This window comes from Ensifer sp. GW101-20A05 (assembly GCF_059424735.1).
The window spans coordinates 1-57,164 of record NZ_JBWKZT010000025.1 but is presented as its reverse complement, the minus strand read 5'-3'; the positions used below and the strand labels follow the sequence as shown (position 1 = coordinate 57,164).

Here is a 57,164-nt window from a genome sequence, read left to right as displayed (position 1 = left end):
TGAGCCGACCATGCAGGAGGCTCTCGGCCCCGACTAGTTCGATACCGTCGATCCGGACCGTGGCCGCGAATGGCAAACCTGGTGAATCGGCGGGTATCGGGGAAAGATCCTCGGGGCGGATGCCGAGCGTATAGTCGGCATTCGGGCGCACCACATCCGGGGAGAGCGACCACCCCGCCGACATGTCCTTGCCTTGCAAGAGATTCATCGAGGGCGAGCCTATAAAAGTGGCAACGAACGTTGTCGCGGGTTTCTCGTAGAGCTCCAGCGGTGTACCGACTTGTTCAATCCGGCCGGCATTCACGACGACCAGCCTATCGGCGAGCGTCATCGCTTCCATCTGATCGTGCGTGACATACACGCTCGTCGTTCCGAGCGACCGCTGCAGCCGCTTGATCTCTATGCGCATCTGTCCGCGCAGCTTTGCGTCCAGATTGGAGAGCGGTTCGTCGAAGAGGAAGGCGGCCGGTTGCCGGACAATGGCCCGCCCCATCGCGACACGCTGGCGCTGGCCGCCCGAAAGCTGGCGCGGCTTGCGGTCCAGGTAGGGTTCGATCTCCAGCGTCCTGGCGGCGGTCGCTATTCGCCGGTCGATCTCGGCGGCCGGTGTATTGCGGTTCTTCAGCCCGTAGGCGAGGTTCTGGCGCACACTCATGTGCGGGTAGAGCGCATAGTTCTGGAAGACCATGGCAATATCTCGTTCGGCCGGTTCCACATCGTTGACCCGGCGCGTGCCGATGAGGATATCGCCGCCGGTGATGCTTTCGAGCCCGGCGATCATGCGCAGGAGCGTGGACTTGCCGCAGCCCGACGGACCGACCAGCACGACGAATTCGCCATCCGTCATGTCGAGCGAGACGCCTTTGATCGCTTCCACCGTGCCGTAGGTCTTGCGGACGTCTTTAAGGGTAATCTCAGCCATTACTTTTCTGTCTCCACAAGACCTTTGACGAACCAGCGCTGCATTAGCACCACGACGAGGATAGGGGGGATGATCGCCAGGATCGCGGTGACCATGACATAGTTCCAGGGGGTCGAGGCGTCGGTGAAGTCGATCATCCGCCTGAGCCCAATGATAATCGTATTCATCTTGGCGTCGTTGGTGACGAGCAGGGGCCAGAGGTACTGGGTCCAGCCGTAGATGAAGAGGATGACGAAGAGCGCGGCGATGTTCGTTGCAGAGAGTGGCAGCAGGATGTCCCGCATAAAGCGAAACGGCCCGGCATTGTCGATGCGCGCGGCTTCCACCAGTTCTCCCGGTATCGTCAGGAAGAACTGGCGAAAGAGGAAGGTCGCCGTCGCCGAAGCCATCAGCGGCAGCGTCAGGCCCGCATAGGTGTCGATCAGGCCTAGGTCCACGATCACCTTGTAGGTCGGCAGGATGCGCACCTCGACCGGAAGCATCAGCGTGATGAAAATCATCCAGAAGAACAGCATCTTCAGCGGAAAGCGGAAAAAGACGATCGCGAAGGCGGAGAGAAAGGAAATCACGATCTTGCCGACCGCGATTGCGATCGCCACGACCGTCGAGTTGAAAAGCAGCCGCTCGAGGCTGACGCCGACGACGCGCTCGACGCCGCCACCGACTGCTTCCTTGTAATTTTCCACGAGATGGTCGCCGATCGCGAGCGACATCGGCGGGCGCACGATCTCGATCGACGTGTGCGTCGACGCGACGAACGTGTAGTAGATCGGAAGCGCAACGATGATGATCCCGATCACGAGCACCAGGTGGCTGATCAGGGTGGAAATGGGGCGATTTTCGATCATCGGGGTCTCACGAGTAATGGACCCGCTTCTCGACGAAGCGGAACTGGAAGGCCGTCAGCGCAACGACGATGATCATCAGGATCACTGATTGGGCCGCCGAACTGCCGAGGTCGAGATTGACGAAACCGTCGTTGTAAACCTTGTAGACGAGCGTTTCGGTGGCCTTTGCCGGTCCCCCGCCGGTGACGGCATGAATGATGCCGAAGGTATCAAAGAAGGCGTAGACGGTGTTGACGACCAGCAGGAAGAACGTCGTGGGCGCAAGAAGCGGAAAGACGATAGTCCAGAACCGCTTGCTGCCGCGGGCGCCGTCGATCGCGGCGGCCTCGATCAGCGATTTCGGTATCGCTTGCAGGCCGGCGACGAAGAACAGGAAGTTGTAGCTGATCTGCTTCCAGGCCGCCGCAACGATGACCAGCCACATCGCCTGGTTGCCATTGAGGAGCGGATCCCAAACAAACCCGTTCCGGCGCAGAATGTAGGCGAACGTTCCCATCGCCGGATTGAACATGAAGAGCCAGAGCATGCCGGCAACGGCGGGGGCGACCGCATAGGGCCAGATCAGAAGCGTACGATAGATGTTGCGCCCCCGCACCACGCGGTCTGCCGACGTGGCCAGCAGGAGAGCGAGAGCCATAGACAACAGGGCCGTCGCGAGACTGAAGACCACCGTGACCTTCAGCGAATGCAGGTAGTCCGGATTGGACAGGATCGCCTGGAAGTTGGTGAGGCCGACGAAACCGGATTTCAGGCCGAACGGATCCTCGCGCAGGACCGACTGGTAGAGAGCCTGGCTTGCGGGCCAAAAGAAGAAGACGATCGTCAGGACGATCTGAGGCGCAAGCAGAAGATACGGCAGCACCTTGTTGGGAAACACGACGGACTGCATGAAACGTCCCCTCCAGGGAATACCAGTCCGCACCGCCTTGCGGTGCGGACATTTCGTTTAGAGGTTCAGTTTCCGATCGCTGCTTTGATTGCCGCGTTTGCCTTCGTTACACCTTCACTGAGCGCCGTCTTTGCATCCTTCTGGCCAGCAAGCATCGCTTCGAACTCTTCGTTGAGGATGTCTCGAACCTGCGGGAGGTTGACGAGGCGAACACCCTTCGAATTTTCGGTGGGAGCCTTGCCCATCATCTGCTTGATCGGCGTTTCCCGGCCCGGATTCTTTTCGTAGAAGCCGGACTTCTTGGTTTCTTCATAGGCTGCCAGCGTCACTGGCAGATAGCCCGAAACCTGGTGTAGCTGGGCCTGGGTTTCCGTTTTCGAGAGGAAGTGGAAGAACTCGGCCACGCCCTTGTATTCGCCGTCGCTCTTGCCGGCGAAGACCCAGAGACTTGCGCCACCGGGGATGGTGTTTTGTGGACCATGGCCTTCATAGTAGGGAAGCTGGCCGACGCCATAGTTGATCCCCGACTTCACGATGTCGCCGAGACCGCCGGATGATTCGGTCAGGATGGCGCATTCGCCCGACATGAACAGCTGCTTTGCTTCCGATGTGCGGCCGCCATAGCGGAACGTTCCATCCTTGGCGAGGTCGGCAATCGACTGGAAATGCTCGACGAAGAGCGCAGCGTCGATTTTTAGTTCGACTTCGAGGCCAGAGAGGCCGTTCTCGTTCGTGCCGTAGGGCACGTTGTTCCAGGCGGAGAAGTTCTCGGTCTGGATCCAGGTCAGCCAGGTCGATGTGAAGCCGCAATTTGCCGCCCCACTCGCCTTGATCTTCTTGGCCGCCTCGAAGACCTCGGGCCATGTGGCCGGTGGCTTTGCGGTATCGATGCCGGCCTTCGTGAAGGCGTCTTTGTTGTAATAGAGGATCGGCGAGGACGAGTTGAATGGGAAGGACAGCATGGTCCCGTCAGCCTTGGAATAGTACGCGACGATGCCTGGCAGGTACTGATCCTTGTTGAACTCGTAGCCGCCCTTCTGAAGAACGTCCGCCACCGGCACCACAGCGCCCTCGGCGCCCAGCATCACGCCGCTGCCGGCATCGAACACCTGCAGGATTGCAGGCGACTGCTTGGAACGGAAAGCAGCGATGCCCGCGTTCAATGTTTCAGCATAGGTACCCTTGAACACTGGAACGACCTTGTAGTCCGACTGGCTCTCGTTGAATTCCTTCGCAAGCCTTTCAACCGTTTCGTTGTTGGCGCCCGTCATGGCATGCCACCATTGAAGTTCCGTCGCCGCGAAGACATTGGAAGCAGCAAGGAGTGAAAGCGTGGATGTGGCCGCAAGAGTCCATTTGAAAGCTGACATGGTTGTTCCTCCGATTATTAAGACGACGATGTCTGTCTTGATCGCGTCGACCCTCCTCGATCAAACGCGACTGACTTTCGTGGCGAAAGTAGGCGGATTAAAAACGAACGGGAACGAACCTGCAAGAGAAAATGGAATGGCGAGTTCCTTCCTGCTTTTCGGTGGAATTTTCGTTCTGTTCATGCCCTCGAGCCGAATGGCGTCCTGCGGCATCTAGCTGTCCATGGTCAGGTCCACGACAATCTTTATAAGCCGCGCGTTCTCATTCTCGAGCTGCTTCAGCTTCGCCATCTTCGGCAACGAGCAACGCGGCGTCGATTCTCGCGGATCGCGCCTGCTTGGCTACCAACCTTTTGAAATTCTAACCTGGCACCTGCGGCTCGATTACTTGGGTTGCGCCGCAGTGACACTGCCTTCGCTACTAGACTGGTCTCCGGTGGCACGGCTTGTCAGTTCTACCGCTCCCCACGCAAGCAGGACGAGGGCTAGGCTCGCCGCAAGAACCAAAAAAACGCGCCTGCCCATTCCCGCCTGGCGCGTTTCCCTGGCAGAGAAGGTAGTCCTTTCGGCATCGTGCGTTGCTGACAGCGGCTCGCCGCGCTCGTCCAGTTTATCGGCCATTGGATCCACTCGGTATTCATTCGGACTAGTACCCCGCGCCCATCAATGTGGCCCGAAGGACGAACGAAAAACGGGCAGATGCTCAAATGGTTCCGAAACTCCTCCTTTGGAGGCCGGCCATAGTGCGACGATCAGGACGCGAATTTCACCTTGTTTGTCGCCGCGCAGCCGGCTCAATTTTCCCAGACAGCAGTTCATTGGCAAGGCGCAGATCGGCAACAAAATGCTCCCGCTCGCGATTGGCATTCAATCGATCGCGAATTCGCAGCAGGTATGATGGGTGGATTGTTACGACGATCAGAAACCGGGAACCAACTTCCAGCGGCCGCCCACGATCCTTGGTCACCCTGATCGATCTTCCGAGCAGTGCTCCTGCTGCCGTAGCGCCGAGCGCCACGACTACGGCTGGTCGCAGGCGGGCGAGTTCGGCGCCGAGCCACCAGGAGCAACGCTGAACTTCGCCGGCATTGGGCTTCGAATGCAGTCTGCGCTTGCCACGCTGCTCATACTTGAAGTGCTTGACCGCGTTGGTCAGATAGCAGGCCTCGCGTTCGATGCCGGCTTCCTCCAAACATTCGGTCAATACGGTGCCTGCGGGGCCGACAAAGGGCTTTCCCGCTAGATCTTCCTTGTCTCCAGGCTGTTCACCGACAAGCATAAGTTTCGCGTTTTCCGGACCCGCACCAAAGACAAGCTGGGTCGCATGCTTGTAGAGGTCGCAGCGGCGGCAATCCTCGGCTTGCTGTCGGATATCAACAAGCGAAAGACCGCTCATATGGGGGTTCTCAAGAGCCGGCCCCTGCGTGGCCGAATGTTCTGGACTGTTTCTAGTCGTTGCCATCGCTCGGCGATCCACGAATGTTGCGCGGCTCGGTTCGGCGATATGAAACTCGCCGTCGCGTTCCTTGATCCCAACAGGTCGTGCGTAGTTTCGTTCCCATTACCGCTTCCGAGCGCGACGAAGGTGGAGTGGGTTGCCTGGTGCGACCGTTGCTCAATCCCGATCCGCCAGGGCCACTAAGTCGGCAAATCCGGGGCAATTAATGTCAATGTCGGGAAATAGGTTCGATAGCGACCAACGTCACGCGTGAGCAACGGCAGCCCGCTGACGGCCGCATGCGCACCGATGAAGAAGTCTGGGAGAACGCCAGTTCTCGTTCCCCTGCTTTGCGATATCGTGTGAAAACCTTGCTTGCCAGAAAGAGAGCCTTTCGCGGCATTGGTGCCAGTTCAAATCCGGCTTGATCAGCTGTTGAAGCTTGTTCTCGTCCAGTCCGGTCAACGCGCCAACCGTGGAACGAGGTGGCGGCGGTTGATGGTCGCCGGGCGGCCCTTGATGGACAGGGTCGTATCGTGCTTTTCGCGTTCAGCCACGACCTTCCCATTCGCCACGACGCAAAGCCGCTCGGCGCGCAAGCGCACCGCCTCGATCGGATTGCCCGCATCGAGCACCACCAGGCTTGCGGATTTGCCAACGGCCAGGCCGAGATGATCGAGCCCCATGATCCCGGCGTTGACCTTGGTGACCATGTTGAAGCAGGTGCGCATGTCCGCGGGGGGAGGACATCTGGGCGACGTGCAATCCCATGAAGGCGACGTCGAGCATGTCGGCTGTGCCGAGGGAGTACCATGGATCGAGCACGCAATCCTGGCCCCAGCCGGTGCGGATGCCGGCCTTGAGCATCTCGGGCACGCGCGTCATGCCGCGGCGCTTGGGATAGGTGTCGTGCCGCCCCTGCAGCATGATGTTGATGAGCGGATTGGGAATTGCTGAGACACCGGCCTCCGCAATCAGCGGCAGCAGCTTCGAGACATAGTAGTTGTCCATCGAATGCATCGAGGTGAGGTGCGAACCTGCCACCCGGCCCTGCAGGCCGAGCCTCTTAGTTTCATAGGCAAGCTGTTCGATATGGCGCGAAAGCGGGTCGTCAGTTTCGTCGCAATGCAGGTCGACCATCAGGCCACGCTTGGCCGCGATCTCGCAAAGTTCGGTAACGGACCGCATGTCCTCGGACATGGTCCGCTCGAAGTGCGGGATGCCGCCGACGATGTCGACGCCCAGGTCGAGGGCGCGAATGATGTTCTCGCGCGCATTCGGCGAGCGATAGAGACCGTCCTGGGGGAAGGCGACGAGTTGAAGGTGGATATAGGGCGCGATCTGCTTCTTGACTTCGAGCAGGGCTTCCACTGCCAGGAGGCGGTCGTCGCAGGTATCGACATGGGTGCGGATGGCCAGGAGCCCCATCGTAGGCCAACGCGCGCTCCTTTACGGCCTCATGAGTCAGGAGCGGCTTGAGTTCGCCCCACAGCGTGATGCCTTCGAGGAGCGTGCCCGAGGCATTGACGACGCGACCGGCCTCGGCATCGATGCTGGGCTCGATCGCGGCGATCCTGTCGCCATTGATGCCGATATCGGCGACGGTTCCGTCGGGCAGCGTGCCGCCCTTTACAATCAAGTCGAAACTCATCTTTCGCCTTTCTGGTACGGGATCATCAAAGCTTTGGGATAGGTGGCGCGACGCGCGACCAGGATCAGCGCCAGGATCGACAGCGCATAGGGCATCATCAGGAAAACCTGATAGGGAACGATACCGCCCGATATCTGCTGCAGGCGAACCTGAAAGGCATCGAAGGCGGCAAACAGTATGGCGCCGATCAGCGCCTTCCCTGGCCGCCAGGAGCCGAAGACGACCAGCGCGATACAAATCCAGCCGCGCCCATTGATCATCTGAAAAAAGAAGGAATTGAAGGCCGAAGTAGTGAGAAAGGCACCACCCACCGCCATCAGCGCGCTGCCGATGGCGACGGCACCCGTGCGGATGCCGGTCACGGAAATGCCCTGGGCCTCGACCGCCGAGGGGTTTTCGCCGACAGCGCGAACGGCAAGGCCAATGGGCGTGCGGTAAAGAATCCAGGCGACGGCTGCGACTGACACGAACGCGAGATAGGTCAGCGGCGTCTGGGAAAACAGCGCCTCGCCAATGACGGGAAGGCTGGAAAGACCCGGGATCGGCAACGGCTGGAACGGCTCAATCTTCGGCGGCGACGTCACCTCGGGCAGCGCAAGCCGATAGGTGAAGTAGGTCAAGCTCGTGGCAAGCAGCGTGATGCCGATGCCGACGACGTGTTGCGACAGGCCGAGCGGTACGGTGAGTGTGGCGTGCAGCAAGCCGAACATGGCGCCGACAATGGCCGCGACCAGCACGCCGGCCCAAAGATCGCCGCCAGAATAGACGGTGAACCAGCCGGCAAAAGCCCCGGCCGTCATGATCCCTTCGATGCCCAGATTGAGAACGCCCGCGCGCTCGCATATCAACTCGCCCATGGTCGCGAAGATCAGCGGGGATGCGATCCGGATGGCGGCAACCCAGAAGGAGGCGGTGAAGAGGATTTCAAGCGCGTCCATGTCATCTCCACCTGATCCGGAATCGCGCCAGAAGGATCGCGACAACCATCGACAGAAGCGAAGTCGCAACCATGACGTCGGCTATGTAACTCGGCACTTTGGCGGCACGGCTCATGGCATCGGCGCCGACGAAGATGCCGGCGACGAAGATGGCCGATGCGATGACGCCGAGCGGATTGAGTATGGCGAGCATCGCGACGACGATGCCGGTGTAACCGTAGCCTGGCGACAGGTCGAGCGTCAGGTTTCCCTTGAGCCCCGAGACTTCGGAAAAGCCTGCAAGTGCGGCCAACCCGCCCGAAAGCAAGGCCGTCTTCATCAGCGTGCGGTTGACCAGAATGCCGACAAAACGTGCCCCCTCGGGATTGTGGCCGACGGCGCGCATTTCGTAGCCGAGAACCGTCTTTTTCATGACGACCCAGACGAGAACGGCCGAAACAAGCGCTATGGCGAAGCCGTAGTGCAGGCGCTTGCCCTGGATGAGGCGCGGCAGTTGGGCTTCAGCGATGACCTTTTGCGATTGCGGCCAGCCGAGCCCCATCGGGTCCTTGAGTACACCTTCAAGCAGCATCGACACGAACAGCAGGACGATGAAGTTGAGCAGCAACGTGGTGACCACCTCATCGACGCCGAAGCGGGTCTTCAGCACGGCCGGGCCGAGCAGAAGCAGCGCGCCTGCGGCCATGACGGCGACCATGATCACCGGGATCAGAACAACCGAAGGTAGCGGTAGTGTGCCGGTTCCCAGCACCACGGTGACGACGCCACCGATGTAGAGTTGGGCTTCCGCGCCGATGTTCCAGAGCTTGGCCCGAAAGGCGACGGCGATCGCCAGGCCCGTGAAGATCAGCGGCGTCGCACGGGTCAGGGTTTCCATAAGCGCGAACTGTGAGCCGGCCGCTCCCTTGGCCACGAGATAGAAGACGGACAGCGGCGAAGCGCCAGCGATGAGAACGAGCATCGACGTCAACACCAGCGTTGTGGCGATGGCTGCCAGCGGAAACAGCAAGGTGACCGCCAAGGACGGTGCAAGCTTTGGCTCAAGCCGCATGGTCGCCGCGCTCCCCGTCGTGGCCCGCCATCAGCTCTCCCAGTTGCCGAATGCTGCGCTCGCCGCGCGAAGACGGCGTCGAAAGGCGTCCCTTGGACATGACGATGACGCGGTCGGACAATGCCAGGACCTCCTCGAGGTCTTCGGATATCAGCAATATAGCCGCGCCCCTGTCGCGTGCTTCGAGCAGCATGCGGTGTACATATGCGACGGCGCCGACATCGAGGCCACGGGTCGGCTGGCTTGCAAGGATGACCGTCGGGTCGGGATCAAGGGCCCGGCCGAGGATTAGCTTCTGCATGTTGCCGCCCGAAAGCAGGCGCATGCGGGCCTCGGGCGAAGGGCATTTGACCTCGTAGTCGGTGATGAGTTTCTCGGCGAAGCCGCGGGCAGCCCTCCAGTTCAGGAAGCCCATGCGACTGAACCGCGGACTGCGGTAGCGTTCGCCGATGACATTCTCCGTCACGCTCATGTCGCCGATGCTGCCGATAGCGTGGCGATCTTCTGGAATCCGGGCCACGCCGTGGGCGAGTGCTGCGCGCGGCGACCAGTCGGCGACTTCCCTCCCGGCGATGGAGATGCTCCCGGTGGTCGGGCGCCGGATGCCGGCGATGAGTGCCGCAAGGCCAGCCTGGCCATTGCCGGCAACGCCGGCAAGGCCGGTGATCTCGCCGGCCGTGAGCGTGAGCGACACTTGATCGAGGCCGGCCCCGTTATACGGCGTCGTGGAGACCCTTTCGAGCGCCAGCAGCGGTGCACCCCGCTTTACCGGGTTGACCTCCGCCGGCTTGACCTCCTGGCCAACCATAAGGGCGGCTAGTTCTTTGCGGTCGGTTGAACCCGTTTCACGCTCGCCAACGAGCCGGCCGGAGCGCAGAACCAGCACCCGATCACTGACCGACATTACTTCGTGCAATTTGTGGGAGATGAAGATGATCGACAGACCCTTTGCGACGAGCAGCTTCAGTGTCCGGAACAGCGCATCGGTCTCTGCGGGTGTTAGAACGGCCGTCGGCTCGTCCAGGATCAGGAGACGGGCTTCGCGATAGAGTGCCTTCAAGATTTCGACGCGCTGACGTTCGCCGACCGAGAGCGTGGAGACGGTGGCGGCGGGTTCGACGGCGAGGCCGAAATCGGCCGACAGTTGCTCGATGCGCCGCCGCGCTGCGGCCCTGTCGAGCCGCATGCGCCAGAGGCTCTGCGTGCCAAGCGCGATATTTTCCTGCACCGTCATGTTGTCAGCAAGGGTGAAATGCTGGTGGACCATGCCAATGCCGGCATCGAGAGCCGCGCGCGGATCTCCCGGCGGAAGCGGCTTTCCGAAGGCCTCGACGGTTCCCTCGTCAGCGACATAGTGGCCGAATAGAATGTTCATCAGCGTCGTTTTGCCGGCACCGTTCTCCCCGAGAAGTGCTATGACTTCGCCCCGCTTCAGCTCGAAGGAAATGGCCTCGTTTGCCCTGAGTGGGCCGAAGCGCTTGCTGATGCCGGAAAGACGAAGGGCAGGGTTTCTTGACACGGCAGTGACCGGAAGTGGCGATGTGGGAAGGCTTCCTTTCCCGTCCAGGGAGAGAGTGGTCGCTTCCGGCGAAGGGTATCCCCCTCCGGCAAGGTTGCCCACCTCTCCCATGAACGGGAGCACAGGCTAGCTCGACTTAGGCTCGGCGTCGTTGATCTCGACGGTGAACGCGCCGTCCTTGATCATCTTTTCTTTCTCAGCGACCTTGGCCTTGATGTCGTCCGGAACCTTGCTGTCGAAGGTGCCGAGAGGTGCTAGCGAACAGCCGCCGTTCTTCATGAAGGAATAGACGCCGTAGTCGTCGGCCTTGAAACTGCCGGCCTTCACCTCGGCGATCGCCTTGTCGAGCGTCGGCTCGAAATGCCACAGCGCGGAGGCGACAACGGTGTCCGGATAGTCTGCCTGGGTATCGATGACATTGCCGATCGCCAGGATCTTCTTTTCCTTGGCGGCATCGGACACGCCAAAACGCTCGGCATACAGCAGATCCGCACCGCCATCGATCTGGGCGAACGCCGTCTCCTTGGCCTTGGGCGGATCGAACCACGAGCCGATAAAGGCGACCTGGAACTTGGTGTCCGGGGCAACTTCTTTCACGCCGGCCATGAAGGCGTTCATCAGCCGGTTGACCTCCGGGATCGGGTAGCCTCCCACCATGCCAATGTTCTTGGACTTGGTCATCGCGCCGGCGATGATGCCAGACAGATAGGATGCGTCCTGGATATAGTTGTCGAACACCGAGAAGTTCGGCACGGCGGCATCGGGCTTGAAGCTCGAGCCCATTAGGAAGGCGACGTCAGGATAGTCCTTGGCGACGGCGCGGGCGGCATCCTCGACGCCGAAGACCTCGCCCAGGATCAGCTTGTGGCCCGCCTCGCAATATTCGCGCATGACGCGCTCGTAATCGTTGTTTGCGGTGTTTTCCGAATAAACATATTCGATGTCGCCGCGCTCCTTGGCGGTATTGGCCGCCTTGTGAATACGACTAACCCACTGCTGCTCGACCGGGACGGTATAAACGGCTGCCACCTTTGTCGGGTCGGCAGCGAGCAGGCGGCTTGGAATACCCGCTGCAGCCACCGCGGCGGAGGCGCCGGCAATTTTGATCAGATTTCTTCTGGAAATGGCGAAATTGAAGGAATTGCTATGCATGAACTTCCCCTCTGATTGATTGCGCGTTTTGGAACGCGTCTTTTTACCACTTGGTCAATGTAGGTGAAGTTGAGGGTGGCAGCAATTGGACGCGGCATACCATTCAAACAGAAACGACGCGACCTCCGCGACAATTCATAAGTATTTTGGCGCGAAAGGCTCTGGAAGTGTCGCGCGCGATACGCAGAGGCCCATGTAGTGCGAAAGCTTCGCTAACACTGCCCTCAGCGTCCTGTGTGACATAAAGCGGGCGTTCAATGGTCAACAAATTGCCCCGCTGCCAACACTATACTCCGGCGATATAACCGGGAGAGAGTTCATGCGTCCTCTAGCCCAGTGCCAAGCGTTAATGGCGGTGGTTCTCGCAAGTGCGGCCGCCGTGGTTTCGACATCCGCGCCCGCTCAGGATCGACTCGGCGAGCGTGCGGCGATGATCGAGACGATCAAATTGCACGCCCGTTCGGCGCCGTCAGCGGTCGAGGGCCAGGGCGTCGATCCGGCTGTGCTGGAGGCGATGGGAAGGGTGCCGCGCCACCTTTTTGTGCCCGAGGAGCAACGTGGCGCGGCCTATCAAGATCGGCCACTGCCGATCGGATACGGACAGACCATCTCGCAACCCTTCATCGTCGCGCTGATGACGGACCTGATCAACGTTGGGCCTGGCGACGCTGTCCTTGAGATCGGCACTGGCTCGGGTTATCAAGCAGCCGTCTTGTCGCCGCTCGCAGCGAAGGTTTACTCGATTGAGATCATACCGGAGCTGGGCGAAAGGGCGGCCGCCCGATTGGCGGAGCTCCGCTTCGACAATGTCGAGGTGAGGGTGGGCGACGGCTACTATGGTTGGCCTGCGCTCGCGCCTTTCGACGGTATCGTGGTGACTGCCGCTGCAAGTCACATCCCGCCACCGCTGGTCGAGCAACTCGCCAAGGGCGGCCGGATGGTCGTCCCCGTTGGAGGCCCCTTCGCGACCCAGTTTCTCATGCTGGTCGAGAAGCGACGGGACGGAAGCATCACGACCCGGCAGCTGCTGCCGGTGGCCTTTGTGCCGCTGAGGGGAGGTAGAGCCCAATGAGAGCGGGGCGCCTGCTGCCGGTTGGTCTCATATCGGCGGCAACCCTTGCTCACGAAGTGCTGCTGATGCGGCTCTTTTCGATCATTCAGTGGCATCAATTTGCCTATATGATCATAAGCATAGCACTCCTGGGCTTCGGCGCGAGCGGTACGTTCGTTGCATTGGCCCGCCGCCCTCTGGTGAAACGGTACCCGGCCGCCTTCACAGCGTCGGCAGCGCTGTTCGGCATCACTGCGGTTGCCAGCTTCGCCGGTGCCGAACGCCTGCCGTTCAACGCGCTCGAGGTCGTCTGGAATCCGGGCCAGCTTGGTTGGCTCGCGGCTAGCTATGCTCTCCTGGTCCTGCCGTTCTTTTTTGGTGCCACCTGTATCGGCCTTGCCTTCAGCCGCCATCCCGGCCAGATCGGACGCGTCTATGCCTTCGACCTGGTCGGCGCTGGGGTCGGTGCACTGGGCATCGTCGGACTCCTGTTCCTGGTCTTTCCCGCTGCGGCACTGCGCTTCGTCGCGGCGTTGGGATTTGCGGCGGCTGCCCTTGCCACGACGGGCATGGCTCGCCATCGGCGGCTCGCCGCGGGCAGCCTCGGGCTTGCAGCCGCGGTCATCGCGGTGTGGCTGCCACCGTCCTTTACGGCCACCGGCCCGCACATGTCGCAATACAAGGGCCTAAGCATGGCTCTCGACGTCCCCAACGCGCGGGTGGTCGAGGAGCGATCAAGCCCGCTCGGACTACTGACAGTCGTGGAGAGCCCAAGCGTCCCATTCCGGTACGCGCCGGGCCTCAGCCTCGCCAACACCCAAGAGCCGCCCACGCAACTCGCCGTCTTCAGCGATGGCGATAGTGTTACAGCGATGACTGCCTATAGCGGCGATCCGGCGACGGTCGCTTATCTCGACCGGACAACGGCGGCGCTCCCGTACCGCATTCTTGCACGGCCGCGAGTGTTGGTCCTCGGTGCTGGTGGCGGCGAGCAGGTGCTGCTGGCGCTGCGCTCTGGAGCCGATCTCGTGGACGCTGTAGAGGTCAACCCGCAGATGATCGACCTGGCTCGCAATCGCTTCGCGAACTTCGTCGGCGGCATCTTCAGCCGACCGAACGTGCATCTGCATCTAGCCGAGGCGCGCGCCTTCGCTGCGACCGCTGGCGAGCGTTACGACCTGATCCAGATGCCGCTCCTTGACTCCTTCAGCGCGGCCGCCGCCGGCGTGCAAAGCATGCACGAGAATTACACCTACACCGTGGAGGCACTGCGGGATTACCTGGCGGTACTGAAACCAGATGGCGTCGTCGCCATCACGCGATGGCTGCGGGTGCCGCCGCGCGACATCCTTAAGCTGTTCGCCACGGCTACCGAAGCGCTTGAAGCGGACGGCGTGGCCCAGCCTGGCCGGCACCTGGCGCTGATCCGGAGCTGGAATACCGCAACCCTGCTCGTCGCCAAGTCGCCGTTCACTGGTGAGGACGTCGCAGCCATCGGCGGCTTCGCGGACGAGAATTTCTTCGACATCTCCTGGGCGCCGGGCATCTCCGCGAGCGACGTGAACCGCTACAATCAACTCGACCGCGAATATCTCTACGAGGGAGCCCTCGCTCTCCTTGGCCCTGAACGAGCCGACTTCACGGAGCGCTACAAGTTCGATATTGCGCCGGCCACGGACAATCGACCATATTTCTTCGACTTTTTCCGCTGGCGTGCGCTGCCCGAGCTCCTGACGCTACGCACCCAAGGTGGGGCAGCGATGCTCGACTGGGGCTACCTGATCCTGGTGACGACGCTCGTCCAGGCCGTGATCCTCAGTGCCGTCTTGATCCTCCTGCCGCTCTGGCTTCGCCGGCGCGCACTCGGGAGAGCCATACCCCGGCTGCGCTTCGGGCTCTATTTCCTTGCCTTGGGCCTGGCCTTCCTCTTCATCGAGATCGCCTTCATCCAGCGCTTCGTGCTGTTCCTCGGCCATCCGCTCTACGCCGTCGCTGTCGTGCTTGCGGGTTTCCTCGCCTTCGCAGGTCTCGGTAGCGCCTTGGCTGCACGCTGGGTGGCGGCGGTCGGATGCGGATCCGCGGTGCGCGGCATCACCCTCGCTGTCGTGGTAATCGCATTCCTGGCTGGGACCTACCTGCTCGCGCTGCCTTCGATATTCGAACGGCTGCTGGCACTCCCGGATGCCGCGAAGATCGCAATCGCGCTCCTCCTCATAGCACCGCTCGCTGTCTTCATGGGTATGCCGTTCCCCCTCGGCCTCGGCCACGTCGGCGCGCGCTCGGAGGAATTTCTTCCCTGGGCGTGGGGGATCAATGGCTGTGCGTCGGTGCTAAGCGCGATCCTCGCCGCACTGCTTGCAATGCATATCGGGTTCACTGGCGTCGTGACGATGGCCGTGATCCTCTATCTTGCCGCGCCGGCCTTACTCGCCGGGTCGCGGGATCACGTCGCAACACGTTAATCCAGATCGAACTGTTCGCGAGATAGGCGAAACGGGCAATCCTGCAATTGATGTCGGCACCCGTGCAAACAGGGGGAGGGCGTCCCAAGCAGCCGTGCGGCGTCCCATACGTGCGGCGAGGGGCGCCGTGCCCCCTTTCTTCTCGTCCACCCTCAGCTATTTATCCAAGAACAATCCTGCTCCGACTGGCAGGAGGCGCGGTGCGCCGCCTTTCGGCCGAGAAGAACAGCGAGCGCGTCATGCGAGTTCAGGTCGAAACCTTTGTGGACGAAGGTGGGGTCGAAAAGATCCGCCGATTTTACCTCAACGGCCGGAAGGTCGAAGTGGTCGAAAACCTCGATCAGTGGCATGGGGCCGACTACCGATACCTCAAGGTCAGGGGCAGCGAGGGTGACGTTTACATTTTGTATCTGGACGTACTCCGAACGCAGTGGGCGCTGACGATATATCAACGCTCGCAATCACCGGGCTCCCGCGTCGCCATGTGACGTTCGACGTCAGTATTCGCATCTTCTCACTGCAGGCCTTTCCAAGCGGCTGTGGAGAGTTAAATATGTTCCATCGTCCTAATTTTGGCCGCTACGGTGATCGCTCTCCGCAATCTTAGGAAATCCTATGAGACTGCCGAAGGGCGGCTTGAAGTGCTGAGAGGGGTCAATCTCGATCTCGGCGCGGGAGACAGAGTTGCCCTGATGGGGGAGTCCGGTAGCGGAAAGAGCACGCTCCTGCATCTCGTAGCCGGCCTCGACCGAACGGACTCAGGCGAGATCACGATCGGGGGGCGAGACATTTCCAAGCTGAACGACCGGGAACGCGCTGCCTACAGACGGACAAAAGTCGGTCTCGTATTTCAGCAGTTCAATCTTGTCCCGTCACTAGACGTGGCCGCGAACATCGCTTTCCACGCCAAGCTCGCGGGACGCCACGATCCTCCGTGGGAAAATGAACTCGTGGCGCGCCTCGGAATCGGGACATTGCTCACCAGGTATCCCGAGCAGCTTTCCATCGGACAACAGCAGCGGGTGGCGATCGGACGAACCCTTGCCGCGCGTCCCGGCTTAGTCCTGGCGGACGAACCCACAGGAAACCTGGACGAGGCCAACGGAGACGCTGTCCTGGAACTGATGCTTTCGCTGTCGAAGGGAACCGGATCGACACTGCTCCTGGTGACACACTCGCAAAGACTGGCGGACAGGCTCGACCGGCAGGTGCATTTGCGGTCCGGGAAGATCGAATGAAGATGTGGACCGCAGCCACGGCACTTCTGTCCCACTGGCGACGACGACCGCTGCAGCTCGGCGCCCTCTTGTCCGGCCTGGCGCTGGCGACCGCCCTGTGGTCGGGAGTGCAGGCGATCAACGCAGAAGCCCGCGCCAGCTATACCCGCGCCGCGGTTGTGCTCGACCAGAACGGGTTGGCGAACCTGGTTTCTCCAAACGGCAGCGCAATTCCTCAGTCCGCCTTCGTGCGGCTCCGACGGGCGGGCTGGAGTGTGTCACCAGTTTTGGAGGGAGAATATAGGTTTGGTGTGACCCGATTAAGGGTGATCGGCATCGAGCCACTGACGATGCCCGCCGAGACTAACACCGTCGACCTGGGAAATGCCGGGGACGTGCTTTCCTTTATCACGCCTCCGGGCATGCTGTTTGTCTCTCCCAGAACAGCGGAAAAAATGCGAGGACAGACGGACCTCGCACTGCGTGTTTCGGATCGGATGCTGGACGGCGCCGCCTTCATCGATATCGGCTTGGCCCAGAAGCTGTTAAGAAGAGAGGGCGAACTCAGTCGGATTGTGATTGCCGAAAACCAACGTTCCGGTCTGGAGCCGCTTGAAAAGCTTGTTCCAACGCTCTCAGTTCGCGAGCCGAATGCAGAAACCGACGTCGAGCATCTGACCGAGAGCTTCCATCTCAATTTGACCGCCTTCGGTTTTCTCGCCTTCGCGGTGGGGCTGTTCATCGTGTACGCGACGATCGGTCTCGCCTTCGAGCAACGGCGGCCGACCTTCAGAACGCTTCGCTGCCTTGGAGTTTCGTTGAGTGCGCTTGCGGTTCTGCTACTCGCCGAACTTGTCCTTTTCGCCATCGCCGCCGGGGCGGTCGGCGTCGCGATCGGATATCTGGTCGCGTCGCTGCTGCTGCCCGGAGTGGCCGCAACCCTCGAAGGACTCTACGGAGCCAGCGTGCCTGGCACGCTTTCCCTGCGTCCGGAGTGGTGGGTTTCTGGTTTTGCCATCGCGGTGGCCGGAACATTGGTTTCGTCTGTACAGAGCCTGTTGCGCTTGACGAGGGTGCCTTTGCTCGCGGCGGCCCAACCCCAGACCTGGGGACGATCGTGGCAAGCGGGGCGGCGGTTTCAGGGGCTAGCGGCAGCGGCTTTGCTAGCGCTCTCGGGAGCTCTTCTTCTGTGGGCTGAAGGACTCGAGGCCGGCTTTGGCGTTCTTGGCTGTCTTCTGCTCGGGGCGTCGCTACTTCTTCCCACCGTACTTTCTGGATTCTTTACCGTGATGCAGCGGGCGTCTTCGCGCGCGCTCGTCACGTGGTTCTGGGCCGACGCGCGGCAGCAACTCCCCGGACTTTCCCTTGCGCTCATGGCATTGCTTCTTGCGCTGGCGGCAAACGTCGGCGTCGGAACCATGGTCTCGAGCTTCCGTCTCACGTTCGTCGGCTGGCTCGACCAGCGTCTCGCCGCCGAGCTTTACGTCGCTGCCCGGAACGAGGGCGAGGCAGACAGGCTCAGGACATGGCTCGCAACGAAGGTGGAATCGGTGTTGCCGATCTTGAGCGTAGACGCCGAGATCCGGGGGCAGCCGATGCAGATCTTCGGTGTCGCTGACGATCCGACCTACAGGATGCACTGGCCCCTGATCGTTGGCATGCCGGACGTTTGGGATCAGGTGGCGTCCGGTCAAGGGGTGCTGGTCAACGAACAGTTCTGGAGGCGGGACCGGCTCCGCATCGGCGATCAGCTGGATCTGCCGGGTGACTGGAAGCCGGCGGTTGTCGGGGTCTATTCGGATTACGGAAACCCAAAGGGCCAGGTCATCGCCGGAATAAACGCTCTGACCTCTCGTTACCCGCAGGTCTCGCGCCTGCGCTACGGTCTGCGGATCCAGCCTGATCAGGTTGCGGACCTACGATCGAGGCTCACGGACGAATTCGGACTACCACCGGGTAACGTCGTCGATCAAGCGGCATTGAAGGAACAGTCACGGCGGATCTTCGATCGCACATTCCTGGTTACTGGCGCGTTGAACATATTCACGCTCGGGGTTGCAGCACTGGCGATGTTCTCAAGCCTCCTCACGCTGTCGGAAATGCGCCTCCCGCAGCTTGCGCCCGTGTGGGCCTTGGGGGTCACGAGACGTGATCTCGCTCTTCTTGAGGTTCTAAGGACGCTCGTGCTCTGGCTGGCGACATTTATTGCCGCTTTGCCCCTCGGCCTGGCGTTGGCGTGGGTGCTTCTCGCGGTGGTGAACGTCGAAGCCTTCGGCTGGCGTCTGCCCATGTATATCTTTCCTTACGAGTGGCTTTGCCTCGGTCTAGTCGCGCTCGGCGCTGCTGTCGTTTCCGTATTCATCCCGCTTCGCCGGCTGGCGCGAGTCACGCCATCGGAACTTCTGAAGGTATTCGCCAATGAGCGTTAGATCGATTGCGATCGCTTTTGCGGTGACGACCATGGCCAGCTTGTCCGGGAGCCAAGCGGCCTCCGAGGGTTTTGGTGGCCTTGGCTCGACGGTCGAAGGGTTTTCGGTGCCGCAGCCTGGCCTGCTGTTCCGTTTCCCCGCCGACCACGGCCCACATCCGGACTTCCGGATAGAGTGGTGGTATCTAACGGCCAATCTTGAAGCCCCCGACGGAACTCAATACGGGGCGCAGTGGACCCTTTTCCGCTCAGCGCTTGCTCCGGGTGAGACCAACGCGTGGTCGAGCCCACAGCTCTGGATGGGTCACGCAGCCGTCACCACTTCAGAAGACCACTTCGTCGCAGAACGTATTTCACGCGGGGGAGTGGGGCAGGCTGGTGTTGTCGCGGCGCCGTTCTCGGCCTGGATCGATGACTGGCAGATGGAGGGACATGCCGCCCCGGGAGCGGATCAACTGGCCGATCTCAGCCTGACTGCGACGGCCGAGGAATTCGGCTATGAACTCCGCCTATCGGCTACCGGCCCGCTGGTGCCGCAGGGCATTAACGGCTATTCGGTGAAATCAGCGAAGGGACAGGCCAGCTACTACTATTCGCAACCGTTCTATGCGGTGGTCGGCTCGCTTTCGCTACCGAGCGGGAATGTAGAGGTGACGGGGAAGGCTTGGCTTGACCGCGAGTGGTCGTCACAGCCGCTCGCGGAGGACCAGACCGGTTGGGATTGGTTCTCGCTGCATCTCGATACAGGGGAGAAGCTCATGGGCTTCCGCCTCAGAGATGAAGGGGAGGGATATACCTCCGCCACCTGGATCACTGCCGACGGGCGACCGGACCCTTTACCCGCGACAGCTCTCAAGATCGTTCCCGTGCGAACCGCCAAAGTCGCAGGGCGTCAAATTCCTGTTTCCTGGAACGTCCAGATTCCCAGTCGCGGCTTTGACGTCACGACCCAGCCTCTGAACGACCATGCGTGGATGTCAACGTCCATCCCGTACTGGGAAGGCCCGATCGCCTTCGAGGGCAGTGTCAGTGGCAGGGGTTACCTGGAGATGACCGGGTACTAGCCCAAACCAAGGGTAGCGGGAAGGTGATGGGGGCAGCTTCTATCGCACCTGCCTGATGGTTGCGTGACCACGCTTTGCGATCGTGCCGTGCTGGCGGAGAGTTTTGAGACCGCCCGGAGTGGTACGTCCCCGTCACGGGCCGGGTTTCGCCAACGTCCGGTCCGCCATCTTCTTGACTCGATAATAACTAACTAGTTACATAATTGATGATCGGTATTCATCGCGAGTTGGGAGGTTCGAGTGAAGATATACGGGATGCAGCATGTGGGTTTCACCGTGACTGACCTTGACGAGGCGGTCGGCTTTTTCGAGACAATCTTCGGTGCGGTAACATGTCTCGAAACCGGCAGAGTGGAGGCTGACGATGAGTTCATGCTTCGACGCCTGGGTGTTCCTGAGGGCAGACGGATAGAAAACATCAAGGTTCTGAGAATCGGGAACGGCACGAACCTCGAGATATTCCAGTATTCCGGAGAGACAGGCGATCCGGAGCCGCTGAAACGCAACAGCCAGCCCGGCGGATTTCACATGGCCTTCGAGGTCGATGATTGCGAGCGCACAGCAGAGCGGTTGCGCGCCGCCGGCGTTGAGGTGCTGGAAGGTCCCACCCTTGTCGAGAGCGGTGCGATGGCCGGACTCACGTGGCTTTATCTGAAGGCTCCCTGGGGACAATTCCTGGAGATCGTCAGCATGCCCGGGCCACTGGGATACGAAAGCGCCGGCGGTCCACGGCAGTGGTCGCCCGTCAGCGGCAGCTGAATTCCCACTCGTAGATCGCGGCATCTGGTCCCGTGGTCATCTCAAAGCAAATACACGCAACGACTGGCCCAAGGGGCCGGAAAGGAGAGCCGTGCCTCAAGAAATCCTGATAAGCTCAAAGCAGACCTTTGAGTTTGGCGACTACGAAGACGGTCCAGTTGAGCCCGGACAGATCCGTGGACGAACGCTCTGCACCTTGATCAGTCAGGGCACGGAGCTTGGCTGGGCCAATGGCGACGTCTTCCCCATCCGGCCCGGTTATGCGGCCGTGTTTGAGGTGACCGAGGTCGCACAGGGTGTCGTCGGCGTCAGCGTCGGCGACCGGCGTTTCGCGATGGGGCAGCACCGCAGCACGCAGACCCATAATGTGCAGTATACCCTGGCGTTGCCGGATGGATTGTCTCCGGATCGCGCGGTGCTTGCCCGCTTGATGGGCGTATCGATGACGAGCCTGATGACGACGAAGGCCCGCCCCGGGGACCGTGTCGTGATTTCGGGGGCCGGTCCGGTTGGCTTCCTCGCTGCGCATCTCTTCAGGATCGGTGGATATCGGGTCACCGTGGTCGATCCGGATCCGATAAGGCGCACCCAGATCATGCGAAGCGGAATCGCGGATTGCCGGGCGTCGGTCGGTGGCGCATCGGAACTGGTCGGAAATGTCTCCCTCGTCGTTGATTGCTCAGGCCACGAGGGCGCGATCATCGACGCCTGCCGTGTCGTTCACAAACTCGGCGAGGTCGTCATGGTCGGTGTTCCCTGGAAGCGGGCAACGGAGATTTCGGCACATGAACTCATGCAGGCGGTCTTCTTCAACCTGGTGACGTTGCGTTCCGGCTGGGAATGGGAAGTTCCACTGCATGGTCGCGACTTCGTTTGGGAGGAACTGCTCGAAGGATACAACAATGCGCCGCACAGCATCTTCGGCGGTTTTTCGCGTGCGCTCGACTGGCTGTCCGAGGGATTGATCGACAGTGAAGGCTTGATACGCCATGTGAGGCCAGACGATCCCGCGTCGCTCTATTCGGAGATCTCGCGACGGGAAATCGAAGAGCCCTTTATCGTTATCGATTGGACGTAAGTCGTTCGCGAGGGGCTGACGCATCGCCCTACAGTCGTCGATACTGATGCCTAGCGCGATGCGCTAGGCACACACCAGACGCATGATGGTATCGACGTTGAACTGCAGTCGCTCGTCGATCGCTTCCTTGGCCATGAGGTCGCGTTCGAAAATGATCGATCCGGTGAAGCGGTTGGTCAGGTAGTAGTAGCCGATTGCCGCTATGGTTATGTTCAACTGTACCGGGTCGATGCCGGGTCGAAACACACCTTTAGAGGCGCCCCGCTCGAGAATGTCGCCGACCATATTGACGAACTTGCGACTGGCGACCTTGATGACCTCGGATTTCTTCAGGTGCTTGGCGCGGTGAAGGTTCTCGCTGTTGACCAGCGTAATGAACTCCGGGTTCTTCAAGTAGTATTCCCAGGTGAACTGGACGAGCTTGGCAAGCGCTGCCTTCGGCTCCAGGTCGTCGAGCTTGAGTTTTTGTTCTGCCGTGCGGATGTCGATATAGGCATCTTCAAGAACGGTCTGGAACAGGCGCTCCTTGCTCTCGAAATAGTGGTAAATCATCCGCTTGTTGGCATTGGCCTTCTCGGCGATCACGTCGACCCGTGCGCCACCTAAGCCATTCTTCGAAAACTCTTTTTTTGCCGCTTCCAGAATGCGAGCCTTCGTTGCCTCGGCGTCTCTGGTGCGTGGCTTTCGGGCTGGTTTCTCCGTGTCTTCGTTCGTGATGCTCAAAGCCCTTCCTCCATCGCCCTCGCGCCTGCTGCGCTTGAAGTCATACACGCCGGAAAGCTGATCCGTCAAAGCGGTTCGTCGGATCGGTCGGCGCCTGCACCTATTAAAAGCACTTGACTCGGGGTTTTGTAAAGAAGTAACTAGTTAGTGCGTTAAGTGGGATTGACGAGGCCGGAGGAGGCCAGGGCGACAAGCGTTCGCCGCCACCTGCGAGCCTGCATTTTCAACCCGTGTGGGACGGGGAACGCTCACCGAGGATATGGGAGGATTGGCATGTCGACCTTTATTAAGGATTTTATCGAACGCGAGACGGTAAGCCGTCGCAACTTCTTGTTTGCCGCCGCCGCCGGCGTCGGCGCCATGGCAGTGCCGATGGCGTTCGGCCGTGGCACGGCACAGGCTGCGCTCACGGATCCGGCGATTGCGTGGAGCTATCGCGACAGGGCGTCTGCCTATTGGAATTCGGTCGTCTCGGGCGGTGAGGCCTTCGTAGAATCCCTCGGCAAGCCGAAAAGCGCGCTCGTCAGTCTGATCAACGAGGGGTCGACCGAGAAATCGCTCTCAGACATCAAGGCGTTTCTCGCCAAGAACAACGGCAATTGCGCGATCGCCTGCGATGCCAACGACAGCCCCAATGCAAGACCCGTCGTCGAGGCGGCTCAGGCCGCCGGCGCCTATATTTCGACGATCTGGAACAAGACCGACGACCTGCATCCCTGGGATTTCGGCGACAACTACGTCTCCCACATGACCTGGTCGGACGAAAAGCCGGCCGAGCAGACGGCGCGCATTCTATTTGAAGCCATGGGCGGCGAAGGCGGCGTGGTTCATCTCGGCGGCATCGCCGCCAACAACCCTGCGGTCGAACGCCTGAACGGCCTCAAGAATGCGCTCAAGGATTTCCCGAACATTGAATTGCTCGATGCGCAGCCGGCCGACTGGGATACGCAGAAGGGTGCAGCCCTCATGGCATCGTTCCTGACCCGCTACGGCGACAAGATCAAGGGCGTCCACTGCGCCAACGACAACATCGCCTATGGCGTCATCGAGGCGTTGCGCGCCGAAGGCATCGAGGACATGCCGATCGTTTCCTACGACGGCAATCCGGAAGCAGTGCAGATGGTGCTGGACGGAAAACTGTTGGCGACCGTTTTCACCAACCCACACTGGGGTGGCGGCATCAGTGCAGCACTCGCCTATCATGCGGCAATTGGCAGCTTCAAGCCGTCCGAGGAGCCCAAGGAACACCGCGAGTTCTACGGTCCGACGATCCTGGTCACCGCCAAGGACGCTGCCGAGTTCAAGGCCAAATACCTCGACTCAGTCCCGACCTACGACTGGAAGGATTTCTGGGGCCCGTCGAACGGGCAGATCCAGTACTGACCTTCGACCGGTAAGGCGGCAGCCTGGAGGCTGCCGCTTCCTCCCCTTGTGACCTTCAAAAAGAGGGGTGTCTGACGTGACACGTCGCCTATCGCGCGAAACCTTGATTAAATGGGCGCCGCTCCTGGTGCTGATTGCGCTCGTGATCTTTTTCACCGCGCTCAACCCTACATTCTTTTCCCAGCGGAATTTCGCCCGCATCGCGATTGCGGCGGCCCCGGCGCTCATGGTCGCCGTCGGCGTTACCTTCATCATCGTCATGGGATCGATCGACCTTTCCATGGAAGGAACGGTCTCCCTGACGGCCGTGGCCTTTGCATTCATCTTTGCCTACCTCGGCGGCTCGCTCGCCCCTTCCGGTTGGATCGCCATTCCGCTGGTACTCCTTCTCGGCGGCTTCATTGGACTGCTCAACGGACTGGTCCATGTGAAGCTCAAGATACCGTCTTTCATGGCAAGCCTTGCCATGGGCTTCGTCGGCACGGGCGCTGCGATCCTTTTGACTGGTGGCGACATCGTGAAGGTAAGCGATGCAACGTTCCGCGGGCTTTTGACCGTGCGCTGGCTCGGCTTCCCGCTGATGGTCTATATCGCCGCCTTCTTCCTCCTCGTCGCCTGGTTCATTCAGACCCATACGACGTTGGGCCGTAACTTCTATGCCGTCGGCGGCGGCGAGGATCTCGCTCACGCATCCGGTCTCAATGTCACCCGTGTCCGGGTCACGGGCTTCGCGCTTGCCGGCATCTTTTATGCGATTGCCGCGATCCTCGTGGTGGCCCGTATCGGTCAGGCGGAATCGGTGACCGGCGCGAATTTCATGTTCGTCTCGATCACGTCGGTCGTCGTCGGTGGTGTGGCCCTCTGGGGCGGCATCGGCGGTGTCTGGAATGCACTCGTCGGGGTGCTCATCGTTAACGTCATCGACAACGGGATGGTCGTCATTGGGCTGCCCGACTTCATTCAGGACGGCATGCTCGGCCTGCTCGTCATTCTTGCCGTCGTGCTTTCGACCGATCGCAAGATGCTTTCCTTCGTCAAGTGAGGCACGCCATGTACGAGCTCAAGGCCGTCGACAAGAAATTCCCGGGCGTACATGCGCTGAAGGCGATCGATTTCCACATCAAGCGCGGCGAAATCGTCGGGCTTGTGGGGGAAAACGGCGCCGGCAAATCCACCTTGATGAAGGTCATCTACGGTGCCTACCAGCCGGATGGCGGGCGTGTGCTGATCAATGGAACGCCCGTTCGCTTCGCCAATCCGCGCCAGGCGATGGAGAAGGGGATCGGGATGGTGTTCCAGGAACAGTCCCTGATCCCGAACCTGACTGTCATGGAAAACATCTTTCTCGGCTACGAGCGGCAGTTCACCCGCTTCGGTGTCGTCGACTGGAAGGCCATGGCGAAAGCGGCGAAGGCGCAGCTTGCCAAGGTGAAACTCGATATCGACCCAGCAATGGTGACGTCGAAGCTTTCTTTTGCGCAACGCCAACTCGTCGAACTTGCCAAGGTGCTGACGCTGGAGGAGCGGGTGGAAGGTGACCTCGTCATCCTGCTCGACGAGCCGACTTCGGTCCTGTCGAAGGAAGAGGTGGAGCTGCTTTTCAAGCTCGTGCGGGAACTGGTGGCGCGAGCTTCCTTCATCTTCGTTTCGCACCGCATGGACGAGGTGATGGAGCTATCCGACCGGATCTACGTGATGAAAGACGGCGAGGTCGTGGATGTCGTTGATCGTGGCGCCGCCCCAGCCGAGGCCATCCAGCACAAGATGGTCGGCCGCAATGTCGACAAGCAATATTACCGTGAGCATCTGCAAAAGCCGTTCGACGTTTCGAAGGTGCTCGTCGAGTTGGACGGTGTCGGCCTTCCCGGCCGCATCCAGGATATCTCGCTTAAGCTGCACGCCGGCGAAGTGCTCTGCCTGGTCGGAACGGAAGGTTCCGGTCGCGAGGCAATCCTCAGGACGATCTACGGCATGCTGACGCCGACCACGGGTCGTCTCAGCATCAAGGGCGAGGACGCGACCGATCTTTCTCCGCGACAGTCGGTCGCCCGCGGCGTCGGCTATGTTCCCCGCGAGCGCAAGATCGAGGGCATCGTCGCCGGGATGAACGTCTACGAAAACATGACCCTTTCGCAGATGAAGAGCCGCTCGAAGGGTGGCGTGCTGCGCGTCGGGGAGGAGCGGGCGCTTGCCCGCGAATGGATCAAGAAACTGTCGATCAAGGCGCATTCCGAATTAGCGGATTGCGGCAATCTTTCAGGTGGCAACCAGCAGAAGGTGGTTCTGGCCAAGTGGCGATCGGCCGGCTCCGACATCATGCTTCTCGACCATCCGACGCGCGGCCTGGACATTGGCGCCAAGGAGGATGTCTACGACATGATCCGCGCCATGAATGCGGCCGGCGTCGGTATCGTGCTGGTCGCCGATACGCTGGAAGAGGCGATTGGCCTCTCGCACACCATCATCGTCGTCAAGGACGGGCGCATTCAGAAGCAGTTTGCCTGCGAGCCGGGTTCCAAGCCCACGCCCTATGACCTTCTGCATTACATGATCTGAGGGACCAATGGATATTCAGCGCCTCAAACCGCACCTTCCCTGGATAACGCTCCTGGTGCTCGTCGCAATCGTCGGCATCACGGATCCCGGTTTCCTTCGACCAACAAACCTGCTTGGGATCGCCGGCGATATCGTGCCGCTTTTCATCATGGCGCTCGGGCTCACCTTCGCCATCTATATCGGTGGCATCGATCTGTCGGCCCAGTCGATGGCGAACATGGTGACCGTAATCGCCTCCATCTACCTCGCCTCGCTCGGTGCCTGGGTTGCCGTGCTTTGTATTGCTGCAGGATTTCTGCTTGGCATGCTGTCCGGATTCGTGACGACACGGCTTTACGTGCCGTCGTTCATCTCCACGCTTGCCGTGGGAGGCGTTGCCTTCTCGGTCGCGCAATGGCTTTCCGGTCAGCGCGCACTCAACATGGATGCCGTCCAGCGCAACGAAACCTTCGGCTGGATGATCGGTCATACCTGGGGCGTTCCCAATGAGCTCCTGATTGCCGCTGGGCTTGTGGCTCTCTGCCTCTTCATCGAGCGGCGCACGACGCTCGGCCGCGTTCTGAAGGCGGTCGGTGCTGGCGAACTTGCCGCCGCCGCGTCCGGTCTCGACGTCGCGCGCTACAAGATTCTCGCCTTCGCCATCTCCGGTGCGCTTGCTTCGATCGCCGGCCTACTCTTCGCCGTAAAGCTCTCCGGCGGCGCGCCAACGATCGCCAATGGGTTCCTGCTGCCGGCAATCGTTGCCGTGCTGGTCGGCGGTACGCCTTTGACGGGCGGTGTCGGCGGCGTGATGAACACCGTCGTCGGCACCCTCATCGTTGCGGTCATTCGTGCTTCGATGCTCTATTTCGAGATCGACGCGACCCGCCAGCAGATCGTCTTCGGCATCGTATTGATCGTCGCTATTGCACTGACGATCGACCGCGCCAAACTGCGCACCGTGAAGTAGGGGGCAGTCATGACGACCATGCGCGCCGCCGTTCTGACCGCCCCGAGACGTTTCGAGGTCCGAGAGGTCGCCATGCCGATCATCGGGCCGGACGATGTGCTCGTCCGGGTGGCACGCACCGGCATATGCGGCACCGATATTCACATCTTCAACGGCCACTACGCAGCCGATCGGCTTCCGCTGGTTCCCGGCCACGAGTTCTGCGGCACGATTGCCGAGCGTGGTGCTAACGTTCGCCATCTTACGGTCGGAACGCGGGTGGTGGTCGATATCAACATCGGTTGCGGCAGCTGCTTTTGGTGCCGTCGCAACGAGGTTCTCAACTGCGCCGAGGTCACGCAGGTGGGTATCGGCCGGGATGGCGCCTTTGCCGAATATGTCGCCGTACCTGCAAGACTGGCGATCCCGGTTGAGGCTGACATCGCCGATGCTGTGCTTGCGCTCACGGAGCCGGTCGCCTGTGTCGTTCGCGCGGCGCGCAAGGCGCAAGCAACATTCGGCCAGTCGGTGCTCATCTTCGGTGCAGGACCGATTGGAAACCTGCACGTGCAGATGATGCGGCTCGTTGGCGCAGCGCCCATCATTGTTGCTGATCTTTCGCCAGAACGTTGCCGGATGGCGGCCGAGGCTGGGGCCGATGCGGCCGTCTCGGATCCCGCCGAACTGAAGGCAGTGGTTCACAAGATGACCGGCGGACGCGGGGCGGATCTGGTAATCGAAAGTGTGGGCAGTCGAAAGCTCTACGAACAGGCGTTCGATCTCATGCGCCGCGGCGGCCATGTCGCCTTTTTCGGCATCACGCCACCCGGAGAGACCGTTGCCCTCGACAGTCTGCGGACCGTGTTGGAAGAAGGCAGCCTCAAAGGCTCTGTTGCCGGCATGGGTGAGGACATGCACGACGCGCTCACGCTTCTGTCGCATGGCCGGTTCCGAACGCAGGATTTCACAAAGGCAAGTTATCCGCTGGAGGCCATCCAGGAGGCCTTCGAAACGATCGCCGAGCGGCCGCAACACCTGAAGACCCAGATCGCCATCGCGGCGTAAACTATCGAAGTGGAGGTACCAGATGGACCAGACGAACACATTTCTTGCTCCCCCGACCGCAGCGCGCAGCTTCGGCTTCTTCGTCGACGGGCAGTGGAAGGAAGGAACCGACCACTTCGAGCGCACGTCGCCGGGCCATGGCACGCCGGTGACCCGCACCGTTCGTTGCACGGTCGATGATCTAAACGCCGCCGTCGCCGCGGCGCGCCACGCTTTCGAAGACCGCCGCTGGTCCGGTCTTTCCGGTGCCGCGCGCGCCGGCGTGCTCTTGCGCGTCGCCGAAATCCTGCGACGTCGCAGGGACGAGATCGCTTACTGGGAGACGCTCGAAAACGGTAAGCCGATCTCGCAGGCACGCGGTGAGATTGACCATTGCATAGCCTGCTTCGAGGTCGGCGCCGGTGCTGCGCGCCTTCTGCACGGCGACAGCTTCAATTCGCTCGGTGACGATCTGTTCGGCATGGTCCTGCGCGAGCCGATCGGTGTCATCGGCCTGATCACGCCGTGGAATTTCCCGTTCCTGATCCTGTGCGAGCGTGTGCCTTTCATCCTGGCTTCCGGTTGCACGATGGTGGTGAAGCCATCCGAAGTCACCTCTGTGACCACGCTGCTTTTGGCCGAGGTACTGGCTGAAGCCGGCCTGCCTGCCGGCGTCTACAATGTCGTCACCGGTTCGGGCCGCTCGATCGGTCAGGCGCTTGCCGAACATCCCGATGTCGACATGCTCTCCTTCACGGGATCGACGGCTGTGGGCCGCTCCTGCGTCCACGCAGCTGCCGACAGCAACTTCAAGAAGCTTGGCCTCGAACTCGGTGGCAAGAACCCCATCATCGTCTTTGCCGATTCCGATCTCGAGGACGCGGCTGACGGCGCTGCCTTCGGCATCAGCTTCAATACCGGGCAGTGCTGCGTCTCGTCGTCGCGCCTGATCGTCGAGCGTTCGGTCGCTGCACAGTTCGAGAAACTGCTGGTCGAGAAGATGGCAAAGATTCGCGTCGGCGACCCACTTGATGATGGCACCCAGGTCGGCGCCATCACCACCGACGCCCAGAATGCCACGATCCTAGACTATATCGCCAAGGGCAAGGCTGCGGGCGCCAAGCTCCTCACCGGCGGCGAGCCGATCGACCTTGGCCGTGGCCAATATATCGCGCCGACACTCTTTTCCGGCGTTTCCCGCGACATGGCGATCGCGCGAGACGAGATTTTCGGTCCGGTTCTGTGCTCAATGCATTTCGATACGGTGGAGGAGGCCATTCAGCTCGCAAACGATACGGTCTACGGTCTTGCGGCGAGCGTGTGGACAAAGAACATCGACAAGGCGCTGACAGTGACGCGGAAGGTGCGTGCAGGCCGATTCTGGGTCAACACGATCATGGCGGGGGGCCCCGAAATGCCGCTCGGCGGTTTCAAGCAGTCCGGCTGGGGCCGCGAGGCCGGCATGTACGGGGTGGAGGAATACACGCAGGTGAAGTCCGTTCACGTCGAGATCGGCAAGCGTTCGCATTGGATCGCATGATGTCGAAAGGCTATGACTATGTGATCGTCGGCGGTGGCTCCGCCGGTTGCGTACTGGCGGCGCGGCTTTCCGAAAATCCGTCGGCGCGCGTCTGCCTCATCGAGGCGGGCGGGCGCGACAGCCACCCGCTGATCCACATGCCCGTCGGCTTTGCCAAGATGACCGCCGGCCCGTTGACCTGGGGGCTGAAGACGGCGCCCCAGAAGCACGCCAACAACCGCGAAATCCTCTACGCTCAGGCAAAAGTGCTTGGTGGCGGCTCGTCGATCAATGCCGAGGTATTTACGCGCGGGCATCCAGGTGATTACGACCGTTGGGTCGAAGAGGGTGCCGAAGGATGGGGCTTCAAGGACATCCAGAAGTATTTCCTGCGTTCCGAGGGCAATTCGATCCTCTCGGGTAAATGGCACGGAACGGATGGTCCGCTCGGGGTATCGAACATTCCCGACCCGCAGCGCATGACGCGTGCCTTCGTGCAAAGCTGCCAGGAACGCGGCATACCCTACAACCCGGATTTCAATGGCCCGGTTCAGGAAGGTTCCGGCGTCTACCAGACCACGACGCGGGACAATCGCCGCTGCTCTGCGGCGGTCGGCTACCTGCGACCGGCTCTAAAGCGCAAGAACCTCACGGTCATCACCGGAGCGCTCGTGCTTCGCGTCGTCTTCGAAGGACGACGTGCCGTCGGCGTCGACTATCAGGTCGATGGCAAGCGGGTGACTGCACGGGCGGATAGTGAGGTTCTGCTGACTTCGGGCGCAATCGGCACGCCGAAGCTGATGATGCTTTCAGGTGTCGGCCCGGCCGAAACGCTTCGCAGACATGGTATCGACATCATCCAGGACCTGGCCGGCGTTGGCGAGAACCTGCAGGATCATTTCGGTGTCGACATCGTTGCGGAGCTGAAGGACCACGACAGTCTCGACAAGTACAACAAGCTGCATTGGTCGATCTGGGCGGGCCTTCAATATACCCTGTTCAAGTCCGGTCCCATCACCTCCAACGTGGTGGAGGGCGGGGCATTCTGGTACGGTGACAAGAGTAGCCCCTATCCGGATCTGCAGTTCCATTTCCTTGCAGGTGCAGGCGCGGAAGCCGGTGTGCCCAGCGTGCCCAAGGGTTCTTCAGGCATCACGCTCAACTCCTACACGCTGCGTCCCAAGTCTCGTGGGACTGTGACCCTGCGTTCGGCGGATCCGCGTGATCTTCCGATCATCGATCCGAACTTCCTTGCCCACTCCGAAGACGTGAAGGTCTCGGTTGAAGGGGTGAAGATCAGCCAGGAGATTTTCGCCCAGCCGTCGCTTCAGAAATACATCAAGGTGACGCACTTCCCGAGCCGCGATGTCCGTACGGAAGCGGATTACGTCGCCTATGCCCGCCAATACGGCCGCACGTCCTATCATCCGACCTGCACCTGCAAGATGGGGCGCGACGAGATGTCGGTGGTCGATCCGCAGTTGCGCGTGCATAGCCTCGATGGCATTCGCATCTGCGACAGTTCCACCATGCCGAGCCTGGTGGGCTCCAACACCAATGCGGCGACGATCATGATCGGCGAAAAAGCCGCGGACATGATCCGCGGCAATGCCTGATAGTCGTTGATCGACAACGAGAAAGGGCGGCTCTGGAGCCGCCCTTCTTACGTCAGTCCCATTCCGGAACCCAGGGCAGTTGCCCTGGCTTGATGATGCGGTAGCCGGTGGCCGTCGTCGCGTCGATCCTGCTCATGTCGATCGACGAGAGGGTGAAATCCATGATCTCGAAGTTCGCGCGGATGTTTTCCGGTTTCGTGGACATGGTGTTGAGCGGCACGCCTTTCTGGAGAATCCAGCGTAGCGCCACCTGTGCCGCGGACTTGCCGTAGGTCTCGCCGATGTCGGCGAAAAGGCGGTGCTTGAAGATCTCGCCACGTGCAATCGATGCGTAGGAAGAGATCGGGATGCCTGTTTCCGCGGCAGCCGCGAGCAATTTTTCCTGGTTGAGAAGCGGGTGGAATTCCACCTGGTTGGTCACAAGCGGAACATCGACGATGGACCGCGCCTCTCGCATCATGGCCGCCGTGTAATTTGACACGCCGATCGACGTCGCCAGCCCTTTCGCGAACGCGGATCGAAGCAAACGAAGGGAGGGCGCGATCTCTCCGTTCGCCGGCGGCCAGTGCAACAGAAGAATGTCGACGCAATCGATCTTGAGCGCTTCAAGGCTCGCCTCGACCGAAGAGACGAACTTCTCTTCCGTGTAATTGTCGGGATGCACTTTGGTGGTGATACAAAGCTCGTGACGGGGAACACCACATTCGGCCAGCGCCTCGCCTGTGTCGGCCTCGTTGGCATACATCTGCGCCGTGTCGAATGCCCGATAGCCGACGTCGATTGCGGCGTCGATTGCGCTTCGAAGTTCGCTCCCCTTCAGCGGATAGGTGCCGAAGCCGCGCTGAAAGGTCTTCTGGAAGTAGATGTTCATGCCTCCCCCTTGTTTGGTGATGAGCCGGCGTCATTTGCCGGCGGCCCGAAAATCGCGCTTACCGGCTTGTCTTGTCCGTAATTAACATATAACTAGTTAGTTACTTCAGGCAATGAAAAACGGAGGGTCAGGCGATGAAGAAGGTGAAGAGCGCGCAGGAGGCGGTCCGGCTCATCAAGGATGGCTCGGTCGTCGCCGTGAACTCTTCCTCGGGTCTGTGCTGCCCCGATGCCGTGTTGAAGGCGCTCGGCGAACGCTTCGATAGCGAGGGCCATCCGCGCGGGCTTACCTCCATTCATCCGATCGCCGCTGGCGACTTCTTCGGCACCCGCGGCGTCGATCACATCGCCAAGCCTGGGATGCTGGTGAAGATCATCGGCGGTTCCTATCCCTCGGGGCCGAGCAATGCCGAGCCGCCGCTCATCTGGCAGATGATCCTGAAGGAGGAACTCGCCGCCTTTAACGTGCCCTCCGGCATCGTCTTCGACATGCTGCGCGAAGGGGCTGCCAAGCGTCCAGGCGTGTTGACGAAAGTCGGCATGGAGACCTTCGTGGATCCTGAGCAGGACGGCTGTGCCATGAACGCCCGGGCGCGCGCCGAGCCCATCGTCAAGCGCGTGTCATTTGAGGGCGAGGACTGGCTGCATTTCCCGGCCATCCGCCCCGATGTGGCGATCATCCGGGCAACGACCGCCGACGAGAAGGGCAACCTGACCTTTGAACAGGAGGGCGCGACGCTCGGGGCGATGGAAATGGCGCTCGCCGCCCGCAATTCCGGCGGCCTGGTGATCGCGCAGGTCAAACGAGTAGCGGCAAGCGGGACGTTGCGTCCCCACGACGTGCGGGTTCCCGGCATTCTCGTAGACATCATCGTCGAGGCGCCGGATCAGTTGCAAACGACTGCGACGCCTTATGATCCGGCTATTTCGGGCGAGCTTTTCCGACCCCTTGAAACCTTCCGTATGCCGACGCTTGACGTCGGCAAGGTCATCGCTCGCCGGGTGGCGCAGGAGCTTCAGGATGGCTGGGCGGTTAACATCGGCTTCGGCATTTCGGCGAACGTGCCGCGCATCCTGATCGAGGAAGGAAATCACGGCAAGGTCACCTGGGTGATCGAACAGGGGGCCGTTGGGGGTGTTCCATTGCTCGACTTCAAGTTCGGCTGTGCTTCCAACGCCGAGGCCTTCGTCGCCTCGCCGCACCAGTTCTGTTATTTCCAGGCGGGTGGCTTCGACTGCTCGCTCTTGTCCTTCCTCGAAATCGATGCCGATGGTTCGGTCAACGTCAGCCGTCTTGCGGCCACCCCGCACCGCACGGCCGGTGCCGGCGGCTTCGTCGACATCACGTCTCGTGCGAAGAAGATCGTTTTCTCCGGCAACTTCAATGCCGGTGCGAAGATGCGTGTCGAGGATGGCCGTTTGGTCATCGACAAGGAAGGCCGTATCGCCAAGTTCGTGCCGAAGGTGGACCAGGTGAGTTTCTCCGGCAAGCGCGCTCGGGCCCAAGGGCAGGAGATCAGCTACGTTACGGAACGTTGTGTCATCCGCCTCGACAGCGAAGGGCTGATTGTCACCGAGGTCGCCCCGGGTCTCGACCTTCAACGGGATGTCCTTGACCAAGCCGCTACGCCCCTTCGCGTTTCCAATGCGCTCAAGAGGATGGACAGCGCGTTGTTTCGCCCCGAAGCCATGGGCCTCGTGCTGTGAGCGATCCGCGGATTGAACTCGTCGTTCATGACCGCGTCGCGCGGCTGACGCTCCGTCGCCTGGAAAAGCTGAACGCGATCGACGCCGACATGGTGGAAGCGCTTATGCAGGCGTGTCGCACCATCGAACGTTCGGATGCACGCGTTGCCATCCTCTCTGGCGAAGGCGAGAGATCCTTCTGCGCCGGTGGCGACATCGACGCGTGGAGCAGTCTCGACCCAGATGTGTTCTCTCGCCGTTGGCTGCGTGACGGCCACGACGCCTTCGATGCATTGGCGCGCCTTTCCGTGCCGCTGATCGCCGTGCTGAACGGCCACGCGCTCGGCGGTGGACTGGAGCTCGCAGCCTGCGCCGATCTGCGCATCGCGGAGGCCCATGTGAAGATCGGCCAACCGGAGCCGGGCCTCGGTATCATCCCCGGTTGGTCAGGCACGCAGCGCTCTTCCCGGCGGTTCGGTGCGCAGCTGGTGCGACGCATGGCGCTCTTCGGCGAAGTCTACGGCGCCGAGGAGGCACTGGCGCTTGGGCTCGTCGACAAGGTCGTGACAAGGGGCGAGGGGCTTGCTGCGGCTGATGCCGCCGCCGCGCGCGTGCTGCAACGTTCACCCCGTGCGACGGAACTCACCAAGATGTTGATCAATGCTGCGGAAGGTGAGGAAAGTGAACGCGTGGTCGAAGCGCTTGCGGGTGCTGTGGCAGCGGCTTCGAGCGACTTGACGGAGGGCCTGGCGGCCTATCGCCAGAAGCGTTCGCCCCAGTTTGACAGATAGACCTGTGCCGTTCGCCAGCCCGGCAACCCGGCCCTTCATGGCGGTGTCTCATGGAACCTGACGACAAAGAACTCCTAACAACCTTCTTTCACGCGGCGATCGAAGCCGCAGATCCGGAGAATGCCCTGCGCGCCAATCTCCCGAGCGAGCCGCGGGGACGGACTGTGGTCATTGGTGCGGGCAAGGGCGCGGCGCAACTCGCCGCCGCTTTCGAGAGGCTCTGGCATGGTCCACTCGAAGGTGTTGTCGTGACGCGCTATGGATATGCCGTCCCGTGCGAGCGCATCCGCGTACTCGAGGCCGCTCACCCCGTACCAGATGCCGCTGGACTGGAGGCCACCAATGCGCTGTTCGAAGCTGTGCGGCATCTTACGGAAGACGACCTCGTTATCGCGTTGATATGCGGCGGTGGTTCGGCCCTGCTGCCGTCTCCGCCGGGTCCGCTGACACTGGAAGACGAAGCGATGCTGAACGAAGCGCTGCTTTCGAGTGGCGCGCCGATCTCGGTCATGAACGCCATTCGCAAACAGGTTTCGGGCATCAAGGGCGGGCGCCTTGGCGCCGCCTGTCATCCGGCAAAGGTCGTGACGTTGGTGGTGTCGGATGTGCCGGGTGACGACCCGGCGCAGGTTGCCAGTGGACCGACCATCCCCGACACGGCGGATCGCGCGTACGCGCGTACACTGGTCAAGACCTGGGGCATTGACCTTCCGGCGCGGGTCGCCGCGTGGTTGGAAGGCAACGAAGGCCTGGCACCGTTGCCGGGCGATCCGGTCTTCGCCGGCAACGAGGTTCGGGTGATCGCCTCGGCCAGTCTTTCACTGGAGGCCGCTGCTGAGCGCGCCGCGTCACTTGGCGTGCCCGCCGTTATCCTGTCGGATTCCATCGAGGGCGAGGCCCGAGACGTTGCCCGCGTTCACGCGGCAATCGCGCGTGAAGTCGCTGCTCGCGGCCGCCCTTTCGCGCGCCCTATCGTTATTCTTTCGGGCGGAGAAACCACCGTTACGATCAAGGGAAGTGGTAAAGGCGGGCGCAACACGGAGTTTCTGCTGTCCCTTGCCCTTGCGGCTGAAGGAATTGGCTTTTCGGCAATCGCTGCCGATACCGACGGGATCGATGGCTCCGAAGACAATGCCGGTGCTTTTGCCGATGGGCAGAGCATGGAACGCTTGCGGAAACTGGGACGCGATCCTTCGACCTTGCTCGCCGACAACGATGCCTGGACAGCCTTCCATCACCTGGGCGATCTGTTCGTGCCTGGTCCGACCGGAACCAACGTGAACGACTTCCGGGCAATCCTGATCCGATAAGAGAGCCCGCGCCGTCGCCGGCGCGGGTGCGGTTGCTGCTCAGGCTGGAACGGGTGCGTCTTCTCGCAGCAGGCCCTTGCGCTTGAGGTCCGCCCAGAAGTCTGATGAGATCGGATGCGAGAACCAGGCGAGGTTTTGTTCGAGTTGCGCGAGCGTGCGCGTGCCGGCCATGAAGGATGGGACGGCGGGATGTGCGACGACGAACTGCAGCGCGGCCGCGGCCAGCGGCACGTCATGGTCGGCACAGACGGCCTCGATCTTTGTAACCTTCTCCAGGATCTCGCGCGGTGCCGGCGCATAGTTGTACTTGGCGCCTTCCTTGGCGCCGGTTGCCAGAATGCCCGAGTTGAAGCCACCGCCCACGACGACGGCTGCGCCGCGCTCCTGGCAGAGCGGTAGGAAGGTATCGAGCGCTTCCTGTTCCAGGAGCGTGTAGCGTCCGGCAAGCAGGAAGCAGTCGAAGTCGTGACGCAGCAAGGCTTCATGGCAGACCTGCCATTCGTTGACGCCGACGCCGATCGCCTTGACGACCTTTTCCGCTCGCAGCTTTTCCAGCGCCCGCCAGGCGCCGTCCATAGCCTGTTCGAATACTTCCGGCTGCTCGCTGCCGCGCGTGAAGACGTCGATGTCGTGGATGAAGCACATGTCCATGTGCTCCAGCCCCAGCCGCTGCAGACTGTCTTCGAAGGCGCGCATGGTGCCGTCATAGCTGTAGTCGAAATGCATGGTGAAGGGTGCGGCATTCGTCCAAGGGGCAAAATCGATGGTATTGCGTCGCGCCGGACGCAGAAGTCGTCCGACCTTGGAGGCAAGAACGAATTCGTCGCGCTCCTTCCAGCGTAGCGCGTGCCCCGTGCGCAGTTCGGCAAGGCCGTGGCCGTACATCGGTGCGGTGTCGAAGAAGCGGACGCCGGCCTCCCAGGCGCGTGCGAACATCGCTTCCGAGGTCGCCTCGTCGATCTCGCGAAAGATGTTTCCGAGCGGTGCTGTTCCGAAGCCGAACGCGGTTACCTCCAGATCAGTCCGCCCGAATTTTCGCTTTTGGCCAGGGTGCATGTTTTCCTCCTTAAGTAACTGAATGGTGAATACTATGCATGCCCCTAACCAGCTGTGCAAGCAGCATCCTTTCCGGTCTCCAAGTTTTTCGTCTTGACGACATCTGGCCTCAGAATATATGTAACTAGATAGTTACTAGAGATGAGGCGAGGCAGATGTATCTCACCGAAACGCAGGAGCAGGTGCGCGAGATGGCGCGTGCCTTTGCCGACGAAATGATCCGCCCGATGGCCGAGGAGCTCGATCGTGAGGAGCGCTTCCCCGCAGGGCTTTACGACGAAATGGCAAAGCTGGGGCTTTTCGGTATTGGCGTGCCGGAAGCGCTTGGTGGGCCAGGGTTCGATACGCTCACCTACGCGCTGGTGATGGAAGAGCTCAGCCGTGGCTACGCTTCGGTTGCCGATCAGTGCGGCCTGATCGAGCTCATCTCGACCTTGCTCGTCCGCCACGGGACCGAAAGCCAGCAGGCCATGCTTCCGGATATCCTCGGTATGCGCGCCAAGGTCGCCTATTGCATCACCGAGCCGGAGGCCGGTACCGATGTTTCGGGCATCCGCACAACGGCTGAACGCGATGGTAACGGCTGGCGGCTCAATGGCGGCAAGATCTGGATCCACAATGCGCCGGTCGCCGATTACGGCTTCGTGCTGGCACGCACCGATAAGGAGGCGGGAAACCGCGGCATGTCGATCTTCATCGTCGACCTGCACGCGGCGGGCGTCGAGAAGGGGCCCAAGGAACACAAGATGGGCCAGCGGGCGAGCCAGGTCGGCGCGCTGAACTTCGCCGACGTCAAGCTTTCGGCCGATGCTCTCTTGGGCACGGAAGGGCGCGGCTTCCACATGATGATGTCGGTGCTCGACAAGGGTCGTGTCGGCATCGCGTCGCTCGCGGTCGGTATCGCTCAGGCGGGCCTCGAGGCGGCTCTGGACTATGCCGGAACACGCAAGCAGTTCGGCAAGGCCATTGCCGATTTCCAGGGCGTGCAGTGGCTGCTGGCCGACATGGCGAAGGATATCGAGGCTGCGCGCCTGCTCGTCCACTCGGCCGCCTCCAAGATCGACAGCGGCGCGGACGCCACGAAAGCGTGTTCGATCGCCAAGTGTTTTGCCGGCGATGTCGCCGTACAGCGGACGGCAGATGCGGTGCAGGTCTTCGGTGGCTCCGGCTACATTCGCGGCTTTGAGGTCGAGCGCCTCTACCGCGATGCCAAGATCACGCAGATCTATGAGGGCACGAACCAGATCCAGCGCATGATAATCGCGCGCGAACTGCTGAAGAAGGGCGCACGGGCATGACCGGGTCTGACCTTCGCCCGGTCGCGCTCGTGACCGGTTCGTCGCGCGGTATCGGGCTTGCTGCAGCTGAAGCTCTGGCGCGCGAAGGCTTCGCTGTCGCGGTCAACGGACCGCCGGGCGATGCAGAGCTGCCCTCGGCGGTCGAGCGCCTAGCCACCCACGGGGTTCCGGTCATGGCTGCGGCGTTCGATGTCAGCGCGATCGCTGGCCACGGCGCGGCACTTGCGGCTATTGAGGCTGAACTCGGTCCGATCACCACGCTTGTCAACAATGCGGGTGTCGGTGTTCTCCGGCGTGGCGACATGCTGGAGGTGTCGGAGGACAGCTGGGACCGTTGCTTCGCCGTCAATACCAAAGGCATGTTCTTTCTGAGCCAGGCTTTTGCGCGGCGGCTGCTTGCCCGCAGCAAAGGGCCGCTCTTCCACGCGATCATCAACGTCACCTCGTCGAACGCTGTCGCCGTGGCCGAACAGCGGTCGGAATACTGCGCGTCGAAAGCCGCCGCCGCGATGGTCTCGAAGGCGCTGGCCGTCCGGCTCGGACGGGAGGAGGTCGCCGTCTACGACGTCCAGCCGGGTCTGATTGCAACGGAGATGACGGCACCCGTCATCGATGCCTATCGCGAGCGGGCGGAACGGGGGCTCACGCTCTTTCCGCGTGTCGGAAGACCTGAAGAAGTCGGCGCCCTGATCGCATCGCTTGCGACGGGACGTCTTCCCTACACCACCGGAATGACGATCCCGGCCGATGCCGGCATGCTCGTCCCGCGCTTTTGAGGTTCCCATGAAAATCGCGCTTCCCGATACCGATGGCCGCCTGTCTGACTATGCCCTGAGTGGCAAGCCGATCGCGGCTGCGACACTTGGCAAGAACCCGGCGCGCGTTGTCTATTCCGCAGCTCACGTGGTCGCCGACCCATTCGCCGCCAATGACCCGTCCGGTAGAGCCGCGATTGACTGGGCAAAGACGATGGAGTTCCGCCGCTATCTTGCCAGCTTGGGGCTCGGGATCGCCGAGGCGATGGATACGGCGCAACGCGGCATGGGCCTCGACTGGCCAGGCGCCCTGGAACTCATCCGTCGCACGCGTGAGGAGCTGCCGGACGCCCTTGTCGCCAATGGCTGCGGTACGGACCACCTCGATCCAGCGACCGTCACCAGCATCGATGACGTTCGAAGAGCCTACCTGGAGCAAGTTGAGGCGATCCAGAAGGTCGGCGGGCGCCTTATCCTCATGGCGTCTCGCGCCTTGGTGCGGGTCGCGCAGCGACCCGAAGATTACATCAAGGTCTACTGCGATGTGCTGGCCGCCTGCGACGCGCCTGTGATCCTGCACTGGCTCGGCGAGATGTTCGATCCGCAGCTCGCCGGTTATTGGGGCGGCAGAGATTTCGAACCGGCTATGCAAACCGCACTTGCCGTCATCGACGAGAATACGGCCAAGGTCGACGGCATAAAGATCTCTCTCCTCGATAAGGACAAGGAGATCGTCATGCGCCGCCGGCTGCCGGCCGGCGTGAAGATGTATACGGGCGACGATTTCAACTACCCTGAACTGATTGAGGGCGACAGTGAAGGTTTCTCGCACGCCTTGCTCGGTATCTTCGATCCCCTGGCGCCGGCTGCGGCTTACGCGGTGGAGCGGCTTGGTGAAGGAGACCGCGCAGGCTTCCGCGCGACGCTCGATCCGACTGTTCCGCTCGCACGGCTGATCTTCCGGGCGCCGACACAGTACTACAAGACCGGCGTCGTCTTCCTTGCCTGGCTGAACGGCTTCCAGGATCACTTCGTGATGTTGAACGGTGCGCAGGCCATGCGCCCGCTGCCGCATTTCGTCGAGCTCTTCCGGCTCGCTGACCAGTGCGGCCTGTTGCGCGATCCGACGCTCGCCGCGGACCGGATGAAGAAGCTGCTTGCGCTCTATGGAGTGTAGCCATGCGTGAATTCAAGACGGACCATTCCGCCCTTGCGCTCAACACCGCAAGCCTGGGACACAATCTCGAAGGTCACGGGGCAGGGTGGTCGCCTGACCGTATCATCGATGCTTGCGCCGAGCGCGGCTTCGGCTCGATCGTTTTCTGGCGCCGCGAAATCGGTTCGCGGGCGATTGAAATTGGCGAACGAGTGCGCGCAAGCGGCCTTTCGGTTGCCGGTCTCTGCCGGACGCCGTTTCTTGTCGGCACGGAAGCCGTCGATCGACAAAGGGTCATCGACGAGGCGAAGGCCTCGATCGACATGGCTGCGGGCCTTGGAGCATCGGTGCTGACGATCGTGGTGGGCGGCGTGCATCCGGGCACCAAGGGCACCGGCGAGAGCCTGAAGATCGTCGCCGACCGTGTCGGCGAGATCGCGCCCTATGCCGCGGGCCGAAACGTCAAGCTGGCACTTGAGCCGCTCAATCCCGTTTATGCAGGAAACCGTTCCTGCCTGACGACACTGCGCGAAGCCGTCGATATCTGCGAGGCAGTCGGCGCGGCCAACCTCGGCGTCGCCATAGATGTCTACCATGTGTGGTGGGACAGTGAGATCGCGGCACACTTGCAGCGTGCGGGCGCCGACCGCATTTTCGGCTATCACCTCTGCGACTGGCTTCCCGACACGCGCGATGTGTTGCTCGATCGCGGCATGATGGGCGATGGGGTAGCCGATCTAAGGGCTTTGCGGCGGAGCGTCGAAGACGCGGGCTATACCGGTCCCTGCGAAGTGGAGATTTTTTCTGCAAACAACTGGTGGAAGCGGGACCCAGGCGAAGTCCTCGACGTGATGGTCGAACGCTTCCGCACGTTCTGCTGACGATATGGGAGGCATGCATGAAGATCCTGGTCACCGTCAAACGTGTCGTTGACTACAACGTCAAGATCCGCGTGAAGGCAGACGGTTCGGGCGTCGAGCTCGCCAACGTGAAGATGTCGATAAACCCCTTCGACGAAATCTCGGTCGAAGAGGCGCTCAGGCTGAAGGAAGCCGGCAAGGCGGAGGAAGTCGTCGTCGTTTCCGTTGGTCCGGCCAAGGCCGAAGAGACGCTGCGCACGGCCCTTGCCATGGGCGCTGACCGCGCCATCCTGGTTGAGACCGAAGACCAGGTCGAGCCGCTCGCTGTGGCCAAGATCGTCAAGGGCGTTGCCGAGGCCGAACAGCCGGGCCTGATCATCGTCGGCAAGCAGGCGATCGATGATGACAGCAACCAGACCGGCCAGATGCTGTCGGCTTTGCTCGGCTGGGCCCAGGGCACCTTTGCCTCCAAGGTCGAGATCGGCGATGGCAAGGCACCAGAGGGCACAGCAAGGGTGACGCGCGAAGTCGACGGCGGTCTGCAGACCATCGACATCAAGCTGCCGGCAGTTGTCACCACCGACCTGCGCCTCAACGAACCGCGCTACGCCTCGCTGCCGAACATCATGAAGGCGAAGAAGAAGCCGCTCGACAGACACACCCCTGCGGACTTCGGCGTCGACACCGCTGGCCGCCTCAAGGTGCTGAAGACCGAGGAGCCGTCGGGCCGCAAGGCCGGCATCAAGGTCAAGTCGGTCGCCGAGCTCGTCGAAAAGCTTAAAGTCGAAGCCGGCGTGCTCTAAGTTCAGGAAAGGGAGACATCATCATGGCCATTCTTCTTCTGGCTGACCACGCCAGCAACCACCTTTCCGACCAGACCGCCAAGGCGCTGACCGCAGCCTCCAAGATCGTCAGTGGGACTGGAGGCGATGTGCACATCCTCGTTGCCGGTGCCGGCGCCAAGGTCGCGGCCGAGCAGGCCGCCAAGCTCGCTGGCGTCTCCAAGGTGCTAGTCGCCGACGACGCCTCGCTTGCCAACAACCTCGCAGAGCCGCTGGCAGCCCTCATCGTCTCGCTCGCCGGCAACTACGACACGATCGTCGCAGCCGCGACCTCGGTCGGCAAGAACGTCCTGCCGCGCGTCGCAGCGCTGCTCGACGTCGCCCAGGTCTCGGAAATCATCGAGGTGGTCTCTGCCGATACCTTCAAACGCCCGATCTATGCCGGCAACGCCATCCAGACGGTGCAGACGACGGAAGCCAAGCGCGTCATCACCGTGCGCACCGCCTCCTTCGCATCCGCCGCTGAAGGCGGTTCGGCCGCGATCGAAAGCGTCGCGGCTGCCGCCAACCCGGGTGTTTCCTCCTTCGTCGCCGACGCGCTGTCGTCGTCCGACCGCCCGGAACTGACCTCGGCCAAGATCATCATCTCCGGTGGTCGCGCGCTCGGTTCCTCGGAAAAGTTCAGGCAAGTGATCCTGCCGGTTGCCGACAAGCTCGGTGCTGCCGTCGGCGCCTCGCGCGCTGCCGTCGATGCCGGCTACGCGCCGAACGACTGGCAGGTCGGTCAGACCGGCAAGGTGGTCGCACCCGATCTCTACATCGCCTGCGGCATCTCCGGGGCGATCCAGCATCTCGCCGGCATGAAGGACTCGAAGGTTATCGTCGCGATCAACAAGGACGAAGAGGCACCGATTTTCCAGGTCGCCGACTACGGCCTGGTTGCCGATCTGTTCGAAGCGTTGCCTGAATTCGAAAAAGCACTTTGAAAGACACATGGCCGAGATGATTGATCTGCCCGAACGCGAGAGCATGGAGTTCGACGTTGTCATCGTCGGGGCGGGGCCTGCCGGTCTTGCGGCGGCGATCCGGCTGAAGCAGGTCAATCCGGAGCTTTCGGTCGTCGTGCTTGAGAAGGGCGCCGAAGTCGGCGCGCATATCCTCTCGGGCGCCGTCGTCGATCCGATCGGCATCGACCGGTTGCTGCCGGGCTGGCGCGACGAGGCGGATCATCCGTTCAAGACCGAGGTCACGGACGACCACTTCCTGTTCTTGGGCCCGGCCGGCTCAATCCGCTTGCCGAATTTCATGATGCCGCCGCTGATGAACAATCACGGCAACTATATCGTCTCGCTTGGGCTCGTCTGTCGCTGGCTGGCAAGCCATGCCGAAGCCCTCGGTGTCGAGATCTATCCGGGCTTTGCCGCGACCGAAGTGCTCTATAACGACGAAGGTGCCGTCATCGGCGTTGCCACCGGCGACATGGGCGTCGAGCGCAACGGCGAACCGGGACCGAACTTCGCCCGTGGCATGGCGCTCTTGGGCAAATATACGCTGATCGGCGAGGGCGTGCGCGGTTCGCTCGCCAAGCAGCTGATTGCGAAATTCGATCTCTCCAGGGATCGCGACGTCCAGAAATTCGGCATCGGCCTGAAGGAGCTCTGGCAGGTGAAGCCCGAGAACCACCGGCCCGGGCTGGTGCAGCACTCCTTCGGCTGGCCGCTCGGCATGAAGACCGGCGGCGGTTCGTTCCTCTATCATCTCGAAGACAACCTGGTCGCGGTCGGCTTCGTCGTGCACCTCAATTACAAGAACCCCTATCTCTTCCCGTTCGAGGAGTTCCAGCGCTTCAAGACCCATCCGGCGATCCGCGGCACCTTCGAGGGTGGCAAGCGGCTTTCCTATGGTGCGCGTGCGATCACCGAAGGCGGCTACCAGTCGGTGCCGAAGCTGTCGTTCCCCGGCGGCGCGCTGATCGGCTGTTCGGCCGGTCTCGTCAACGTGCCGCGCATCAAGGGCAGCCACAATGCGGTTCTGTCGGGCATTCTCGCGGCCGAGAAGCTGGCGGCGGCGATCGAAGCGGGCCGCGCCAATGACGAGCCGATCGAGATCGAGCGCGGCTGGCGCGACAGCGCCATCGGCCAGGACCTGAAGCGGGTCAGGAACGTCAAGCCGCTGTGGTCGAAGTTCGGCACGGCGATCGGCGTTGCGCTCGGCGGCTTGGACATGTGGACCAACCAGCTGTTCGGCTTCTCGTTCTTCGGCACGCTGAAGCACGGCAAGACCGATGCCCAGTCGCTGGAGCCGGCAGCGCAGCACCAGAAGATCGATTACCCGAAGCCCGATGGCGTGCTGACCTTCGACCGGCTCTCCTCGGTGTTCCTGTCGAACACCAACCACGAGGAAGACCAGCCGATCCACCTGCAGGTCAAGGATCCGGAGCTGCAGCGCACGTCGGAACTCGACGTCTTTGCCGGCCCGTCGACGCGCTACTGTCCGGCCGGGGTCTACGAATGGGTGGAGAAGGACGGCAAGCCTGTCTTCGTCATCAACGCGCAGAACTGCGTGCACTGCAAGACCTGCGACATCAAGGACCCGAACCAGAACATCAACTGGGTGCCGCCACAGGGCGGCGAAGGCCCGGTCTATCCGAACATGTGAGGTTCGGCAGGCGGGCCGCATGGACCTTTACGGATAAAGGATACGAGGGGGATGCATGCGCGAGGGCGGACCGACTTGTGATTTCGACAAGAATTGGATAGCGACGCCCTGTTGACGCCGACCCTTGCCGAGGCCCCCGCGACCGATCGGTCGCCTGTCATTTTGAGCTCCTCGATGGCTTGATTCTGATCGTCGACATCGCCGATCGCATACATATCGTGCCCCACCTCGCCGATGTCGCCGCCGGCCTCAACTACCTCATCAACGAAGGCGGGAATCTCGCTGGCCTTCATCCGGCGCCGTTGGCTTTTGGGTCATGTCAGGTCCTCCTTAGCGATGGGCAGGCTAGGCAGAACCGTCGCGGGCCGCTAGGCGCAAAAGCGCGAGCAAGATTTCGGGGTAGAAGAGGGATGGATCCCAGAGCGCTTCTTCGCTTGGGGCTGGGGGAGCGCTCTGGGATCACTAGCGCAAACGGTGGTTGGGCCAATGCCGGTTGACGCTTCAGTACCAATGGCGGCGGAACGTAGATTCGGCAATGCAACTAGGACCTTTGTCACTCTGTTTCAGACCAAAGTCCAGGTTGAATCGTCCTGCCGTCTCATTCCTTCCCATCCACGATAATCCGAAGGATCCGGATCATATCGGCCGCGTCGAGGAGCGCGGCTTTTACGTAGTCATCGCTTCGCCTTTCGATGCCCACCTCGGTGGTCTGCGGATCGATTACAGGATCGGCTGAATGCGGCTCGGAGGGATTCCGACTTGGGCGCGCATCTGCCGAATGATGACCACGGCACGCTCGATCAGCCGGCGCTTTTCCAGGGTTAGCTTGCTTTGATGGCGGCCAGATCTCCGGCCGATGCTCAAAGCAGAACCAATCACCTTCTGGGCTTAAAGGATCGCATAAGGCATCGTCATGAACTCCGACGGCGAAATTGGTTCGGGTCGCTTCCGCTGTGTTCAATGGAAATCCCAATGCGGGCGCTTTTCTCGCACCTTCGAGAAGGAACCGTCTTGGCAATGCTTCCGACGTCTTTCCCTAGGGAGCCAGCAACAGCTTGCCGGTGGTCCCCCGGCTTTCCATGTCGGCATGCGCACGGGCGGCATCAGAAAGCGGGTAGGTTCCGCCGACGTGCAGCTTGAGAGACCCATCCTCAATCCACCGGAACAGTTGTCTGCTACGGGCGCGAAGAAGGTCCGGAGTACTGATGTGATCGAAAAATGTCGCGTAACCGATCTTGATGCTCTTCGGCAGGCTCATGATGTCGAGCGGCCCCGGACCGCCAAGCACCGGTCCGTACCAGCAGAACGTGCCGGAGCGACGAAGCGCGGCGATCGATCCCTGAAACGTCTTGGGGCCTGAACCGTCATAAACGACGCTTACACCTTGTCCGCCTGTGAGATGCAAAACCTCATTGGCGAAGGTTCCCTCCATGTCGACGATAACGTGGCTCGCGCCAACTGCCTTTGCGATTTCAACCTTGTCGGTGGACGAAACGCGTCCAATCACCATTCCCCCCCTCAGCCGGATGATCTGTGTCAGGAGCAGGCCGACACCACCGGCCGCGGCGTGGACGAGCGCGGTGTCTCCAGGCTGGACCGAGTAGAAATCGGTGGCGAAGTGGCTCGCGGTCAGTCCTTGCATCATGACGGAGGCCGCCGTCTGGTCATCAATCGTGCCGGGAAGTCGTACGAGCGCGTCCGCTGAAATCAGGACGTGCGAAGCGTAGCTTCCAAGCGCGTAGACCCAGGCGACCCGGTCTTCGATGGCGAAATCATCGACCCCGTCGCCAAGCGCAACGATGCGTCCCGCACCTTCGACGCCGAGGATTTTCGGGTTCGGCCTGTCTGTCCATGCCATACCCTGGCGTACTCCGATATCCATGAAGTTCACGCCTGCAGCGGCGACTTCGACCACCACATGGCCCGGTGTGGCGACCGGGTCGGGAAGGTCGACAAATTCCATCATGTCGGTGCCACCGATTCCATTCATAACCACGGCTTTCATGATCTTCCTTTCTTGACTAATCATTCCAGAAATTAGCAAAAAATTTTGCCTTACGTCAGCGCCTGAAGCGCGAGGTGGGCGAGGGTCTTGAGCGCTGCAGAGTCCGCGCCGCCGCGCGCTGCGATGCGCATACCGGCGATGTTCGCGAAGAGGAAATTGGCAGCTTCACCCGTGGAGAGCGTCGCATTCAAATCCCCGTCCGCTTGAGCCTCGCTGATGCGTTGCTTGGCAGCATGCTTCAGTCGTCGGTCAGCGACCTGATGAATTGCTGTAAGATCAGGCCGGCTCTGACCGAACTCGCAGATTGAGCTCACGCCAAGACACGGCTGGGAGGCATTCTCGGCCACTCGCTCCATCATCTCCCGGATTCCGTCCCGGGCACGCGGCGCGCCATGCAGCATGGCGATGTGGGCGTCCGTTTCCGCGGCGGCGTAGCGCTCCACGGCAAGGCAATAGAGCTTCCATTTGTCGCCGAACGTATCATAGAGACTCTGCCGGCCAATCTTCATTGCCCGTACGAGCATTTCGGTGGACGTGCCCTCGAAGCCATGTTCGCGAAACACCTGGATGGCGTCATCCAGCGCCTGTGTCCTATCGAATTCCTTTGTCCTTGCCATGTGCGTGATTTAGGTATTCTGGAACGATCTGTCAAGAAAGAACATGGCGAGCCGTCGAACCAACATGGGAGCTCAGTGAAGCGATGCTCCCTTTGGGATAATCCTCAAACATCAGGATCGAATGTTGCTCAGTCGCCTTCGCCGGGGACGAGAGCCATGGGCCAGAGGATTCGCGCTGCTCTCGTCGGGTAGATGTCTGCAAAGGCAGGCATCGTCGCCGGGAGCGATTCAGCAAGTGCAATCCCGAGGTCGCGTAGCGATAGGCTGAAGGATGTCAGGCGGGGCGACAGGAATTGCGAATGCGGGCTTTGGCGTCCGATGATCGCCATGTCTCGCCCCGGTATTATCCCGGCTTCGACAAGCCCCCGGTTGATCGCCGGGCGATAGCCTTGGGTCGGCGTCTGGGATGGTTCAGACAACCGCAATTCCCGAAAGATCGCACGCAAAAGAGCACGTCGACTTTGGCGCGATGCCTCTTGTTCAGAGCGACTTCAACACGTCGCCAAATGCATCCAAAAGCATGTCCGAATTCTCGCGGGAAAAGACGAGGGGTGGCCGGATTTTTAGAACATTGGCATTGGGGCCGGAGGCGCTGATGAGGATGCGGCGCTCTCGCAGACCATTGACGATCCGGGTCGTCAGCGCAGCATCGGGGCTCTTGGCGGCTGGGTCAGCGATGATCTCGACGCCGATGAAGAGACCGGAACCGCGCACGTCCCCGATGGCGTGATAGCGATCGGAAAGGCTCTTGAGGCCGTCCATCAGGTAACAACCGACCTCCAGCGCATTCCGCTGCAGGCCTTCAATGCGGATCGTGTCGAGCACCGCCTTGCCGGCCGCGGCGGCGACCGGATTGCCGCCGAACGTATTGAAATAACGCGCTTTTGGGCCGAACTCGGCGATCACCTCGGGGCGCAGCACTATGCCCGCCATCGGATAGCCGTTGCCCATTGGCTTGCCGATCGTCACCATGTCTGGGGCAACGCCGTGGCGTTCGAAACCCCACATGGTTTCGCCCGTGCGGCCGAAGCCGGGCTGCACTTCGTCGGCGACGAAGAGGCCGCCAGCGTCGTGGATCGCGTCCACCGCCGGCTTGAGAAAACCTTTCGGGCCCTCGAAGATGCCGTCGCTGGAAAAGATGGTATCGGTGATCAGCATGGCCGGCTTGATACCGTGACGCTTGAGATCGGCGATTGCGTCGCGCACGTCGCGGCCGAATTTTTCCACCATCTCTTCGGGCGAGTGACGGTAGCTGTCCGGCGCCGGCACGGTGCGCACATGCGGGCCGAGCGTCACGGATTCGCCGAGCGACGGCGAGAATTCGGCAACTGCGTTCGTCAGGCCGTGATAGGCGAGGTCCGTCGCGATGATGCCGGTGCCTCCAGTGACGAAGCGGGCAATGCGCACGGCGAGATCGTTCGCCTCGCTGCCAGTGCAGGTGAACATGGCTTGGCTGAGCGCCTCGGGAAAGGTGGCCGTCAGCGTCTCGGCATAGTCGACGATGCCTTCGTGCAGGTAGCGTGTGTGGGTGTTGAGCACGGCCGTCTGCTTCGTGATCGCCTCCACCACGCGCGGATGGCAATGGCCGAGCGAGGCGACGTTGTTGTAGGCGTCGAGATAGCGCTCGCCGGCCGCGTCGTAGAGAAAAACGCCTTCGCCGCGCACAAGATGCAGTGGCTTTTCGTAAAACAGGCGGTAGGCGGGACCGAGCACTTTTTCTCGGCGGGCGATAAGCGCCCGTTCGCTCTCGCCGAGCCGCTCGAAATCTGCACGCGAAAAAGCATTCACCATCGACATGATCAAGCCTCGGAAAGGTTGGGCGCGAGCCGTTTCAGCCCGGCCGGAGTGAGATCGACTATGTTCTGCAGGCCGCGGCATGCGGTAGCGTGGTTACGCATGATATAGGTCTGGTTCTCAGGAAAGCGCGCGGAACGCCACTCCGCGATGATGATGGACATGGCGAGGCGGGAACGGGCGAGAAGCGGTAGCAGCTCGATTTCGGCCGGCTCCAGCGCGCGCGCCGACAGGAAGCCTTCGAGGAAGGCACCGGTGCGGGCGGCCCAGTTGTCGGTCGCAAGGTGATAGGAGAGGGCGACGGCAAGGTCATTGATCAGCGGCGCATGCACCATGTCGCCGAAGTCGATGATGCCAACGACCTTCGTCGGCTCTGCCGGATCGAGCAGGATGTTGTGCGGGTTGAAATCGTTATGGATGATCTGCCGGCGCGTGATCGCGGCGATCGCCGGCAGCGACCGCTCGAACTCGGCGAGTATGGCTTCCACCTGCGCTCGGCGCTCGATGCCGACATGGTCGACTAAGGCGACCAGATCGAGCGTATGGGAAATGTCCCACATCAACTTCCCGGCGGGCGGCCGGCCATCGTAGTCCTCGAGGCCTAGTCCAAGTTCCGCGAGCGCCCGGCCGACGTTGCGGCTCTGCCTCTCTGAGGCCGAGGTGCGGTATTGCAGTTCGCCGCCGAGGAAGGTCAGCAGACGCATGACGCGCGGGCCATCGGAGGTGGAAAGCGTGTGGCTCGGCGCTCCGGTTTTCGTGAGCATGAGCCTTGGCACCGGTACGTTGGGGGCCGCAGCCTCCAGATGCAGTAGCGCACCGTCCTGGAATTCAAGCGAGGCCGGGTCTTCGGCGGGATTGGCAATCTTGAGGATGAAGTCCGTTCCGTCCGAGCGGGTGAAAAGAAAGGTCTCGTCCCTTTCGCTTGAAAGCCGCCTGATCGTGCCGCTCGCGCCATAGACCTGCTTCACCGCCGCCTCCGCATCGGAAAGCGATGTCGCGCTCCATGTCGCCGACATGGAATCGGCGTTCTTGGCGGTGGGCAATGGCTCCGTCATGCTTGCTCCGTTGGCGCGGTCGCCCGCATTTCCTTCAATTGTCTCTGCCCGTCTGCTGGCCACGGCGACGACTACATTGCCGCGCCGTGCCGTTTGGCGAATTGTGGCCGCGACATGTCATACTTGAAACACAGCAAAAAAGATGCATCAAGTATCTTGTTATTCCAATTTGCGGACCAATTCCATGCCTCAATTCACGTCACTGGATCATGAGAACCTCAACAGCGTCGTTTATGGTGCGTTGTGCGATGCCCTGATCCAGGGACGGTTCCAACCTGGCGATCGGCTGAAGATCCGGGATCTGGCAGAGCAATTCGGCACGAGCGTCACGCCGATCCGCGACGCAATCCTTCGGCTTGCCAATGACGAGGCGATCATCTTCCGCTCGCCGCGTGACATCCGCATCCCGGGTTTGAGCGAAAACCGCTACCGCGAGATCCGTGCAATACGGGTGCGCCTGGAGGGGCTGGCGGCGGAGACTGCCGCCCAAGTGGCGACGAGCGCGGATATCGAAGCGTTGGAACGGATCTTGCGCGAAAACGAACAAGCAATCGAGGCTGGCGACCGGCTGAAGGGCACGCAACTCAACCAGGCCTTCCACTTCCTGCTGCCGCAGATCGCCGGGCTGCCGGTGCTGAACGGCATCCTGCGGCGGCTCTGGCTGCAGATGGGACCGCACATTTCCGATGCTTATATAGAGGGCGGACGTGCGATGATCGACCATCACTACCCGGTTGTCGAAGCCCTGAAACGGCACGATTCCGCCGCCGCCTCGATGGCGATCGTCGACGACATCCTGCTCGGTGGCAAGCCGATCCTCGAGCGCATCGAACGGGGCAGTGAGCGGGAGGCGCGCCCGGCCTGACACCGCCTGGAAGAGGAGGCTTGCAATTCATGGTCGGCTCATTACGATGTATCAAGCATCAAGAGGGAGCGCTCGCATGACCGAAGAATGCCGCTACATGTTGCTTACGGGAGCGAGCCGCGGGATCGGGCATGCGACGGTCAAGCTCTTCCAATCGAAGGGCTGGCGCATTCTCACCGTATCCCGCCAGTCCTTTTCCGAGGAATGCGCCTGGCCGTCCGCCCGCGAGAGCCATATCCAGGCGGACCTTGCGGATCTCACGCAGATTGACCGCCTGGCAGCGACCGTGCGCGAGCGCCTGCCGAACGGTCAGCTGCACGCGCTCGTCAACAATGCCGGCATTTCTCCGAAGGGGCCGGGCAAGAGCCGCCTCGGTGTGCTGGATACGGATGCCGATGTCTGGACGCAGGTGCTCAACGTCAATCTTGTCTCGACCGCTTTGATCGCCCGCGCGCTCATGCCGGAACTGGAAGCGGCGAAGGGCTCGATCGTCAATGTTACGTCCATCGCCGGCTCTCGCGTTCACCCTTTCGCAGGCGTTGCCTATGCGGCGTCCAAGGCGGCGCTTGCCTCACTGACCCGCGAAATGGCGCACGAATTCGGCCAACGCGGCGTAAGGGCGAATGCCATCGCGCCGGGCGAGATCGAAACGTCGATCCTGTCGCCCGGAACGGATGAACTGGTGGCGGCGGAAGTGCCGATGCGAAGGCTGGGCGAACCGCGCGAAGTCGCGGAGACTATCTATTTCCTCTGCACCGAGCCGTCGTCCTACATCAACGGCGCGGAAATCCACATCAACGGAGGGCAGCACGTCTGACAACGGTCAAAACCGGGAGAACCCCGTTGACCGGCAATGACCAGAACGCATCCATCGGTCGAAACGCCCAGGGGAGAAAGGGCGCGAAGGCCGGTGAGGCCGCAGCCACCGCCGCAAACAGGACGGGGTCAACGGTCTGCATGGGATCGTCATCGGAGCCGCAGAGGCTCTTTCATAAACGAAGAAAAGGGGAATGCCATGAAGACAATCTTTAAGTCGGGTGTCCTGGCGGCGGCGGCCGTCGTTCTGTCGGCGGGTCTTGTTGCGCCGGTTTTCGCGCGAGATCTCACAGTCGTCTCATGGGGCGGAAACTATCAGGATGCCCAGCGCAACATCTACTTCAAACCGTTCTCCGAAAAGATCGGCAAGCCGGTACTCGACGAAGCCTGGGACGGCGGCATCGGCGTCATCCAGTCGAAGGTGAAGGCCGGCGCACCGAACTGGGATGCCGTGCAGGTGGAGGCCGAAGAACTGGCGCTCGGCTGTGCTGACGGCCTCTATGAAAAGATCGACTGGGACAAGATGGGCGGGAAGGACAAATTCCTAGATTCCGCCGTCAATGACTGCGGTGTCGGCGCCATTGTCTGGTCCACGGCCATCGCCTATGACGGCGATAAGCTGAAGGAAGGCCCGACTTCCTGGGCGGACTTCTGGAACGTCGAAAAGTTCCCCGGTAAGCGCTCGCTGCGCAAGGGCCCAAAATACACGCTGGAATTCGCGCTGCTCGCCGATGGTGTCTCCAAGGATGAGATCTATGACGTTCTCGGCACGGAGGAGGGGGTCGCCCGCGCCTTCAAGAAGCTCGACGAATTGAAGCCTAACATCGTCTGGTGGGAATCCGGCGCACAGCCGTTGCAGTTTCTCGCATCGGGTGAAGTCGCCATGACTTCGGCCTATAACGGCCGCATCACCGGCATCAATCGGTCGGAAGGCAAGAACTTCAAGGTTGTCTTCCCCGGCAGCATTTATGCAGTCGATAGCTGGGTGGTGTTGAAGGATGCGGAGAACAAGGATGCTGCGCAGGACTTCATCGCTTTTGCGAGCCTGCCGGAAAACCAGGCGAAGCTGCCGGAATTCGTGGCATACGGCCTGCCGAACAAGGAGGCTGCGTCCAAAGTGCCGGCGGATTTCTCCAAGGACCTGCCAACCGATTCTGCCAACATGACGGATGCCATCCCGCTCAATGTCGACTTCTGGATCGACAATGCCGAAACGCTGACGCAGCGTTTCAACGCCTGGCTCGCCCAGTAAGAACATCCGTGGTGAGGGGCGCTCCGGCGGGGCGCCCTTTCCTGCATGGCCGGGTGCGTTTCTTAAGGACGCAGCCTTCGCCTTTAGCGATGGAGTCTTCCGTGGCCGAATTCATTCGATTTGACCGCATCACGAAATTCTACGGCCCGCTCTGCGTGGTCGAAAATCTCGATCTCGGCATCGGGAAGGGTGAGTTCGTCAGCCTGCTCGGCCCGTCCGGTTCGGGCAAGACGACACTTCTGATGATGCTCGCTGGCTTCGAGCAGCCGACCGCGGGCGAGATCCTGCTCGACGGAACTGCCATCAATGCGGTGCCCACCTACAAGCGGGACATGGGTGTTGTCTTCCAGAGCTACGCGCTCTTCCCGCATATGTCAGTCGGCGACAACATCGCTTTTCCGCTGCAGATGCGGGGCATTGGCAAGGCGGGGATCGACGAGCGCGTCAAGCGCGCACTCGACATGGTGCAGCTTTCGACCCTTTCCGACCGGCGCCCTTCGCAGCTCTCCGGTGGCCAGCAGCAGCGCGTGGCGCTTGCCCGGGCGCTCGTCTTCGAACCGCGTGTCGTGCTGATGGACGAGCCACTCGGCGCGCTTGACAAGCAACTGCGCGAGCAGATGCAGCTCGACATTCGCGATCTGCACCGCCGCCTCGGCCTAACGATCGTTTTCGTTACGCATGACCAGTCCGAAGCGCTTACGATGTCGGATCGCGTCGCCGTCTTCAACCAGGGCAAGATCGAACAGATCGGTACACCCCGCCAGGTGTACGACGAACCGGCGACGCGCTTCGTCGCCGAATTCATCGGCGAGACCAATCTCGTCGAAGGTGTCGTGGAAACCGTGCAAGGCGCGGAAGCAACCGTGCGTCTTCCTTCCGGGGCGCAAATCGTGTCGGCGGTTTCCGGCAGCATCGCTTCCGGCCAATCCGTCTTTCTCTCCATCCGTCCGGAACGGGTTGATCTCAGCGAGACGCGGAGTGAGGGGCGAAACGTCTTGGAAACGGAAGTTACGGATTCCGTTTATCAGGGCGATCATTTGCGCGTGCAATTGCACAACGCCACTCACCCGTTGATCGCCAAGCTCGGCAGAAGGTCGCGCGAGTTTCCGCCGGGCACCAAAGTCTTCGCGGCGTTTTCGGCCGGCGATTGCCGGGTCATTGCGCCATGAGTGCAGCCTCCTCCCGCACTGGGCGATCGCTGCTTCTTCTGGCGCCGCTGCTTTTCTTCCTCATCGGCTTCTTCGTCTGGCCGCTCTTCAGCATGATGTCGCAGTCCGTGTCGGACCCGGCCGTGCTGCGGCTGTTGCCACGCAGCGCCGAGGTTCTGGCCGATTGGGACCGCAACTCCCCACCCACCATTCCCATGCAGACGGCACTGATGAAGGACCTGAAAGCCGTCAACGACGATCAGGCGCTAGGCGACATGGTGCGGCGCCTCAACAGCGCCCGCTCGGGTTTTCGCACGCTGATGGGGAAGACGACGAGTGCATTGAAGGAAACGGCCAACCCGCCCGTCGACCTCGTTTCCATCGACAAACGCTGGGAAAAGCCGGAATTCTGGCTGGCAATCGCAGATGCACTCTCGCCCTATACCGACCGCAACCTGCTCGCCGCCGTCGATCTGGGCCGCAATGCGGCTGGTGATATCGAGCATCTGCCGCCCGACCAATCCGTCAACGGCGTGATCCTCATGCGCACCTTCTGGATCGCCGCGCTTGTCACCTTCGCCTGCGTTTGTATCGGCTTTCCCTATGCCATCATTGCCGCCTCGCTCGACGGCTGGAAGCGGGATCTGATGCTTGGCGCCGTACTGTTGCCGCTGTGGACGTCGCTTCTGGTGCGCACCGCGGCCTGGTTCATCCTGTTGCAGGAGCAGGGTCTCATCAACGATCTCTTGCGCGCCATCGGCCTCATCGATGCGCCGCTGGCACTGATCTTCAACCGGACCGGTGTCATCATCGCCATGACCCATGTGCTATTGCCGTTCATGGTGCTGCCGATCTATTCCGTTCTCATCACCATCCCGAAGAACCTGATGCCGGCCGCCGCCTCGCTCGGCGCGCACCCGCTGCGCGCCTTCCTGCGTGTGCTGCTGCCGCTCAGTCTCAGGGGTGTGGCATCCGGCGCTCTCCTCGTCTTCATCTCGGCGATCGGCTACTACATCACGCCGGCGCTGATCGGCGGACCGAGCGACCAGATGATCTCCTCGATCATCGCTTTTTACGCCACGGGGTCGGCGAACTGGGGCATGGCAGGTGCACTCGGGGTCGTACTGCTCGTCGCGACACTACTGCTCTACAGCGTCTACGCGCGGCTCTCCAGCGACGAAGTTGGGGGGCGCTGACCATGCCGATGAAAGTTGCCAAAGCCACCTTCGCCATGCTGACGATCATCTTCCTCGTCGCGCCACTCATTGCCATCCTGCCGCTCGCCTTCACCTCGAGCGTGATCCTCACCTATCCAATCCCGTCGTGGTCCCTGCGCTGGTTCGAGGAACTCTTCTTCGCGGACGCCTGGCGACGGGCAATCTTCAACAGCCTGATCATCGGCACGGGCACGACGTTGCTCGCAACCGCTCTTGGCACGGCCGCGTCGCTGGGCCTGCGCAACCGCCTTGTTCTCTTTCGCGGCTCGATGCGCACACTCTTCCTGCTGCCCATGGTGGTGCCGGCCGTCGTGCTGGGTGTCGGCATGCAAGTGCTGCTGGCGGGCTTTGGCCTCACCAACAGTTATATCGGCGTGATCATTGCCCACACAGTCGTGGCGGTGCCCTTTGTGGTGGTGAGCGTCACCGGTGCGCTGGCCGGCATCGACGAACGCGTCGAGCTTGCGGCCCAGAGCCTCGGAGCTTCGCCGGCCAGGGTGTTCCGCCGTATCACCCTGCCGCTCGCCATGCCGGGCGTACTCTCTGGCGCCGTGCTCGCCTTTGCGACGTCGTTGGACGAAGTCGTCCTTACGCTCTTCGTCGCAGGCCCGAACCAGCGGACGTTGGCACGGCAGATGTTTTCCAGCATCCGTGAAAATATCAGCCCTGCGATCGCGGCAGCGGCCTTTCTCTTCATCGCAGGAACGGTCTTGATCGGCCTCGTTGTCGTTGTGTCGCGGTCGATCATGGCGGAGCGGCGTTAAAGCAAGGTCGATCTGTGACACGTTATCTTCTCGACACGAACATCATCAGCAATATCGTCAAGCCGCAACCTTCGGAACTGCTGCTCGCTTGGTGGGCTGAGCAGCGCGACGAAGATCTGTTCGTCGCCTCGCTGACAATTGCCGAAATTCGACGCGGCATTCTGGAAAAGCCCCGCGGCAAGAAGCGGGACGTGCTTGATGCCTGGTTCTCTGGGCCGGAAGGCCCGCAGGAATTGTTCGCCAATCGTATCCTTCCGTTCGACGACAAGGCAGCCCTGATCTGGGCGCGATTGATGGCCGAAGGCAAAGCCACAGGTCGTCCGCGCAGCGCGCTTGACATGATCATCGCGGCCGTCGCGGGGGCCAACGATTGTGTGGTGGTCACGGACAACGAAAAGGACGTCAAGGGGCTCCAGATCGTCAACCCCTTGCGACTTGGAGCCGGAGGGGAAGAGAAATGACGGCGACTGCGCCAATACGATCTCATGGGTCTCACCGAAAGCGGCGGCGTTGGTAATCCGCTGGCTGGCCTTGATCAAAAGCAGGGGCGCATCCGGCTTCAATCCGAATGGCGTCGTGTTGACCGGATCGAGAACCTCGGTTTCCGCCGGCGGAAAAACCATGGCCAATCTCGAGGTTGCGGTCTTCGAGACCATTGAAGCATTTTCCGATCTGCCCACCTCGATCACTCCCATCATCAAGGCGCGACGAGATGCGATTGCGAAAGCTAGAGTATCCGTGTTGGTCAAGTACGGGTTGGTTCCCATATGCGGCCATCCCTGAGCAATGCGTTTGCGATGATG

51 protein-coding genes and 3 pseudogenes (1 of these 54 running past the window's edge) are annotated in these 57,164 nt (G+C 61.5%); 33 read left to right on the top strand and 21 right to left on the bottom strand.

The window, feature by feature from the left end; translation table 11 throughout:
* From AC070A_RS32760 to AC070A_RS32710, 11 genes and pseudogenes are all read right to left on the bottom strand, one after another.
* On the bottom strand, window positions 1-922 hold the 5' portion of the coding sequence (locus AC070A_RS32760; protein ID WP_057251360.1) for a sn-glycerol-3-phosphate import ATP-binding protein UgpC. 131 nt of this gene lie to the left of the window's left edge; only the first 922 of its 1,053 coding nucleotides appear in the window; the start codon lies at window positions 920-922; the stop codon falls past the left edge of the window.
* Window positions 922-1,770 (bottom strand): sn-glycerol-3-phosphate ABC transporter permease UgpE, encoded by an 849-nt coding sequence (ugpE, locus tag AC070A_RS32755; protein ID WP_057251361.1) that lies wholly within the window; start codon window positions 1,768-1,770, stop codon window positions 922-924. The genes AC070A_RS32760 and ugpE overlap by 1 nt, the downstream gene beginning before the upstream one ends.
* Before the next feature lie 7 nt (window positions 1,771-1,777).
* A complete protein-coding gene (gene ugpA / locus AC070A_RS32750; protein WP_112996706.1) occupies window positions 1,778-2,659 on the bottom strand; it encodes a sn-glycerol-3-phosphate ABC transporter permease UgpA in 882 nt (293 codons plus the stop codon).
* Window positions 2,660-2,724: 65 nt separating this feature from the next.
* Window positions 2,725-4,029 (bottom strand): sn-glycerol-3-phosphate ABC transporter substrate-binding protein UgpB, encoded by a 1,305-nt coding sequence (gene ugpB, locus AC070A_RS32745; protein ID WP_057251363.1) that lies wholly within the window; start codon window positions 4,027-4,029, stop codon window positions 2,725-2,727.
* Between the two features lie 766 nt (window positions 4,030-4,795).
* Window positions 4,796-5,491: a UdgX family uracil-DNA binding protein gene (locus tag AC070A_RS32740; RefSeq protein ID WP_112996708.1), complete on the bottom strand. Its 696-nt coding sequence runs from the start codon at window positions 5,489-5,491 to the stop codon at window positions 4,796-4,798.
* Between the two features lie 176 nt (window positions 5,492-5,667).
* Window positions 5,668-5,897 (bottom strand): annotated as a pseudogene (locus AC070A_RS32735) (type II toxin-antitoxin system VapC family toxin); the annotation flags it as partial.
* Between the two features lie 31 nt (window positions 5,898-5,928).
* Window positions 5,929-7,118: pseudogene (locus AC070A_RS32730) on the bottom strand (cytosine deaminase).
* A complete protein-coding gene (locus AC070A_RS32725) occupies window positions 7,115-8,056 on the bottom strand; it encodes an ABC transporter permease (protein WP_057251367.1) in 942 nt (313 codons plus the stop codon). The pseudogene AC070A_RS32730 and the gene AC070A_RS32725 overlap by 4 nt, the downstream one beginning before the upstream one ends.
* Before the next feature lies 1 nt (window position 8,057).
* A complete protein-coding gene (locus AC070A_RS32720; protein WP_113736916.1) occupies window positions 8,058-9,107 on the bottom strand; it encodes an ABC transporter permease in 1,050 nt (349 codons plus the stop codon).
* Complete coding sequence (locus tag AC070A_RS32715; RefSeq protein WP_112996710.1) at window positions 9,097-10,626, bottom strand: ABC transporter ATP-binding protein; 1,530 nt, start codon at window positions 10,624-10,626, stop codon at window positions 9,097-9,099. Before AC070A_RS32715 ends, AC070A_RS32720 begins: the two co-directional genes overlap by 11 nt.
* 126 nt (window positions 10,627-10,752) lie before the next feature.
* The gene (locus AC070A_RS32710; protein WP_057251369.1) at window positions 10,753-11,778 is read right to left on the bottom strand and encodes a BMP family protein; all 1,026 of its coding nucleotides are present in this window, start codon (window positions 11,776-11,778) and stop codon (window positions 10,753-10,755) included.
* Between the two features lie 430 nt (window positions 11,779-12,208).
* Here AC070A_RS32710 and AC070A_RS32705 point away from each other — a divergent pair, with 430 nt between their 5' ends.
* The 8 genes from AC070A_RS32705 (at window position 12,209) to AC070A_RS32670 (ending at window position 21,837) form a co-directional block, all read left to right on the top strand.
* Window positions 12,209-12,850, top strand: coding sequence for a protein-L-isoaspartate(D-aspartate) O-methyltransferase (locus AC070A_RS32705; protein ID WP_492383657.1), 642 nt, complete (start codon window positions 12,209-12,211; stop codon window positions 12,848-12,850).
* Window positions 12,847-15,291 (top strand): class I SAM-dependent methyltransferase, encoded by a 2,445-nt coding sequence (locus tag AC070A_RS32700; RefSeq protein ID WP_112996712.1) that lies wholly within the window; start codon window positions 12,847-12,849, stop codon window positions 15,289-15,291. The genes AC070A_RS32705 and AC070A_RS32700 overlap by 4 nt, the downstream gene beginning before the upstream one ends.
* 200 nt (window positions 15,292-15,491) lie before the next feature.
* Window positions 15,492-15,779 (top strand): hypothetical protein, encoded by a 288-nt coding sequence (locus AC070A_RS32695; RefSeq protein WP_057251372.1) that lies wholly within the window; start codon window positions 15,492-15,494, stop codon window positions 15,777-15,779.
* A 96-nt stretch (window positions 15,780-15,875) separates the two neighbouring features.
* Window positions 15,876-16,529 (top strand): ABC transporter ATP-binding protein, encoded by a 654-nt coding sequence (locus tag AC070A_RS32690; protein WP_112996722.1) that lies wholly within the window; start codon window positions 15,876-15,878, stop codon window positions 16,527-16,529.
* Window positions 16,526-18,937: an ABC transporter permease gene (locus tag AC070A_RS32685; RefSeq protein WP_113479802.1), complete on the top strand. Its 2,412-nt coding sequence runs from the start codon at window positions 16,526-16,528 to the stop codon at window positions 18,935-18,937. The genes AC070A_RS32690 and AC070A_RS32685 overlap by 4 nt, the downstream gene beginning before the upstream one ends.
* Window positions 18,927-20,000 carry a lipocalin-like domain-containing protein gene (locus AC070A_RS32680; protein WP_057251374.1) on the top strand — a complete coding sequence of 358 codons (1,074 nt, stop codon included), beginning with the start codon at window positions 18,927-18,929 and terminating at the stop codon, window positions 19,998-20,000. Before AC070A_RS32685 ends, AC070A_RS32680 begins: the two co-directional genes overlap by 11 nt.
* A gap of 255 nt (window positions 20,001-20,255) precedes the next feature.
* A complete protein-coding gene (locus AC070A_RS32675; protein WP_492383676.1) occupies window positions 20,256-20,759 on the top strand; it encodes a VOC family protein in 504 nt (167 codons plus the stop codon).
* Between the two features lie 91 nt (window positions 20,760-20,850).
* Window positions 20,851-21,837 (top strand): zinc-binding dehydrogenase, encoded by a 987-nt coding sequence (locus AC070A_RS32670; RefSeq protein WP_113479800.1) that lies wholly within the window; start codon window positions 20,851-20,853, stop codon window positions 21,835-21,837.
* A gap of 63 nt (window positions 21,838-21,900) precedes the next feature.
* Here the strand turns inward: AC070A_RS32670 and AC070A_RS32665 are convergent, their stop codons facing one another.
* On the bottom strand, window positions 21,901-22,560 hold the full coding sequence (locus AC070A_RS32665; RefSeq protein WP_057251377.1) for a TetR/AcrR family transcriptional regulator: 660 nt from the start codon (window positions 22,558-22,560) through the stop codon (window positions 21,901-21,903).
* A 273-nt stretch (window positions 22,561-22,833) separates the two neighbouring features.
* On the opposite strand from AC070A_RS32665, the gene AC070A_RS32660 reads away from it, so the two are divergent.
* The 7 genes from AC070A_RS32660 (at window position 22,834) to AC070A_RS32630 (ending at window position 31,606) form a co-directional block, all read left to right on the top strand.
* Window positions 22,834-23,943, top strand: coding sequence for a sugar ABC transporter substrate-binding protein (locus AC070A_RS32660; protein WP_057251378.1), 1,110 nt, complete (start codon window positions 22,834-22,836; stop codon window positions 23,941-23,943).
* 76 nt (window positions 23,944-24,019) lie between these two features.
* Window positions 24,020-24,985, top strand: a complete 966-nt coding sequence (locus AC070A_RS32655; RefSeq protein ID WP_113479805.1) for an ABC transporter permease — start codon at window positions 24,020-24,022, stop codon at window positions 24,983-24,985.
* 8 nt (window positions 24,986-24,993) lie between these two features.
* Window positions 24,994-26,499: a sugar ABC transporter ATP-binding protein gene (locus AC070A_RS32650; RefSeq protein ID WP_113479799.1), complete on the top strand. Its 1,506-nt coding sequence runs from the start codon at window positions 24,994-24,996 to the stop codon at window positions 26,497-26,499.
* Between the two features lie 7 nt (window positions 26,500-26,506).
* Window positions 26,507-27,448 (top strand): ABC transporter permease, encoded by a 942-nt coding sequence (locus tag AC070A_RS32645; protein WP_057251380.1) that lies wholly within the window; start codon window positions 26,507-26,509, stop codon window positions 27,446-27,448.
* 9 nt (window positions 27,449-27,457) lie between these two features.
* Window positions 27,458-28,492: a zinc-dependent alcohol dehydrogenase gene (locus tag AC070A_RS32640; RefSeq protein WP_057251381.1), complete on the top strand. Its 1,035-nt coding sequence runs from the start codon at window positions 27,458-27,460 to the stop codon at window positions 28,490-28,492.
* Between the two features lie 22 nt (window positions 28,493-28,514).
* A complete protein-coding gene (locus AC070A_RS32635) occupies window positions 28,515-30,011 on the top strand; it encodes an aldehyde dehydrogenase family protein (protein WP_057251382.1) in 1,497 nt (498 codons plus the stop codon).
* Window positions 30,011-31,606: a GMC family oxidoreductase gene (locus AC070A_RS32630; RefSeq protein WP_057251397.1), complete on the top strand. Its 1,596-nt coding sequence runs from the start codon at window positions 30,011-30,013 to the stop codon at window positions 31,604-31,606. Before AC070A_RS32635 ends, AC070A_RS32630 begins: the two co-directional genes overlap by 1 nt.
* Before the next feature lie 52 nt (window positions 31,607-31,658).
* Here the strand turns inward: AC070A_RS32630 and AC070A_RS32625 are convergent, their stop codons facing one another.
* Window positions 31,659-32,477, bottom strand: coding sequence for an aldo/keto reductase (locus AC070A_RS32625; RefSeq protein ID WP_057251383.1), 819 nt, complete (start codon window positions 32,475-32,477; stop codon window positions 31,659-31,661).
* A gap of 134 nt (window positions 32,478-32,611) precedes the next feature.
* Here AC070A_RS32625 and AC070A_RS32620 point away from each other — a divergent pair, with 134 nt between their 5' ends.
* The 3 genes from AC070A_RS32620 to AC070A_RS32610 are packed head-to-tail and all read left to right on the top strand — an operon-like array spanning window position 32,612 to window position 36,263.
* Window positions 32,612-34,183 (top strand): acyl CoA:acetate/3-ketoacid CoA transferase, encoded by a 1,572-nt coding sequence (locus tag AC070A_RS32620; protein WP_057251384.1) that lies wholly within the window; start codon window positions 32,612-32,614, stop codon window positions 34,181-34,183.
* Window positions 34,180-34,953 (top strand): enoyl-CoA hydratase/isomerase family protein, encoded by a 774-nt coding sequence (locus tag AC070A_RS32615; protein ID WP_057251385.1) that lies wholly within the window; start codon window positions 34,180-34,182, stop codon window positions 34,951-34,953. Before AC070A_RS32620 ends, AC070A_RS32615 begins: the two co-directional genes overlap by 4 nt.
* Window positions 34,954-35,003: 50 nt before the next feature.
* Window positions 35,004-36,263: a glycerate kinase type-2 family protein gene (locus AC070A_RS32610; protein ID WP_057251386.1), complete on the top strand. Its 1,260-nt coding sequence runs from the start codon at window positions 35,004-35,006 to the stop codon at window positions 36,261-36,263.
* Window positions 36,264-36,302: 39 nt separating this feature from the next.
* Here AC070A_RS32610 and AC070A_RS32605 read toward each other — a convergent pair whose 3' ends face one another.
* The gene (locus AC070A_RS32605) at window positions 36,303-37,319 is read right to left on the bottom strand and encodes an aldo/keto reductase (protein WP_113479798.1); all 1,017 of its coding nucleotides are present in this window, start codon (window positions 37,317-37,319) and stop codon (window positions 36,303-36,305) included.
* Between the two features lie 155 nt (window positions 37,320-37,474).
* Between AC070A_RS32605 and AC070A_RS32600 the strand changes: the two genes are divergently transcribed.
* The 7 genes from AC070A_RS32600 to AC070A_RS32570 are packed head-to-tail and all read left to right on the top strand — an operon-like array spanning window position 37,475 to window position 44,828.
* Window positions 37,475-38,617: an acyl-CoA dehydrogenase family protein gene (locus tag AC070A_RS32600; RefSeq protein ID WP_057251388.1), complete on the top strand. Its 1,143-nt coding sequence runs from the start codon at window positions 37,475-37,477 to the stop codon at window positions 38,615-38,617.
* Window positions 38,614-39,393 carry a 3-ketoacyl-ACP reductase gene (locus AC070A_RS32595; protein ID WP_057251389.1) on the top strand — a complete coding sequence of 260 codons (780 nt, stop codon included), beginning with the start codon at window positions 38,614-38,616 and terminating at the stop codon, window positions 39,391-39,393. Before AC070A_RS32600 ends, AC070A_RS32595 begins: the two co-directional genes overlap by 4 nt.
* A gap of 7 nt (window positions 39,394-39,400) precedes the next feature.
* Window positions 39,401-40,549: a dihydrodipicolinate synthase family protein gene (locus AC070A_RS32590; RefSeq protein WP_057251390.1), complete on the top strand. Its 1,149-nt coding sequence runs from the start codon at window positions 39,401-39,403 to the stop codon at window positions 40,547-40,549.
* Between the two features lie 2 nt (window positions 40,550-40,551).
* Window positions 40,552-41,409, top strand: coding sequence for a sugar phosphate isomerase/epimerase family protein (locus AC070A_RS32585; protein WP_057251391.1), 858 nt, complete (start codon window positions 40,552-40,554; stop codon window positions 41,407-41,409).
* Window positions 41,410-41,426: 17 nt separating this feature from the next.
* Entirely contained in the window at window positions 41,427-42,191 is a 765-nt protein-coding gene (locus AC070A_RS32580) for an electron transfer flavoprotein subunit beta/FixA family protein (RefSeq protein ID WP_057251392.1), read from the top strand.
* Window positions 42,192-42,214: 23 nt separating this feature from the next.
* Window positions 42,215-43,156 carry an electron transfer flavoprotein subunit alpha/FixB family protein gene (locus AC070A_RS32575; RefSeq protein WP_057251393.1) on the top strand — a complete coding sequence of 314 codons (942 nt, stop codon included), beginning with the start codon at window positions 42,215-42,217 and terminating at the stop codon, window positions 43,154-43,156.
* A 7-nt stretch (window positions 43,157-43,163) separates the two neighbouring features.
* Window positions 43,164-44,828: an electron transfer flavoprotein-ubiquinone oxidoreductase gene (locus tag AC070A_RS32570; protein ID WP_492383655.1), complete on the top strand. Its 1,665-nt coding sequence runs from the start codon at window positions 43,164-43,166 to the stop codon at window positions 44,826-44,828.
* Here the strand turns inward: AC070A_RS32570 and AC070A_RS32565 are convergent.
* From AC070A_RS32565 to AC070A_RS32535, 7 genes and pseudogenes are all read right to left on the bottom strand, one after another.
* The gene (locus AC070A_RS32565) at window positions 44,813-45,121 is read right to left on the bottom strand and encodes a Y4lK-related protein (protein WP_057250341.1); all 309 of its coding nucleotides are present in this window, start codon (window positions 45,119-45,121) and stop codon (window positions 44,813-44,815) included. The two genes, AC070A_RS32570 and AC070A_RS32565, sit on opposite strands and share 16 nt — an antisense overlap.
* Before the next feature lie 305 nt (window positions 45,122-45,426).
* On the bottom strand, window positions 45,427-45,789 hold the full coding sequence (locus AC070A_RS32560; protein WP_156414629.1) for a hypothetical protein: 363 nt from the start codon (window positions 45,787-45,789) through the stop codon (window positions 45,427-45,429).
* A 75-nt stretch (window positions 45,790-45,864) separates the two neighbouring features.
* Window positions 45,865-46,833 (bottom strand): quinone oxidoreductase family protein, encoded by a 969-nt coding sequence (locus tag AC070A_RS32555; RefSeq protein ID WP_113480267.1) that lies wholly within the window; start codon window positions 46,831-46,833, stop codon window positions 45,865-45,867.
* Window positions 46,834-46,883: 50 nt separating this feature from the next.
* Window positions 46,884-47,450 (bottom strand): TetR/AcrR family transcriptional regulator, encoded by a 567-nt coding sequence (locus AC070A_RS32550; protein WP_057250337.1) that lies wholly within the window; start codon window positions 47,448-47,450, stop codon window positions 46,884-46,886.
* Between the two features lie 128 nt (window positions 47,451-47,578).
* Window positions 47,579-47,818, bottom strand: a pseudogene (locus tag AC070A_RS32545) (LacI family transcriptional regulator); the annotation flags it as partial.
* A gap of 112 nt (window positions 47,819-47,930) precedes the next feature.
* Window positions 47,931-49,247 (bottom strand): aspartate aminotransferase family protein, encoded by a 1,317-nt coding sequence (locus tag AC070A_RS32540; RefSeq protein ID WP_113133700.1) that lies wholly within the window; start codon window positions 49,245-49,247, stop codon window positions 47,931-47,933.
* Between the two features lie 2 nt (window positions 49,248-49,249).
* Window positions 49,250-50,299 carry a phosphotransferase enzyme family protein gene (locus AC070A_RS32535; RefSeq protein WP_113480268.1) on the bottom strand — a complete coding sequence of 350 codons (1,050 nt, stop codon included), beginning with the start codon at window positions 50,297-50,299 and terminating at the stop codon, window positions 49,250-49,252.
* A 184-nt stretch (window positions 50,300-50,483) separates the two neighbouring features.
* Here AC070A_RS32535 and AC070A_RS32530 point away from each other — a divergent pair, with 184 nt between their 5' ends.
* From AC070A_RS32530 to AC070A_RS32495, 8 genes are all read left to right on the top strand, one after another.
* Window positions 50,484-51,164 (top strand): GntR family transcriptional regulator, encoded by a 681-nt coding sequence (locus AC070A_RS32530; protein WP_057250331.1) that lies wholly within the window; start codon window positions 50,484-50,486, stop codon window positions 51,162-51,164.
* A gap of 76 nt (window positions 51,165-51,240) precedes the next feature.
* Window positions 51,241-51,981, top strand: coding sequence for an SDR family NAD(P)-dependent oxidoreductase (locus AC070A_RS32525; RefSeq protein WP_057250330.1), 741 nt, complete (start codon window positions 51,241-51,243; stop codon window positions 51,979-51,981).
* Window positions 51,982-52,179: 198 nt separating this feature from the next.
* Complete coding sequence (locus AC070A_RS32520; protein ID WP_082615817.1) at window positions 52,180-53,232, top strand: ABC transporter substrate-binding protein; 1,053 nt, start codon at window positions 52,180-52,182, stop codon at window positions 53,230-53,232.
* A gap of 89 nt (window positions 53,233-53,321) precedes the next feature.
* Entirely contained in the window at window positions 53,322-54,401 is a 1,080-nt protein-coding gene (locus AC070A_RS32515; protein ID WP_113480269.1) for an ABC transporter ATP-binding protein, read from the top strand.
* The gene (locus tag AC070A_RS32510; protein ID WP_112996719.1) at window positions 54,398-55,576 is read left to right on the top strand and encodes an ABC transporter permease; all 1,179 of its coding nucleotides are present in this window, start codon (window positions 54,398-54,400) and stop codon (window positions 55,574-55,576) included. Before AC070A_RS32515 ends, AC070A_RS32510 begins: the two co-directional genes overlap by 4 nt.
* 2 nt (window positions 55,577-55,578) lie before the next feature.
* Entirely contained in the window at window positions 55,579-56,361 is a 783-nt protein-coding gene (locus AC070A_RS32505; RefSeq protein ID WP_112996720.1) for an ABC transporter permease, read from the top strand.
* A gap of 14 nt (window positions 56,362-56,375) precedes the next feature.
* Complete coding sequence (locus AC070A_RS32500; protein ID WP_112996721.1) at window positions 56,376-56,822, top strand: type II toxin-antitoxin system VapC family toxin; 447 nt, start codon at window positions 56,376-56,378, stop codon at window positions 56,820-56,822.
* Between the two features lie 49 nt (window positions 56,823-56,871).
* Window positions 56,872-57,144 (top strand): hypothetical protein, encoded by a 273-nt coding sequence (locus AC070A_RS32495; RefSeq protein ID WP_162728159.1) that lies wholly within the window; start codon window positions 56,872-56,874, stop codon window positions 57,142-57,144.
* Window positions 57,145-57,164 lie beyond the last annotated feature (20 nt).

Excerpts from the sequence above, each read along its gene's own strand:
- AC070A_RS32520 (WP_082615817.1), top strand. The coding sequence starts at position 52,180 with ATGAAGACAATCTTTAAGTCGGGTGTCCTGGCGGCGGCGGCCGTCGTT.
- AC070A_RS32710 (WP_057251369.1), bottom strand. The coding sequence starts at position 11,778 with ATGCATAGCAATTCCTTCAATTTCGCCATTTCCAGAAGAAATCTGATC.
- AC070A_RS32720 (WP_113736916.1), bottom strand. The coding sequence starts at position 9,107 with ATGCGGCTTGAGCCAAAGCTTGCACCGTCCTTGGCGGTCACCTTGCTG.
- AC070A_RS32675 (WP_492383676.1), top strand. The coding sequence starts at position 20,256 with ATGCAGCATGTGGGTTTCACCGTGACTGACCTTGACGAGGCGGTCGGC.
- ugpA (WP_112996706.1), bottom strand. The coding sequence starts at position 2,659 with ATGCAGTCCGTCGTGTTTCCCAACAAGGTGCTGCCGTATCTTCTGCTT.
- AC070A_RS32550 (WP_057250337.1), bottom strand. The coding sequence starts at position 47,450 with ATGGCAAGGACAAAGGAATTCGATAGGACACAGGCGCTGGATGACGCC.
- AC070A_RS32635 (WP_057251382.1), top strand. The coding sequence starts at position 28,515 with ATGGACCAGACGAACACATTTCTTGCTCCCCCGACCGCAGCGCGCAGC.
- AC070A_RS32725 (WP_057251367.1), bottom strand. The coding sequence starts at position 8,056 with ATGGACGCGCTTGAAATCCTCTTCACCGCCTCCTTCTGGGTTGCCGCC.
- AC070A_RS32555 (WP_113480267.1), bottom strand. The coding sequence starts at position 46,833 with ATGAAAGCCGTGGTTATGAATGGAATCGGTGGCACCGACATGATGGAA.
- AC070A_RS32585 (WP_057251391.1), top strand. The coding sequence starts at position 40,552 with ATGCGTGAATTCAAGACGGACCATTCCGCCCTTGCGCTCAACACCGCA.
- AC070A_RS32570 (WP_492383655.1), top strand. The coding sequence starts at position 43,164 with ATGGCCGAGATGATTGATCTGCCCGAACGCGAGAGCATGGAGTTCGAC.
- AC070A_RS32705 (WP_492383657.1), top strand. The coding sequence starts at position 12,209 with ATGATCGAGACGATCAAATTGCACGCCCGTTCGGCGCCGTCAGCGGTC.
- AC070A_RS32605 (WP_113479798.1), bottom strand. The coding sequence starts at position 37,319 with ATGCACCCTGGCCAAAAGCGAAAATTCGGGCGGACTGATCTGGAGGTA.
- AC070A_RS32645 (WP_057251380.1), top strand. The coding sequence starts at position 26,507 with ATGGATATTCAGCGCCTCAAACCGCACCTTCCCTGGATAACGCTCCTG.
- AC070A_RS32510 (WP_112996719.1), top strand. The coding sequence starts at position 54,398 with ATGAGTGCAGCCTCCTCCCGCACTGGGCGATCGCTGCTTCTTCTGGCG.
- AC070A_RS32620 (WP_057251384.1), top strand. The coding sequence starts at position 32,612 with ATGAAGAAGGTGAAGAGCGCGCAGGAGGCGGTCCGGCTCATCAAGGAT.
- AC070A_RS32640 (WP_057251381.1), top strand. The coding sequence starts at position 27,458 with ATGACGACCATGCGCGCCGCCGTTCTGACCGCCCCGAGACGTTTCGAG.
- AC070A_RS32700 (WP_112996712.1), top strand. The coding sequence starts at position 12,847 with ATGAGAGCGGGGCGCCTGCTGCCGGTTGGTCTCATATCGGCGGCAACC.
- AC070A_RS32595 (WP_057251389.1), top strand. The coding sequence starts at position 38,614 with ATGACCGGGTCTGACCTTCGCCCGGTCGCGCTCGTGACCGGTTCGTCG.
- AC070A_RS32680 (WP_057251374.1), top strand. The coding sequence starts at position 18,927 with ATGAGCGTTAGATCGATTGCGATCGCTTTTGCGGTGACGACCATGGCC.
- AC070A_RS32580 (WP_057251392.1), top strand. The coding sequence starts at position 41,427 with ATGAAGATCCTGGTCACCGTCAAACGTGTCGTTGACTACAACGTCAAG.
- AC070A_RS32575 (WP_057251393.1), top strand. The coding sequence starts at position 42,215 with ATGGCCATTCTTCTTCTGGCTGACCACGCCAGCAACCACCTTTCCGAC.
- ugpB (WP_057251363.1), bottom strand. The coding sequence starts at position 4,029 with ATGTCAGCTTTCAAATGGACTCTTGCGGCCACATCCACGCTTTCACTC.
- AC070A_RS32515 (WP_113480269.1), top strand. The coding sequence starts at position 53,322 with ATGGAGTCTTCCGTGGCCGAATTCATTCGATTTGACCGCATCACGAAA.
- AC070A_RS32650 (WP_113479799.1), top strand. The coding sequence starts at position 24,994 with ATGTACGAGCTCAAGGCCGTCGACAAGAAATTCCCGGGCGTACATGCG.
- AC070A_RS32565 (WP_057250341.1), bottom strand. The coding sequence starts at position 45,121 with ATGAAGGCCAGCGAGATTCCCGCCTTCGTTGATGAGGTAGTTGAGGCC.
- AC070A_RS32685 (WP_113479802.1), top strand. The coding sequence starts at position 16,526 with ATGAAGATGTGGACCGCAGCCACGGCACTTCTGTCCCACTGGCGACGA.
- AC070A_RS32630 (WP_057251397.1), top strand. The coding sequence starts at position 30,011 with ATGTCGAAAGGCTATGACTATGTGATCGTCGGCGGTGGCTCCGCCGGT.
- AC070A_RS32535 (WP_113480268.1), bottom strand. The coding sequence starts at position 50,299 with ATGACGGAGCCATTGCCCACCGCCAAGAACGCCGATTCCATGTCGGCG.
- AC070A_RS32740 (WP_112996708.1), bottom strand. The coding sequence starts at position 5,491 with ATGGCAACGACTAGAAACAGTCCAGAACATTCGGCCACGCAGGGGCCG.
- AC070A_RS32505 (WP_112996720.1), top strand. The coding sequence starts at position 55,579 with ATGCCGATGAAAGTTGCCAAAGCCACCTTCGCCATGCTGACGATCATC.
- AC070A_RS32660 (WP_057251378.1), top strand. The coding sequence starts at position 22,834 with ATGTCGACCTTTATTAAGGATTTTATCGAACGCGAGACGGTAAGCCGT.
- AC070A_RS32600 (WP_057251388.1), top strand. The coding sequence starts at position 37,475 with ATGTATCTCACCGAAACGCAGGAGCAGGTGCGCGAGATGGCGCGTGCC.
- AC070A_RS32610 (WP_057251386.1), top strand. The coding sequence starts at position 35,004 with ATGGAACCTGACGACAAAGAACTCCTAACAACCTTCTTTCACGCGGCG.
- AC070A_RS32525 (WP_057250330.1), top strand. The coding sequence starts at position 51,241 with ATGACCGAAGAATGCCGCTACATGTTGCTTACGGGAGCGAGCCGCGGG.
- AC070A_RS32540 (WP_113133700.1), bottom strand. The coding sequence starts at position 49,247 with ATGTCGATGGTGAATGCTTTTTCGCGTGCAGATTTCGAGCGGCTCGGC.
- AC070A_RS32625 (WP_057251383.1), bottom strand. The coding sequence starts at position 32,477 with ATGAACATCTACTTCCAGAAGACCTTTCAGCGCGGCTTCGGCACCTAT.
- ugpE (WP_057251361.1), bottom strand. The coding sequence starts at position 1,770 with ATGATCGAAAATCGCCCCATTTCCACCCTGATCAGCCACCTGGTGCTC.
- AC070A_RS32590 (WP_057251390.1), top strand. The coding sequence starts at position 39,401 with ATGAAAATCGCGCTTCCCGATACCGATGGCCGCCTGTCTGACTATGCC.
- AC070A_RS32530 (WP_057250331.1), top strand. The coding sequence starts at position 50,484 with ATGCCTCAATTCACGTCACTGGATCATGAGAACCTCAACAGCGTCGTT.